A 57,671-nucleotide genomic window follows, 5' to 3' on the forward strand; every position below is an offset into this window, starting at 1 on the left:
GTGTAGGAGAAGTGGACGTCGATAAATTGGACGTGCCCGGAGGCGCGTGTGGGGGTGGGGTGCGACTCGCGGGGCTCCTCGGGGGCGTCGAGGAACTCGAAGACGCGCTCGGCGGAGGCGACGCCGCTTTGCACCATCTGCGCCATGCCGCCGAGCTCCCCGAGCGGCTGGTTGAACTGGCGCGAATACTGGATGAACGCCGTCGCCGCGCCGAGCGTCAGCGAGCCGTTCGCGACCTTCAGACCGCCGAAAACCGCGATGAGGACATAGGACAGGTAGGAGATGAACTGCATGACCGGCATCATGAGCCCGGAGAGGAACTGCGCCGAGGCGGAGGCGGTGTAGAGGTCGCGGTTGCGGGCGTCGAAAATTTCTTGAGAGGCGTCCTGGCGGCCGAAGAGCGTGATCACCTCATGGCCCGAAAAGGACTCCTCGATGTGCCCGTTGAGCTGGCCCGTTGCGCGCCACTGCTGCTTGAAGTGCCGCTGCGAACGCTTACCGATCACCCCAACCACCAGCGCCGTCAGCGGAATCGAGACGAGGGCAAGCAGGGTGAGCTGCCACGACACCGTAAACATCATCGCCATGATGCCCAACACCATCAACACCGACTGCAACGCCTGCGACAGCGCCTGCTGCAACGTCTGCTGCACATTGTCGACGTCGTTCGTGGTGCGCGACAGGATATCGCCGCGCTGGCCGCGGTCGAAGTAGCTCAGCGGCACCCGGTTCAGCTTCGCCTCCACCTGGGCACGCAGGCGGTAAATCTCGCGCATGACCATGCGATTCAGCAGGAAACCCTGCAGCCACATCAGCAGGCTCGCGCCGACGTAGAGCGCCAGCACCGCCAGGATCAGCTCGCCGAGGCGCGAGAAATCGACGCCCACACCAGGGGCCACATCCATCCCGGACAGCATGTCCGCGAAGGTGTCCTGGCCGCCCGCGCGCAGGCCCTCAATCACCTGCTCCTGGGTCGCGCCGGCCGGCAAGTGGGCGCCGATCGCGCCCGAAAAGATGACGTCCATCGCGTGGCCCATCACGCGCGGGGCGTACACATTCAGCCCGACGGACACGCACACCAGCGCCACCACCAGGGCAAACAACGCCTTGTGCGGGGCCAGCAGACCGACCAGCCGCTTCGCGGACGGCCAGAAGTTCTTCGCGGAGCGCGGGGCGCCGCCGAAGTGGCCGTCCATGGAGCCCTCGAGCTTCTGGATTTCCTCGTCGGTCAACTCGACGTGGTCTTTGGCTTGGTTGTTGGCCATTATTTTGCCTCCACAGTCTGCTGGGACCGGACAATTTCCTGATACGTCGGCGAAGTTTGCAGCAGCTCATCGTGGGTGCCGCGGGCCACGATGCGGCCGGCGTCGAGCACCAGGATCTGGTCCGCGTTCTGGATCGAGCTGACACGCTGCGCCACCACGATCACCGTCGCCTCGGCGACGTGCTCGGCGAGCGCTGCGCGCAGCCGCGCGTCCGTGGTCATGTCGAGGGCGGAGAAAGAGTCGTCGAAGAGGAGGACGCCGCGCCGCTCCACAATCGCGCGCGCGATGCACAGGCGCTGCCGCTGCCCGCCGGACACGTTCGTGCCGCCCTGCGAAATCGGCATCTCCAAATCATCCACGAACGTGGCCTGCGCGATCTCGAGCGCCCGCCACAGCTGCTCATCCGTCGCATCCGGGCTGGCCACACGCAAATTCGACGCCACCGTCCCCGAGAACAAATACGGCTTCTGCGGCACCATCGCCACCGCACCCACCAGCTGACCACGACTTAACGACGCCACATCCCGACCACCAACCAGCACCCGACCGCCCGTCGGCGCGTAGAGGCGCGGAATCAACCCCAACAACGTCGACTTACCCGAACCCGTCGAGCCGATAATCGCGGTCGTTTCGCCAGGGTTGGCTTCGAAGGAGATGCCGTCCAGCACCGGTTCCTCCGCGCCCGGGTACGTGAAGGTCACGTCCTCGAAGGTGACGGTGCTGTCTGTCGGGTCGCTGGCTGCGCTGGCTGTGCTGGCGTGCGGCTCGGTCAGCGACGGCTCGTGCTTCAACACCTCCGTGATACGGGTGGCGCACACCAGGGCGCGCGGGAGCATCATCGCCATGAACGCGCCCATCATCACCGCCGCCAGGATTTGTAGGAGGTACTGCAGGAACGCCGTCAACGACCCAACCTGCACCTCACCCGCATCCACACGGTGGCCGCCGAACCAGAGGACCGCCGCCGTCGCCAGGTTCAGGATCAGCATGATCACCGGGAACATCATCACAAACAAATTGCCGATCCTCAGACTCAACCGCGTGAGGTCGGCGTTGGCGGCGTCGAAACGCTCGGACTCGAACTCCTCCCGCGTAAACGCACGCACCACGCGCACGCCCGCGATCTGCTCGCGCAGCACGCCATTAATACGGTCAATCTTCGACTGCATCGAGCGGAACAACGGTAGGAGGAGACCGATCAGCGCCGCCACGACCACCGCCAACACAACGACAGAAACCGCGACCAGCCAGCTCATCCCCGGATCCTCCCGAACCGCCATGACCACGCCGCCGACCATCATGATCGGCACCGCCACCATAAAGTTCAAGAACATCAAGAACACCTGCTGGACCTGCTGCACGTCATTCGTCCCGCGCGTAATCAGCGTCGCCGAGCCGAAGTGCGACATGTCCTCCGCCGAGAACCGCGACACCCGGCCGAACACTTCCTCGCGGATATCGCGACCCGTGCCCATCGAGGCCCTCGAACCGAACCAGACCGCCGCGCACGCCGCGATCACCTGCACAAACGCCACGGCCAGCATCACGCCGCCGGTACGCCAGATGAAGGGGACGTCACCTTGGGAGACGCCTTCGTCGATAATTTTTGCGTTCAGGCTGGGCAAGTAGAGCGTCGCCGCAGTCGTGATTGCCTGCAGCAACACCACCGCGAGCATCGCGCCGCGGTATGGGCGCGCGTGCCTGCGCAGGAGCCTTAGGAGGTCCATGGGCGGTCCTTTTCAGATTGTGGAAGTGGAAAGTTTGATTGTAGGCGTCATTTTTTGGGGGGACAGGTAGTGATGATGAGTTTCGTCGAGATTTTGTGAACAGAATTGCGTTTTTGCTTGCGCCCCACTTTTCGCTTTCCGACGCCCACTTCGCCCCCACCGCGCCAACCGGGTACCATGGAATGCGGTCAGTCACCATTGCCTGTCACATTGCTTGGCTCTGATGACAGCAACAGCGTGACGACCTCCTTTCGGGTCTGGTGGGGCCCGAACCTAAAGGGCCTGGTGGGGCCCATGGTGGGGCAGCCCGCGCGGTACTACGGTACGGCGCGGGCTGTTTTGGTTGGGGGGGTTGGTTTGCTGACTGCTGACTTTTGACGGCTTCCCCGGTCTGGCAGTCTGGTTGTCTGGTCCGCCCTAGAATTGTTCCCCGGACCTGCAAGTCTCGGGAACTTTCTTCATGGCCATGCGTCGCCACCTGGGGAAACTAGAGTGTTAGTCGACGGGAGTGGGCCTAAAACCCAAAATGGTTCCCGGGCGCAGAACTGAACTTTTTTGTTGGGTCGCGAAGCGGTGGTTCGCGTTGGATATGACACGGAAAAGCCATATACTGGGACAAGTGAAACGGGAAAACGCCCGTACAATACAGGTCACGGGCCCTCACTTTCGTGAGGGCCCGCCCTTTTTGTTGGGGTGGCCGGGTCATGGCCGGATATTCTCGGGAGTATCGATCAGGGTCGACCTGCAACAAACGAATTCGATCCGAGGAGAGGCCGTCGGTCGCTCGTGGCCAATTAGGCAGCGGGGCCCTCCTTCGATGAGGCGTGCTGGCTGAATTCTCACAACAAATGGCTTGCTACGGCAGAAAATGTATGAATCCTATAACTGCCAAAAGAGCAAGCGACCGCACCAGCACGGGGAACACCCTTGAAAACGTATTGCGTTGAGGTTCAACAAGCTCATACCCCGCAAGCACATGGAACGCTAAAGGTCTCACGGTTCTGATCGCGCCAATTAGCCAGAACCGCGACGTACCTCGTCACAATGTCTCAGAAAAGAACACACTATGTGGCTCCCCCACCCGCTCGGGGTGCACGGCACGCCAGGCATCCCGATCCAAACCGTGCTGGGCTCATCCCCGCAGGCGCGGGGAGGACGGAAACTTAAGCCCTACCGCCCATCAGACCAGAGGCTCATCCCCGCAGGCGCGGGGAGGATATTTGGGCCCGCCCACTCGATACCGGCGAGGGCGGCTCATCCCCGCAGGCGCGGGGAGGACCGCACCTGGTACCAGTTCGGGGCGGGGTTGATGGGCTCATCCCCGCAGGCGCGGGGAGGACTCTGCTGTTGGGTATGCGTCAATTCCGGTGACGGGCTCATCCCCGCGAGCGCGGGGAGGACATCTTTTCGGCATACCGGCCAGGAAACGCCGCCGGCTCATCCCCGCAGGCGCGGGGAGGACTGGTCAATCCATGTGTTCAGAGCTGCACGACGCGGCTCATCCCCGCGAGCGCGGGGAGGACAAAGCGAATTTCGCGACGGTGGAACCGCACAACGGCTCATCCCCGCGAGCGCGGGGAGGACTTCGTATCACCCGAACCCGGCGCGTAGTTATTGGGCTCATCCCCGCGAGCGCGGGGAGGACTTGGCAGACGCTTTAGTTGCTGTTGTCAATTAGGGCTCATCCCCGCGAGCGCGGGGAGGACAAAAAGGCCGGGGCTGACGCAGAACTGGACGCGGGCTCATCCCCGCGAGCGCGGGGAGGACCGCTCTGCATTAAGCCACAGGGACACTGTTTTGGGCTCATCCCCGCGAGCGCGGGGAGGACCGCTCTGCATTAAGCCACAGGGACACTGTTTTGGGCTCATCCCCGCGAGCGCGGGGAGGACTCATGAAATGAAAACGTTGCCGTTGCGCTGGCGGGCTCATCCCCGCGAGCGCGGGGAGGACGGGTCAGCGATAGCCTCCTCGAGGGTGTAGGCCGGCTCATCCCCGCGAGCGCGGGGAGGACCGTGCTCAGCACGCACTTTCATTGCGTGAATCCGGCTCATCCCCGCGAGCGCGGGGAGGACTTCTCATCGTGGGGTGTATATCGAGCAGGGTGGGGCTCATCCCCGCGAGCGCGGGGATGACTTTCTGGGTGTGGTTTCATGCTTCCTCCATGTGGGCTCCTCCCCGCGAGCGCGGGGAGGACGACGGCCCACCCGCTCGCCTGCTGCTGTTGGGGGGCTCATCCCCGCGAGCGCGGGGAGGACTAGCCACCATGCGAGCAATGAATGTTGTCACCGGGCTCATCCCCGCGAGCGCGGGGAGGACGCGATTGACAAGGCCACGAAGCTGGCTGCGACGGGCTCATCCCCGCGAGCGCGGGGAGGACGACCTGGTGGGGTAATTGAGTGACAGTTTCGCAGGCTCATCCCCGCGAGCGCGGGGAGGACGCGGTCCGCATTTGCGGGGTGGAGTCAGTGCCGGGCTCATCCCCGCGAGCGCGGGGAGGACATGGTGATGGGCCTCGACTGGACTGACACCTACGGCTCATCCCCGCGAGCGCGGGGAGGACTGGCAGCTTGCTCCACCACACGTCAAGGTCGCGGGCTCATCCCCGCGAGCGCGGGGAGGACGGTACGCGCCCGAAACCGCTGCCACGCCCTAAGGGCTCATCCCCGCGAGCGCGGGGAGGACCTCTCGTCGATGCGCGAGCAGGCGCTCACGGAGGGCTCATCCCCGCGAGCGCGGGGAGGACTTTTGTGTTGGTTGGGTGAGTGGGCGCGGGTGGGGCTCATCCCCGCGAGCGCGGGGAGGACGATCGCGTCGCAAAATTTGAGACGTTCGACGACGGCTCATCCCCGCGAGCGCGGGGAGGACGACCGCAAGGTCGAGGAGCTGCACCAGGAGATGGGCTCATCCCCGCGAGCGCGGGGAGGACGGTTTCCTGCCGTTCGGCGGAATCGAAGCCGGGGGCTCATCCCCGCGAGCGCGGGGAGGACGAAGCGACATGGATAAAAGACTACGAACGCAAGGGCTCATCCCCGCGAGCGCGGGGAGGACGCCCCCGCTTTAAGTGCTTTGCAGATAGCTGTAGGCTCATCCCCGCGAGCGCGGGGAGGACGCCCCCGCTTTAAGTGCTTTGCAGATAGCTGTAGGCTCATCCCCGCGAGCGCGGGGAGGACTAGGTCGCCGGATCTTTGGGCCTGCACAATGGCGGCTCATCCCCGCGAGCGCGGGGAGGACGCGGTGTCATTACGCACAAGGCGGACAACGCCGGGCTCATCCCCGCGAGCGCGGGGAGGACGCCGAGGACATGCCGGCCATGCTGGATTCGGTGGGCTCATCCCCGCGAGCGCGGGGAGGACACATCGGGTGGCGAGGGTCTCTAGCTCCTGCAGGGCTCATCCCCGCGAGCGCGGGGAGGACCGGTGCGCAAACGCTTGTAGGCTGCCCGGTTTGGGCTCATCCCCGCGAGCGCGGGGAGGACTGTAGCCCCCTCATTCACCACGAACTCGCCACGGGGCTCATCCCCGCGAGCGCGGGGAGGACGTGCCTATAGCGGGGACGAACTTAACGTTCACGGGCTCATCCCCGCGAGCGCGGGGAGGACTGCGAGGGTAGCTATCAAAGCGCCACACACTTGGGCTCATCCCCGCGAGCGCGGGGAGGACCCCGGCGGCGGCTTTCGCGGCGTCGGCGATAATGGCTCATCCCCGCGAGCGCGGGGAGGACATCGAGGAAACCGACGACGGCATCCGGATGTCGGGCTCATCCCCGCGAGCGCGGGGAGGACAGCACAACCGACGGCGCCGCTGAGGTCCCGAAGGGCTCATCCCCGCGAGCGCGGGGAGGACTGCTCGATCATCCAACCACCGGCCTGCGCCACGGGCTCATCCCCGCGAGCGCGGGGAGGACGCCTCGAAGAACGCCTGGATGAACTCGGTGTCGGGCTCATCCCCGCGAGCGCGGGGAGGACGACGGCACCTTGGTCGCAGGCGAGCTCACCGCTGGGCTCATCCCCGCGAGCGCGGGGAGGACTCAGTGATTGCGCAGGCTTTTTCGCGTCTCGCGGGCTCATCCCCGCGAGCGCGGGGAGGACTCAAGCACCTCACGCGCACTTGGAGCTGATTGGGGCTCATCCCCGCGAGCGCGGGGAGGACTGGTAATGACCACCTCGAATAAGCGTGACATTGGGCTCATCCCCGCGAGCGCGGGGAGGACTCCTACCCTTTACCGAGCGCTTGGCTCGTAGCCGGCTCATCCCCGCGAGCGCGGGGAGGACCTCCCACCTGCGTTGGCGACACAAAAGCCAGGGGGCTCATCCCCGCGAGCGCGGGGAGGACAACATGAGTAGACCTTTCTGTAAGTGGTGTGAGGGCTCATCCCCGCGAGCGCGGGGAGGACTCCACTGGTTCAGCTACGCCTACGGCGTTGCCGGGCTCATCCCCGCGAGCGCGGGGAGGACGCGGTTCGTTGACGCTGTTTTGTCAACGGCCCCGGCTCATCCCCGCGAGCGCGGGGAGGACACTTGCTGAGCTGCAAGTTTTGGAGCCTGTACCGCATTCTACATACGACTTGCTCTCGAAACATAGCCCCGCAAACGCGGGGATTATTATCAGCCCCAAATTTACAAGGGCTCATCCCTGCTTCCGCGGGGCTAATTTCAAATCTAATACCGCTGGAAACAACGTCCAAACACGACATTCGGCATTGTAATTAACTTGTACATTTGGGTTACGGGTTGCACCGATGTGAAAAGACTGTTATAACTTGAAGCAACATCGACAAAAGGATTTAAACATGAGGCCCGGACACGAACTGCCAGAAAGCACGCTCGAGACAGCTCAGCTGTTCGAAAAGTGGGTTTCGCAGCGCTCCCCGCAGGCGCAGTCACTTTGGGCTAAGTCCGGCGATGACACTGGTCATCTTTCAGTCCCCCAGCATCTCGTAGATGCAGCATGTTCCGCAGCTGCGGTGTTCGATGTGTGGGTCGCCGATAACATCAAACGCGAGATCGCGGGGCATCTAGGCATCACCGTCGAGGAGCTCCGCACTTTTTATATTTGGCTCGCTGGCACCCACGACGTGGGAAAAATTACGCGTGCTTTCCAGACCCAGCTTCAAGATCGAGCCGGGTACGAGCATATCATCAATTCCATTGTCGATACTGGCCTTGACCTCGAAAAAGATGAACTTCCGAAGATGCCGCACGGCAGGAGTTCGGGAGTCATCCTGAGGCGCTGGCTGGAAGCACAAGGCATGCCGCGAACGATGGCTACATGGGTTGGGTCGATAGGGGACGCTCACCACGGAGTGGCGTCGACAGGCGACGAGAAGTCGGCTATTGAGGCTGTCCTCGAGGAGTACCCAGCGGCATGGCTAGGCGTTCAAGACGAAATTGTGAGCGCAATGACGACGACGCTGCACGCGCAACCGGTCCTAGACAAAATCGGAAAGATCGAGGACCCCGAGGCAGGGGTTGCGCAGTTCCTGACTGGCTTGGTGGTCATTGCGGACTGGATAGCGTCGAATGCTGAGGCGTTTCCGATGGTCGTCGATAAAGGACAGGTCGAGAGGCTGCGGTCGGGGATGGCGCAGACCGACCTCACGGCTCCATGGCACCCAGCTAAACCGATCAGCGACATCGACGAGCTGTATCGAGCATCATTTGCCTGGCCCCAACACTTCAATGCGCGCAACGTGCAACGCGCACTCGCTGAAGCTGCCCGGCGCGCAACCCGGCCCACGCTGTTTATCCTTGAGGCGGAGACTGGCGTCGGTAAGACTGAGGCGGCGCTTGCCGCAGCACACATCATCGCTGATCAGACTGGCGCACAGGGCATCTACTTTGCGGCCCCCACTATGGCCACTGCGAACGGGCTACTGGAGCGAACCATCGACTGGGCGCGCAACACCTCAGGCGTTGGCGCTGTCACGTCGCTGTACCTCGCGCACTCCAAAAACCAGCTGTCACGGGCAGCAATGAGTCTGCCGCGCGGAATCGCCGAAGACGAAACGTCGAACCGCGGTGATGTGATCGCGAGCAGCTGGATGCGGGGGAGACGTCGCGGCCTCCTCTCCAATATTGTCGTTGGCACTATTGACCAAGTCTTAATGATGTCGCTCATGCAACGCTTTTCGATGCTGCGTCACGCCGCGCTAGCAGGAAAGGTCATCATTTTCGACGAGGTTCATGCCTATGACGCCTACACTTCCGAATACCTCGAAACCACACTTGAGTGGCTTGCGTACTACGGCGCGAGCGTCATTATGATGTCTGCGACGCTGCCAGCCCAGCGACGGGCCTCGCTCGTCGAAGCGTACACCGGGGTGGCTCCCGAGGAAGCACCACACGGCTACCCGCTGATTACGGTCGCCGATGAGTCTGCGACGACGTACATCACGCCACCCCCAAATCCAACCAACATGGTGGCCACCATCGAGCACATCGACGACTCACTCGACACTCTTCGAGGCACGCTCGACAACCTGCTTATCGACGGCGGCTGCGCCCTTATCATCTGCAACACCATTGCCCGCGCCCAAGATGCGTACCGGGAGCTCAAAACCCAGTACGCGGATGACATCGAACTGCACCATGCCGGCTTCATCGCCTGGGAACGATCCCAAAAGGAAGACGAGCTCCGGGAACAACTCGGCCCGCACGCGCGGCGCGGCGCAGGTCGCCCATACCGCAAAGTTGTTGTTGCAACCCAGGTCGCCGAGCAGAGTCTGGATATCGACGCCGACGTACTGATCACCGACATCGCGCCGATGGACCTGGCAGTACAACGCGCTGGCCGACTACAGCGTCACAGCCGCCCGGTTGATGACCGTCCACCTCAACTACAGGATCCGAAGATCTTTATTCGCGGCGTGCTCTCGCCCCTGCCGACTCCTGAATTCGACGGTGGTGCGAAGGCTATTTATGACCCCCAGATTCTTCTTTCCACCCTGCTCCATCTGCCCACGACGTTCCATCGGCCAGACGACATCGAAGAACTCGTCCAGTCAACATATGACCTGGACACGACCGTAGTGCCCGACGAGATGCAGCAAATCTGGGATGAAGCCGCTGGAGTAAGCCAACTAAGGCAGCATAACGCGCGAGAACGCTCGAAGTCTTTCCGGACTCCATCCCCGTTCTGCTCGACTCGACTCAATGAATTCTTCAAGGACAGTAAGGCCGTGCTGAACCTGGACAGGGAAGAAGCCGGCGCCGCGCAGGTTCGCGACGCGGAGCCCACTGTCGAAGTGATACCCATCATCGAGACTGACTACGGGTACCGGCTATGGGGCGTCGATAAGGAAGTACTTGCCGACGCCGAGCCTGACTATCAGACGGCATTCCAACTCGCATCAAGCACTGTGCGACTCCCGGCGCGCCTGACGCGATACGAGAGCGACTTCAACATCGTCATGGATGCGCTCGAGGAAAATACCCCTGTCACCTGGAGTAAGCACTACCTACTCAACGGCCAACTCGCACTTCCCCTCGACGAGGACGGCGAAACAAGGATCGGCCGATTCCTCGTTCGCTACAGCAGCGAGCTCGGAATCGAAGTCTCGTTCGAAAGGGGTGAGTAGTGGTGTCCCCTCCACCGCTACGCTGTAGTCATACGCACAACAATGAGAGAAAGGAGTGATGAACGTGACATTCAACCTCGTACATGAACCGTGGATCTGCACCACAACGACTGACGGCGACAAAGTCCTCAGCTTGCAGCAAATTTTCGACGGCACCGAGCAGCCACTCAGCGTCGTTGGCGACTCACCGACACAGGACTACGCGGTGCTCCGAGTGCTGCTTGCCATTTACTGGCGAGCGCACCACCATCACCTCAAGAGTTCAGTACCCACCGGCCGACGAAGCCGAGGTTTCCGCTGGGAGTCGTGGTTCCAGGAACAGCGCAACCAGGCGAGACAGCACCAGCGCGATGACATCGTTCTTGCTTATCTGAAAGAATACGAACACCGCTTCAATCTGATCGACGATGAAGTGCCGTTCATGCAGGTCGCAAACCTGCATACCAGCAAGAATTCAAACTCACCCATCTCGCGGATTCTCCCAGACGCCGAAGCAGATTTCTTCACCATGCGCACCGGCGCAGGGCGCGCCTCCATTTCGTTCCCGGAGGCAGCCAGGTGGCTGATCCACCAGCACGCCTACGATTACTCCGGTATCAAATCTGGCGCTGCAGATGACCCGCGCGCCTCAGGTGGCAAAGGCTACCCGATCGGGACCGGGTGGGCTGGCATGACCGGCGGAACGGTCGTACGCGGCGACACACTGCAAGAAACACTGGTGCTCAATACGGTAAAGGAAGCAGTAGACCCGACGGCCACCGGAGATTTACCGGCCTGGGAACGCGACCCCGATACCGCTAACCAGCGATTGTTCGACCCCAGTGCGCCCAAGGAAGGCGTGATGCCGAACGGCCCTGCTGACTTGGCAACCTGGCAAACCCGACGCATCCGGCTCTTCCCAGAGGGAGACCGCGTCACCAGAGTGCTCGTCTGCAATGGTGACCGCATCCCAGACGCAGGAAAGAATGTTTTCGGCGACCCGATGACGCCATACCGGTACAGCCCGAATCAGAGTAAGAAAGACCTCACCGCGTACTACCCGAAGCCATACGATTCAGAGCGCACCGTGTGGAACTCGATCGATGCACTCCTTGTCAGCGAAAATGACGCCGGGTTTGGCGGAAAGAACCTGGCCCCGATCAAACCCGCAACACTCGCAAATCTGGCGGAGATTGCCGACGTGACCGGGGAGCAAGAACTGCTCGACATCGCCATTGTCTCCATGGCTTACGGCCCTCAGAGTTCTTCTGTCGGCACCGTGATCAGCGGCGAAATCGGGCTGCCCCTCTATCTGCTGCAGAACAATGAGTATTCCACCACCGACCGGCAACGTGTCCGCGCGGCCGCCCAGGCGGTGCGCGATACAGCGGTTTGCCTCGGCTGGTTTGAAGGACAACTCGCGGTCGCGGCAGGCGGAGAGTACAGCTTCGGCACCAAGTCGGTGGACCGACTCTACGCCCTTCTCGAACCCGAGTTCATGACGTGGCTCCGGAATCTCAACATCGACGACGTAGCCTCCGAGTGCGTGCGCTGGCAGGAACTCGTCCGGGATAGCGCACTCGAGCTTGCAGCGGAACTCGTCCGAGGAGCAGGACCCAAAGCCATGATCGGCCGCCTCGATAGCACTGAAGACGGCAAAGGCCGTGTGATCAACGCCGGATCCATCCATAACCAGCTGCTTCGGAAGCTGCGCGACGCCCTTCCGCTTCTTGCCCAGCGAAACGCCGACCGCACATCACAACAGGGAGAAAACCATGACTAAACCCACCCTCCGCGCCGCAGTAGGGGCAACGGCGACGCGGCTACAGAACCACTACCTAGAGCAAGCCCATACCGCTCTAGGAGCTAGCGCCCGCGGATCGCTTGCCGACCTGCGCAAATATGCCTCAATAGGATTGGAGCATAACCCGCTCGCACTCCAAGACGTGCTCATGCTGCTGCAACCGGAACTCAGTGATCAAGAACTGGGAAAGTCTGACAAGCCCTCCCCAAGCGAGTACGCAGCGTTCTACGCACTCGCCCTGTTCGGGGTCCACATGCAAAGTGCACGCACACCGGCGCACAAGCAGGGAGATTCGTTCGCACTCGCATGTGGTCAGCTCTACAGAAAAACTGAGTCCAACTCAATAAAGCAGCGGTTCGACGCGATGCAGGTTGCTCTGGATTTCCCATCACGGATCACCCATCTACGTTCACTCGTCAGCCTGCTTCGCTCGCAAGACTTGCCGTTTGATTACGGGCAATTCGCCGGGGATCTCCGATCGCTCCAAAACCCAAAGTACCGGGACGGCGTTTTGCTGCGGTGGGGTAGAGACTTCGCCATCGGAACACTCCGGCCCTCTGCCCAGGCAGAAGCACAAGAACTCGACAACGCAATCCGCTAACTTCTACTTTTCGAAAGGACAATCATGTCTCTCATCATCGATATCCACGCACTTCAGACAGTCCCGCCTTCACTCATCAACCGCGACGATACCGGCGCCCCTAAGACAGCCGTGTTCGGCGGCGTCCCACGTCAGCGCGTCTCCTCCCAGTCCTGGAAGCGCGCAATCCGCAAGTACTTCGCCGAGCACTTCGATCCAGAATCCATCGGTGACCGCTCCAAGCGCCTTCCAGAAAAGATCGCGAAGCAGCTCGCCAAAGTTGCCGGCATCTCCGATGAAGACGCCATCAAGCGCACGGAGCAGCTCTTCAACGCTGTAAAGATCAAGACCGTCGTAGAGAAGCCAAAGAAGGGCGACGACACCGAACACAACCCATGGCCACAAACCACCTACCTGATCTTCCTCAGCCCACAGCAAATCGATCGCGCTGTCCGCGAGCTTGCTGAGCGCGACGGTCAGAAGTTCACTAAGGCCGAAGCGACTGCCATTTTGGATACCAACCACAGCGTGGACATGTCTATGTTCGGTCGAATGGTTGCTGACGACGCATCCTTCAATGTCGACGCAGCAGTCCAGGTAGCGCACGCCATCGGCGTGCACGCATCCGCGCCCGAATTCGACTTCTACACCGCCGTCGACGACCTTGCCGAAGAAGGCGAAGAAACTGGTGCAGGGATGCTCGGCACCGTACAGATGATGTCCTCCAGCCTCTACCGCTACGCCACCATCAACGTCGACGGGCTCAAGAAAAACCTCGAGTCCGCCGACGCCACGATTAAGGCTGTTGAGCAGTTCATCGAGGCATTCGTCGCGTCCATGCCAACCGGCAAGATCAATACCTTCGCCAACCAGACGCTCCCCGAGCTCGTCTACGTCACCGTCCGCGATACCCGCCCAGTCTCCCTCGCCACTGCTTTTGAAGACGCGGTGACTGCAACCGAGCAACTCGACCGCCGCCACGTAGCAGCAGCACGTCTTGCCGACGAGGCACGCGCAATTCAGGACACCTACGGCTTCGTCCCCACCAGCCAGTACGTCCTCGGTCTCGGCGATATTGCCGCGCCATTCGACGGCCTCGCAGAGCGCGTAACACTGAAGGAGCTGGGCGAACGCGTCGCAGCCGACGTTGCCACCGCACTAGGTGATGACGCATGAGTTCCTCCCTACTCCTCCTACTGAAAGGGCCCCTACAGTCATGGGGTGATGAGTCTCGGCACAAAATACGTGCTACTGCGCTCACACCGACGAAATCGGGCATCATCGGCCTCATCGCTGCAGCGCAGGGGCGTCGACGAACGGACCCAGTCGAAGACCTCACTCGCCTCCGGCTCGGAGTGCGCGTTGACCAATCAGGCAGCCTACTGCGTGACTACCAGACGGCCCAGCCCTGGCTTACCGACCCGAACGCATCCGCGGAGCTCATCACCCGATACTTCCTCAGCGACGCTGCGTTCGTAGTAGCCGTCGAATCGGACGACCGCGCACTGCTAGAGGGCATCGCGGAAGCACTACGCGCTCCCGCATTCCCACTCTTCATGGGCCGAAGGTCATGCCCAGTCCACCCAGGGCTAGTGATCGGCATCGTCGACACCGACGCGGAAACTGCGCTGCGCGAGCATCCGACATGGTACGCAACAGCCCAACACAAGCGCGAAGCGCCAAAACACGTCAACTTGGCACTCTATCGGGACGCGGACGAGGAAGAACAAGGCGGAGTCCGGCGACAGGACGTGCCTATAAGCTTCGACCCGCAGCACCGACGCTATGGGTGGCGTGACGTTCTACGCGTAGAGGACGTCGCTATCGATAATCCGGATGGAACTGAATCGCTGGTAGACAGCGACGTCTTCTTCGAAACGGTGATCAAGGCATGAGCAATACATTCACAAGGATCCTCATTAACCCTGCCCGACGCCAAGGCAGGAGACTGCTCACCGACTCCCAAGCGATGCACGCCGCCGTACGCAGTGCGTTCCCGCCGGATCTCGATGAGACTGCAGGCCGGGTGCTGTGGCGCGTCGATAGCCACGAGCACACCCACGTGCTCTACATTGTGGGGCCCGAAAAACCGACCGCTGACTCCATCGTGGAACAGGCAGGGTGGGATACCCGGCCGGCGAAGATCGCCGACTACAACCGCTTCCTCGACAGCATCATGAAAGGGCAGCGCTGGCGGTTCGAACTTGTCGCCAACCCAACGTATAGCGAGTTTCAGCAGGGTAAACGAGGCAAAGTCAAGGCGCACGTTTCCCCGCGTCACCAGCTGGCTTGGCTGCGTAAAAAGTCACTCGCGCATGGGTTTGCGCTCGCACCAGGACTCGATGACGAGGTCAGCGACGAAGAGCGCGCACGCTGGGATGCGTTTGAAGCACCGACAGTCATCCAAAGCTGGACCGACGTGTTCCACCGGAAGAAAGCCGACGGTACCAAAGGCAGGCCCGTCCGGATTGCCAAGGCCCGCTTTTCCGGAGTCCTGGAAGTCACTGACGTCGAAGCTTTTCGACGCACCCTCACCCAAGGCATCGGACGTGGTCGCGGCTACGGTTGTGGCCTCCTGACGCTGGCCGATCCCACCAAATAGGTGCTGAGATGCCAACGCCTCATGAACTGCCGATCACTCGCCGTGCACTCGCGCGAATGAGTGATCGGCTGTCCTTCCTTTACGCGGAACGGTGCGTGGTCAACCGTGACGGCAACGCGTTGACGATCACCGACCAACGCGGCACCGCACACGTCCCCGCGACACAACTTGCGGTGCTCCTGCTCGGCCCCGGAACCCGGATCACCTACGCCGCGATGGCACTCCTCGGCGACGCAGGCACCAGCACAGTTTGGGTCGGCGAGCGCGGTGTCCGGTACTACGCCTCCGGCCGCCCACCCGCGAAGTCATCGCGGATGGCGCTGCTCCAAGCGGAAGTCGTAACGCACCAGCGCAAACGGCTTGACTGCGCCCGGAAAATGTACAGCCTCAGATTCCCGGGAGAGGACGTGTCCACTCTCACCATGGCGCAGCTGCGCGGCAGGGAAGGCTCCCGCATGAAACGTGTCTACGCCGCCGAAGCCGAACGAACCGGCGTGTACTGGGACCGACGAAGCTACGACCCGCACGACTTCGACTCCGGCACACCCATCAACCAAGCGCTCACTGCGGCAAGCGCAGCGCTCTACGGCATTGCTCACGCAGTCATTGCCGGGCTTGGGTTCGTTCCCGCACTCGGAGTTGTCCACACCGGAACAGACCGCGCGTTCGTCTACGACATCGCCGACCTGTACAAAGCCGAGATCGCCATCCCCGCCGCGTTCGACGCAGTAGCTGAAGCGAAAGGGAAACCGCATATCGAGGTGCGACGGAAGGTGCGCGACGCTGTCGTCGAAAAGCGACTGATGCAGCGCATGGTCAAAGACCTCCAATACGTCATGGACGTACCCGAAGAAGAACTCTACAGCGATGTCGAACTGATGCTGTGGAGCGAATTGGAAGTCATCTCTGCAGGCGTCAACTGGGCAGAGGAAGAGGCACTGCAATGATGGTGCTCATCGTCACCGCATGCCCGGCGGGCCTGCGCGGCGACCTGACAAAGTGGCTCATGGAACTCAGCCCAGGTGTCTTCGTGGGCACCCCATCAGCTCGCATCCGAGACCTACTCTGGGACCGCACCATCGAGCTCTGCAAAGACGGCAGGGCACTGCTCGTCTACAGCTCAAATAACGAGCAAGGCATGGAGTTCCGCGAGCACCGGCACGCCTGGAAACCGACAGACTTCGACGGCATTACGCTCATGATGCGCGAGAACGCGCGAGCACCAAAACGGCGCACCGGGTGGAGCAAGGCACGACGGCAGCGCATCGCATACGAGCGAGACAGGCGGACTTCGTCTTAGGTCGTGGCCACGGACGGGGAGATTGACATGCCTGGGTGGTCGAAAGGGTAGGCCTGAAATAGTTCCCGCGTCCGGGAACTATTTTGGGTTTGGGCCGATTCCGGTCGACCAACACTTACGTTTCCCCAGTTCGCGACGACTGTCCACGAAGAAAGGTCCCCGGTTTCAAAAAACGTTGGGAACTTTCTCGGCGGGCGACGGGTGGCGGGCGAGGCTAGGGGCGTCGAAAAATAATAAGCACTGAGGGAGCCGAACACGCCGTTTTTACGTCTAAACGGTATGAACACTCTCTACAACGGCATGACCATCGACCTCGACACGCCCCTGATCCACCAAAAACAGCGAACACCAAACCATGCATACCAGCAGGTCAGCGTGCGTCGCTACCTACAAAACGAACACTGCCTGCAACCATGGCAAGTCCAAAACAATGCGCGCTACCACCCCAAAAACGTCAGGTATCACGCCCCGGCAGCAGTCCGTGCAATCGCACACGCGGTAGAACAACCCGGCAGCATCATCGCCGGATTCTCGGCACTCGCGCTCTACGGCTTGCCCTATCTCGTCGAAGGCGCTGACACCACCCTGGTGACCACCTCCGGCCACACCAGCGTAGCCGGGGCCTGCCGTCCGACAATCCGCCGATCGCGGATCTCACTTGCAACATGGACCGTCACCCACCGAGGTGTATCACTGCAAGCGGTCACACCACTCACCGCCGTAATACAGGCACTTGTGCAGGTCAAACGTGGTGAGCACCTGTGGAGAACCGTCACTGTAGAGGGGCTGGCCCCCGAAGAGGTCAGAGGTATCCAACTAGTTGACTGTGTGCGACGTTTTTGGGGCATCACACCCAGCAGCATCGCCAAGGCAGCTAGGCACAAAATTGACGCCACATGGCTGCACAAGGTGCTACGACACAGCAGCGTATTGGCGGACTCACCAAAAGAAACTGAAATGCGCCTGCTGGTTGCCGCCCTGGCCAACCGGTACGGCTGCACGGTCGAAGAACAAGTGCCGCTGAGGGTCGGTGACCAGCTTGTCACAGTGTTTGACCTTGCCATTCCCGAGTTGAAGATTGCCGTCATGTACGACGGCGCACATCACTCCGATTACCAACAGCGGAATAAGGACTCCTCCATCACCTTAAAGATGATTCGGCAAGGTTGGACACCGGCGCGGTGCTCGGCAGCCACAATGTTTGAGTGCCTCACCTTGATCGAAGAGCTGATGCAGGAAGGCCGGGTTCGTGTGCAGACCAGAAAAGTTCCCAACGGATTTTGAATAACGGGAACTTTCTTCGTGGACATGCGTCGCCACCTGCGGAAACACGAGTGCCGGTCGACGGGAACGGGCCTGAAAGCCGAAATCGTTCCCGGGCGCGGGAACTTTTTCGGAGGGGCAAGGCGGGGCGGAGCTGGGGACGTGGCAGGGCCCTACGCCCCGGTCCCAGCCGCCCTCCGCACCTGCAGCGCGCCGACGAACCCGAGGGCCAGGAACGCGGTGGCGGCGAGGAGGGACCAGCGGGCGGCGTCGGCCATGCCCTCGCTGAGGGCCTGCACGACGGCTGCGGTTTGGTCGTCGAATGCGCTGGCTGCGCCTTCCATGCGGAGTTGGGTGATGGCGGAGCCGGCGGATTGGCGGGTGGCGGTGGAGGTGGCGTCGGCAAGGGGGCCGGTGATGCCGGCGGCCGTCAGTGTTTTGGGGAGGGTGATGGCGAGGGCCATCGAGAAGACGGAGCCGGAGACCGCTGTGCCCAGGGCCGAACCGACTTGGCGGACGGTGCTTTGGGTGGCGGAGCCTTGGCCGGAGCCGGGTCGGTGTAGTCGTCAGCCGGAACATAAACTGCCTGCAGCGACGTAATCGAACGGCCCTTGGTCGAGGTAATGCGTTCCTGGAGAACACCCATCTCGTCTGCCAGCGTTGGCTGGTAGCCCACGGCCGATGGCATACGACCCAGCAGGGTCGAAACCTCAGAACCAGCCTGGGTGAAACGGAAGATGTTATCGATGAACAGGAGCACGTCCTGGTTCTGAACATCGCGGAAGTACTCCGCCATGGTCAGGCCGGACAGCGCGACACGCATACGAACCCCTGGCGGCTCATCCATCTGGCCGAAAACAAGGGCCGNCGCCCACACCATCGTCCCCCATGCCCTCGTCCCCCTCTTGGCGCCGGCCGTCGCGAAGTCTGTGGCAGACGCCGTGTAACAGACATGTGTATACGAGACAGGGGGACCGACCGCGGCGGCGCCCGAGATCACGGCGCCCCACACGCCGAAGGCGGCCGCGCGGTACTTCCCGCGGAAGACCGCGTTTACCGTCGAAAGGGTTGACGGCATGATGAGGGCCGCGCCGACGGCTTGCACTGCACGGGCGGAAATGAGGGTCGAGGCGGACGTCGAAAAGCCGGCGAGGACGCTGCCCGCGACGAACACCCCGAGGCCCGCGAGGAAGGCGCGCTTGCGGCCCCACGAATCCGCAATCTTGCCCGTGGACAGCAACAACGCGGCGAGCAACACCGCGTACAGGCTGTTCACCCACTGTGCCTGGGTGAGGTCCAGGCCGAGGTCAGTAATTATCGACGGCAACGCCACGCCAACGATCGTGCCGTCGAGAACGATGACTCCGAGTCCCACCGAGAGGACGGCGAGGCTGATCCAGTCGCGACGCGTTGGCGTGGTGACCTCTACTTCGCTCATCACTAGCGCCTTACTGATTCTGGCTCAACAGGCTTGAGCGCGCGACCAAGCGCCGCCATGAACAAGCCCAACGCAACCGTGATCGCGATGTGGCCCAAGCCCGCGATACCCGCGATCATCGCCGTGGACTCCTTGCCCTGCACCGTGAGAATGCCGTGCCAGACCATCATGCCCGAGGTCATGAGCACGCCGACGTTGTACACCCAGAAGAACCACGTGAACAGCTTGCCGCTACGCGAAACCCGGAACAGCTTCTCCAACACCAAGAAAATCAGAGACATGACGAACCCGAGCACCAGCAAGTGCGTGTGCGTCACCCCAAGCTGTGTGAACTGGCCCTCCGGGAAATCATTCGCGCGGGTGAACTCGCGGTAGAACAACCCCGCGCCCAATCCAAGCACCAAGTACAACACTGCTGCCCTGTACAACTTCTGCACCTTGCACACTCCTTCTGCAACCGCCGACACCGGCGGGAAATCATTGACACCATCAATGGTGCTGGAGCGGACGCAGAAAGTAATCGCGCAGCAGGTTGAACATTGCGTCAACCGAACGGTTGAGCGGGGTTAGCGCTTGAGCCCATCCACGAACTGCGCGATCATAGGCTCGCCCAGCAGGTACGCGGCGTAGAGGACCAGCCCTGCGATGCCGATCACGATCGACAGCGTCAGCCCAAGGACCATGTCCTCCTGCTGACGGCTCAGGGGTTCCCCGGCCTTGATCTTCGAGGACAACACCTCGAACTCGGTGGCTACTCGCTTCATCCAGGGCTGGCCGGGTGGGCGCATTCTGGTGACGGGTGCGAGGAGACCGGGGGCGTCGTCGTGAATCCCGCACGACTCGGGCTGCGTGCGCGTGTAGGAGGGAACTTCCGTGCTGGCACGGCAGGACTTCGCGGTTACGGAGGTGAGTTTCCACTCGTACCAGGGCTTACCCTGCGGAGTTTCGGTAGTGCTGGTCTGCGAGATCACGCCAACGAATGAGAGGGGGTTGCCGGAGTCATCGACGAGCCAGGCGGGCCCGCCGGAGTCGCCCTGAATGAGGGTGTCATCGGATTCGACCTTAATTACGCCGTCGCCGGCGCCCTGGATATGCCCGCAGACGACCTTGCGTTGCTTCACCGAGTTGGCGCACACCTTCATGTCAGACTCCAGGGTGCCGTAATCCACGACGGCATCGCCTGAAAACACGTTCTGGCCTGCGATGACATCCTCGTAGAGCCTAACGGCCATGACGTCGTCGTTTTTGAAGCGGGCGTCGATAAGCCCGGCGCGAGTGCTGTAGCCCACCGCTTGACTGTTCTTATACAGGACCTCTCCTGGGCTCTGGGTGAAGCAGTGGCGCGCGACGTACACCGTTTTCGACGCCGCATCGACGTAGCCAACCTGGCACTTCGTGATACCGACCTCAACAATGTCGCCTTGGTTCACCACGACGCCGGCGGTGTAGCGCACGGAGCTGAGGTCCGCAGCAGCGTTGGGAGCGGCGGCGCCCGCTAGCGCCAGCGTTACTGCTAGCGCTGCAGCTCCGAGTTTAGTTGCGCGTCGCACCTGCGCTCCTTTTGGGTGAAAAACAACATAGTTAAAGACATCTTAGTCTAGTCCACCGCCACGTTTCCCATGTTTCACGTGAAACACACCGGGGTTAACCCATAGACCCGGGCGCACCACAGCTGTACTATGGGGTCAATCTTTAGGATGACGAAAGGGAAATCATGCAGGGACAGCCAACAACCGAGGAAATCTTCGCAGCTCACGAGGGCGGCAAGCTCTCCATCCAATCACGGATGGAGGTGAACACCATGCGGGATCTCGCCATCTGCTACACGCCGGGGGTAGCGGAAGTGTGCGAGGCGATCGCGCAGGACCCCGCCCAGGCGCGCCGCTACACGGGCGCGGGGAACACCGTCGCAGTTATCTCCGACGGCACCGCGGTCCTCGGCCTCGGCGACATCGGCCCCCAGGCATCCCTGCCCGTCATGGAAGGAAAAGCCCAGCTCTTCCAACAATTTGCCGGGCTGAACTCCTTCCCGATCGTCCTGGACACCCACGACGTCGACGAAATCGTCGACACCGTCGCCCGCATCGCGCCATCCTTCGCCGCCATCAACCTCGAAGACATCGCCGCACCACGCTGCTTCGAAATCGAACGCCGCCTCGACGAGCGCCTCAACATCCCCGTCATGCACGACGACCAGCACGGCACCGCCGTCGTCATCTATGCGGCACTGCGCAACGCCGCACGCGTCCTCGACCGCACCCTCACCGACCTGCGCGTTGTCATCTCTGGCGCTGGGGCCGCGGGCATCGCGTGCGTCGACATGCTTCTCCACGCCGGCATCCGCGACATCATCGTCCTCGACTCCCAAGGCCCCATCCACGCCGACCGCGCGGGCCTCACCCCCATCAAACAGTCCCTCGCCGCGCGCACCAACCCCCGCAACATCCACACCACCGTCGACGACGCCCTCCGCGACGCCGACACCTTCATCGGCCTCTCGCGCGGCCACATCACCGAAGAGCAAGTCCTCCTCATGTCTGAGGCACCGATCCTGTTTTCGCTGGCCAACCCCACCCCGGAAATCGATCCGGAAGTCGCGCGCAGGCACGGAGGGGTCGTCGCAACGGGGCGCTCGGACATGCCCAACCAGATCAACAACGTCCTCGCGTTCCCCGGCATCTTCCGCGGCGCCATCGACGCCGGCGCCACCCGCATCACCCGCCCCATGCTGCTCGCCGCCTCCGAAGCCATCGCCTCACTTATCGACGCCCCCACCGCCCACAACATCGTCCCCCAAGCACTCGACCCCCTCGTGGCACCGGCCGTCGCGAAGGCGGTGGCAGACGCCGTGTAACAGAACAGGCCAATCAAGCAGTCCCTCCTGCAGGAACTGAACAAGAACGCCAACCTGGTGACCGATGCCGGCGTCTACGCCAAGGACCAAGCCGTCTTCGATCCGAACGCCAACCTGGTCACCTTCCCCCTCGACGTCGCCGACACCCGCCTCGACGCCAACGGCAACGGCGTCCTCCACTTCGACGGCGAACTGAAACTGCACGGCCCCGTCGCCCCCAAGGTCGACATCGACGACATCAAAATCACCATCACCGGCACCAACGCCACCATCACCGGCGACATCGAATCCGGAACGGTCATCGAACGTGAACACAACGACGTAGTCCTGGGCACCTTCCAGCTCGACAACGCCATCGACCCATCGCAGCCCAACTTTGCCGCCAAGGCCCGCCCTGTCACCTACGGCGTCGGCATCACGCCACTCGACCTCAAAACCGGCGAGACTCCATCCGACGCCAAGGCCGACCTGAACCTGACCTTCGGCAAGGCCGACCTGAGCTCCCGCCTCGACATCGACACCGAGGACAAACTCAAGGCCGCAGGCATCGCCCTCGGCGTACTGGCCGCCCTCGGTGCCATCGTGGCCGTCGTGGCAGGGCCACTCAAGGACCTACTGCCGTTCGACCTGCCTGTGAAGCTGCCGTTCTAAAACAGCTTCTGACCTGCATACATAGCGAGTTTTTCCCGCGGGCTTTACAAGGGAGAAAATTTGGCTATAATAAATGTCGAGCCTCCTGCCCACGGATTCCCCCCGAGTCCGGTTGAGCACTCAACACCCCCCCATTTTCGAGTGCGAGAGCGCAGGGGGTTCACTCTTTTTCTTTTCGAGGTTCCCGCACCAAATTCCTGGATTTTGGGAAGCGACGTTGGCAAAAGCCCAGGTCGTTGAGACTGCGTGAGGGAATGTGGTGCGCGGGGAGGGGCGGGTTCGGGTATGGGGATGTCGGTGGGTACACTGCTGGCGTAATCGCAACCCCTAAGAAGGAGTCCTTTCCTATGCGTCACCACGCCGTAGCCGCAACGTTGTTGACCGCAACACTGCTGGTCACCGGGTGTACCGCCGAAAACTCAGCAGAAAACTCAGCCGAAAACACAGCCGAGGAGACGACCCAAACAACCCAGGAGGACACGACCCGCCTGCTCACAGACATCGACGGCACAGACGTGCGGGTGCCGAAGCAGGTGACCCGGTTGGCGGACACGTGGGACGTCAATAATCAGTTTGTGCTGATGCTTGGTGGCGGGGACACCCTGGTGGCCACCACTGAGGAAGCGAAGCGGCTGCCATGGCTGACGAAGATCTACCCGCACGTCACGGAACTGCCGACGCCGGCCTCCGGGACGCGCCTCAACGTCGAAGAGCTGAAGGAAATCAACCCAGAAATGCTCCTAACCTCCTCGAAGGAACAGGTCGAGGCGGCACGTGCGCAGGGGATCCCGGCGGCGAGGGTCGACTTTGATGACTTTGAGCAGCTGATGAAGTCCGTGCGCATTACGGCGAACGCGCTGGGCACCGAGGAGGCCGACCAGAAGGCGACCGAGTACGTGACCTACATGGAGCGCAACCTGAAGATGGTCGCGGACCGCCTGGGCGGCATGCCGGGGGAGAAGAAGCCGAAGGTGCTGCATATCGTTGGCGGGGAGGACGTCACGCAGGCGGACGGGCCGGACTCCCTGGTGGGGGAGTGGATTGCAGCGACGGGGGCTCGCAATGTGATCGAGGAGGTTGTGGACGTCACGACCGTCACCCCGCAAGACATTGTCGACGCCGCTCCGGACTTCATCATCGTGGGCGGTATGGAGGCGCAGCTGGGCGTCGATAAGCTGGTGAATGATCCTGCACTGGCGAACGTGCCTGCGGTGAAGCAGGGCAACGTGGTGAAGAACCCGGTGGGGACGTCGAACTGGGGCCGCTACTCGGCGGAGGAGGCGCTGCAGCTGCTGTGGGCCGCGAAGCTGTTCCACACTGAGAAGTTTGAGGACGTCGACCTGGTTGCTGAGACGCAGCAGTTCTACAAGACGTTCTACGACTACGAGCTGAGCACCGAGGACGCGCAGCGGATCCTGGACGGCGAGGGACCGGCGGCTTAAAAAATTCTAAGAAGGCAAAGAAAAACCCGGCACCTCGTGTTCTAGGTGCCGGGTCTCTGCTTCGAATTTCTCTACTTGGGACTATACGGAACCAGCTGCGAAAAGGGGAATACCCGTAAGAAAATCGGCCTAAACTTTAAAGACAGGGGACAACGAAGGTTTCTTAACTTTCTCTTAATTTCGCGCTGACCTTGGGGTATTCCAAATAGAAAAAAGTTTGAAAAACGGGGACACGTCACGCAGTTCAGCCCCGTACGGGGGGAGGATGTAACGGGGGTAGCGGGAGTGTGACTCGCGACATAGCGAGTATGGGCTTGTGATTCTAGATGGTAGGTTAAGGGAGTACCTTATCCCCACTACGGAACGTTCGGCACGTACCTGCCGATGGAGGACCACATGGCATCAGTAACTTACGACAACGCAACGCGCATCTACCCGGGTGCGACCACGCCGAGTGTCGACAAGCTCAACCTTGAAATCGCGGACGGGGAGTTCCTCGTCCTCGTTGGCCCGTCCGGCTCCGGTAAGTCGACCGCGCTGCGCATGCTCGCCGGTCTCGAGGACACCAACGAAGGCCACATCCGCATCGGCGACCGCGACGTCACCCACGTCAGCCCGAAGGACCGCGACATCGCGATGGTCTTCCAGAACTACGCCCTGTACCCGCACATGACCGTGCGCGAGAACATGGGCTTCGCGCTGAAGATCGCCGGCATGGACAAGGCCGAGATCGACAAGCGAGTGGAAGAGGCCGCGAAGACCCTCGACCTGACCCAGTACCTCGACCGCAAGCCGAAGGCACTGTCCGGTGGTCAGCGCCAGCGCGTGGCCATGGGCCGCGCCATCGTGCGCAAGCCACAGGTCTTCCTTATGGACGAGCCACTGTCCAACCTGGACGCGAAACTGCGTGTGCAGACCCGTACCCAGATCGCGAACCTGCAGCGCCGCATGGGCGTAACCACGCTGTACGTCACCCACGACCAGACGGAAGCCCTCACCATGGGCGACCGCATCGCCGTCCTGAACTTCGGCGTCCTGCAGCAGGTAGGCACCCCGCGTGAGCTCTACGATCACCCGAACAACGTCTTCGTCGCAGGCTTCATCGGCTCCCCGGCCATGAACCTGTCTACCTTCGACGTCGACCTGACCGAGAAGGTGGCCAAGCTCGGCCGCGCCTCCATCCCACTTTCCGACGAGCACATCTCCCACCTCACCGTGGAAGACGACGGCCAGGTCATCCTCGGCTTCCGCCCAGAGTCCCTGCAGGTCGTCGACGAGACCGCGAAGCACTCCATCCCGGTCGAGATCGACTTCGTGGAGGAGCTCGGCTCCGACTCCTACCTGTACGGCCACCTCGCAGGCGGCGGCTGGAAGGAAGAGGGCCTCGAGGAGGAAACCTCCGGCCAGATCGTGGTGCGCACCGCGCCGCTGTCCGGCGTGATGAAGGGCGACGTCGTCCACGTCCAGATCGTTGACGGTGGACTCCACGTATTTAGCAAGGCAACTGGCCAGCGGATCTAAGGACATACATTGCGCGAGAAACTCAGCGTTGTCTCGCCCGTCTACGCACCGACGTTGCTGAAAATGCCGTGGGCGCAGCCACTCGAGGACTGGTCCTCCGACCTCCTCGCGGCGCTGCCCCGCGGCATTTCGCGACACACGGTGCGCCTCATCGAAGCTGACGGGCTAGTTTTCGCAGTCAAGGAAATCGGCGGGGAAGTCGCCTACCACGAGTACAACATGCTCCGGAGGCTTCAAGAGCTCGACGCCCCCTGCGTCGTCCCCGTGGCCGTCATCACGCACCGCGTCGACGAAAACGGCGAGGAACTCACCCCCTGCCTGGTCACAGAGCACCTGCGGTTCTCACTCCCGTACCGCGACGTGTTCTCCCGCGACATCACCGTCGACACCATCAACAAGCTAGTGCGCGCCCTGGCGGTGCTGCTGGTGCGCCTGCACCTGCTCCACTTCTACTGGGGCGACGTCTCCCTGTCCAACACCCTGTTCCGGCGCGACGCCGACCAGTTCTCCGCCTACCTCGTCGACGCCGAAACCGGCGAATTCCACGACCCCATCTCCGACGGACGACGCCTCTACGACGTCGACGTCGCCCGCGTCAACATCATCGGCGAGATGATGGACCTGCAGGCAGGCGGCTACCTCAGCGAGGACGTCGACGTCATCACCCTTGGCAACGATATCGCCTCCACCTACAACGAACTGTGGGACCTGATGACAGGGGAGCTCATCGTCGAAGATGACGCGTTCGGGGCGATCGCTGGGCGCGTCGCAAAGATTAATGAGCTGGGATTCGACGTCGGCGAAGTCGAGATCGAACACGACGGGGACGACACCTACCGGGTCATCATCGAGCCGGCCGTGTTCTCCACAGGCTTCTACCAGAAAAAGCTGCTGCGGCTCACCGGGCTGGAGGTGCAAGACCGGCAAGCGCAACGCCTCCTCGGCGAGATGGAGGTGTACCGCGCCGTGCGCTACGGCGGCAAGCTCCCCCTCGAATCGGTGGCGCACCGGTGGATGGTGAAGAACTACGAACCCATCGTTGAACTCATCCCACCCGAGCTGCGCGAGAAGCTCGAACCCGCACAAATTTTCCACGAAATCCTGGATCACCGCTGGTTCATGAGCCAAAACGACCAGCGCTACGTCACCTTGGCCGAGGCGGCGCAGTCCTATTTCGATCATGTGCTGCCGGGGCATCCGGACGAAGCAATCGTCTATAAATTACCCCCGGAGATGTGACGCGGGCCATAATGTTTGCCGTGCTCCATAAATGGTCACTATGCTGAGGTAGTACCTTATAACGCGCCGTGAACCGCATCGGGTAACGCTGGCAAGGAGCACGGCTACACATGAAGGATGGCCCATGAAGAAATTCACGCGAGCTTTTGCCTCAACCGCTGTCGCAGCACTGGCAGCATCCGCCCTCGTCGCCTGTGGCGGCGGTGGCGACACCGAAGGTCCGAACGTCTACTTCCTCAACTTCAAGCCTGAGCAGGACGCGACCTACCAAGCAATCGCCGAAGAGTACACCGCAGAAACTGGCGTCCCAGTCAAGGTCGTCACCGCGGCATCCGGCAACTACGAGCAGACCCTGCGCACCGAGGTCGGCAAGTCCGACGCTCCGACCCTCTTCCAGATGAACGGCCCAACCGGCTTCAAGACCTGGAAGGACTACACCGCAGACCTGTCCGACTTCTCCCTCGCACAGGACCTCAACGAGGACGTCACCCCGCTCACCGCGGAAGACGGCACCGTGCGCGGCATCCCGTTCGCGGTTGAAGGCTTCGGCATCATCTACAACGAGGAAATCACCGACAAGTACTTCGCACTGCCAAACCCGGCAGTCGCCTCCATGGACGAAGTCAAGAACTTCGAATCCCTGAAGAAGCTCGCCGAAGACATGCAGTCGAAGAAGGACGAGCTCGGCATCGACGGCACCTTCGCCTCCACCTCACTCACCAGCGGTGAGGACTGGCGCTGGCAGACCCACCTGGCCAACGGCCCAATGCACTACGAGTTCGAAGACCTCGGCACCACCGACGCAGAGGACGTCACCTTCAAGTACAACAAGGAGTTCAAGAACCTCTTTGACCTGTACCTGAACAACTCCACCATCGCGCCGACCCTGGCACCGTCCAAGGCAGTCTCCGACTCCATGGCAGAGTTCGCACTCGGCCAGGCAGCCTTCGTCCAGAACGGTAACTGGGCATGGTCGCAGATCGCCGACGTCAACGGCAACGTCGTGAAGGAAGACAAGATCAAGTTCCTCCCGATGTACATGGGCCTCCCAGATGAGGAGAAGACCGGCATCAACGTCGGCACCGAGAACTACCTCGCCATCAACGCCAAGGCTCCAGAAGAGGACCAGCAGGCCACCAAGGACTTCCTGAACTGGCTGTTCACCTCCGAGGCAGGCAAGAAGCACGTCATCGAGGACCTCGGCTTCATCGCGCCGTTCAAGAACTACACGGAGACCGACGTCCCGGCAGACCCACTGGCACGCCAGGTGCAGGAGGCAATCTCCAACACCGAGCTGACCACCCTGCCATGGGACTTCCAGTTCTTCCCATCCCAGCAGTTCAAGGATGACTTCGGCGGCAACCTCGCCCAGTACGCATCCGGCAACATGGAGTGGGCAGACGTCGTCGCTAAGTTCAGCGAGGACTGGAAGGCCGAAAAGGGCTCCAACTAAGCACTGAACATGTTGTAAACCAGAGCGCGGGGTGTGCGAACAGCGCACTCCGCGCTTTTTATTCCCCAGATAGGCACCACAAATGCAGCAATCACTGAAGAAATATTTCCCAATCTTCGTACTGCCGACGCTGCTTGCGTTCTTGATCGCCTTCCTTGCCCCATTCGTCATTGGTTTCCTGCTGTCATTCACCAGCTTCCACACCATCACCGACGCAACCTGGGTAGGAGTCGACAACTACGTCCAAGCGTTCCAAGCGCGAGAAGGCTTCGTCCGAGCGTTCGGATTCACCGCCCTCGTCTCCATCGTTTCCATCATCACCGTCAACGTCTTCGCGTTCGCAATCGCTTGGACACTGACACGGAAACTCAAAGGCACCAACTTCTTCCGCACCGTATTCTTCATGCCGAACCTCATCGGCGGCATCGTCCTCGGCTACACATGGCAATCCATGATCAACGCCGTGCTCGCCCAATACGGCACCACGATCGTCTCCGACTGGAAGTACGGCTACCTCGGCCTGGTCATCCTCATTAACTGGCAGCTCGTCGGCTACATGATGATCATCTACATCGCCGGCCTGCAGAACGTGCCACCAGAGCTCATCGAAGCAGCAGAACTCGACGGCGTCTCCAAGTGGGAAATGCTCCGCCACGTGACCATCCCAATGATCATGCCGTCCATCACCATCTGCCTCTTCCTGACCCTGTCCAACACCTTCAAACTCTTCGACCAGAACCTCGCGCTCACCAACGGTGCACCAGGCGGCGCAACCGAAATGGTCGCTCTGAACATCGTCAACACGATGTTCCTGCGCAACAACGTCGAGGGCGTCGGCCAAGCAAAGGCCGTCATCTTCGTCGTAGTGGTCGTCGTCATCGCAATGTTCCAGCTGCGCGCAACACGCAGCAAGGAAGTGGAGGCATAACCCATGGCAACCAAAACAAAGGCACCCGTCACCGCCTCCGAGGCGAGCGTCAGCGGCCCAGCCAAAGTACTCATCTACGCGGTGCTGGTATTCCTCACCGTGGTCTTCCTCGGACCAATCGTGTTCATCTTCCTGAACTCCTTCAAGCAGAAGTTCGCGATCTCCAACAACCCATTCGCCATTCCACTCGGCGACATGTGGGCCGGATTCGAAAACTACATCACCGGCATCCAAGGCGAAGGCTTCGCGTGGGCCATCGTGTGGTCATTTACCATCACGATCCTCTCCGTCGCCTCCATCGTCTTCTTCTCCTCGATGACGGCCTACTACATCACCCGCGTGAAAACGTGGTGGACGTCCACGCTGTACTACCTGTTCGTGTTCTCCATGGTCATCCCGTTCCAGATGGTGATGTTCCCAACCGTCACCATCGCCGACCGCCTCGGCCTGGCCAACCCGCTCGGCATGGTGGTGCTCTACACCGGCTTCGGTGCAGGCCTATCCGTCTTCATGTTCGCCGGCTTCGTCAAGTCAATCCCGCTCGAGATTGAAGAAGCAGCAACCATCGACGGCTGCAGCCCACTGCAAACGTTCTTCCGCGTCGTCCTCCCGATGCTCAAGCCAACCGCAGTGACCGTCGCCATCCTCAACGCAATGTGGGTCTGGAACGACTACCTGCTGCCATACCTCGTCATCGGCCTGTCCACCCCATACCGCACCATCCCAGTGGTCATCCAGCAGTTCGTTGGATCCCAGGGCAACCGCGACATGGGCGCAATGATGGCAATGCTCGTGCTCGCCATCGTCCCGATCATCATCTTCTACATGTCTTCCCAGAAGCACATCGTGGAAGGTGTCGCAGCTGGCGCCGTGAAGGGATAACATTCTGGCGTGAGCCTTTTCAATCCCGATTCCCGATTTATGTCCGCCTTCACCTTGATGGCGGACATTGTCATTGTCAACATGCTTTTCGTGCTGTCCAGCCTGCCCATCGTGACAGGCGGCATGGCGATCCGCGCCGCGAACGTCGTCACCGGCTACATGGTCGAAGGGCGCGGCTCCCGCTACGGGCTGCACTACCTCCGCGAGTTCCGCTACGGCGGCGGCAAATTCGGCGGCGCCTCCACGCAGTGGTGGGGGATCCTCGTCGCCATCGCCCTCGGAGTCATCTACCAACAGTGGGTCATCTTCCAAGCAGGTATCGACGGCCACCTCCTCAACCTCACGCAAGGACTCACCCTGTCCGGCATCCTCATCATCGCCGGCATCAGCGTGTGGTTCTTCGCCCTCCAGGCGCAGCTGGACCTCCAGGCGACCTCAGAAGGGCAGCAAAAAGCGCCCCTGGGCGAAACCCTGGGGCGCTCCGTGATCCTCACGTTCCAGCAACTGCCACGCACCCTCGGCGCACTCCTGTGCATCGGGGCGGCGGCATCCCTGCCGCTGTGGACCTCAGTTGCCGTGTGGATCCCCGCCTATTTCTTCGCGGTGCCGGCGCTCACACTGTTTCTTGTGCAGCTGCTCGTCGCGGCACCACTCGGGCGGGGGCTCGCAAACGACTAAGCGTCCTGCGCCTGGATCTCCTTGGCGCGTTCCATATCCTGCGTGACGATCTTGCCCTTCGCGAAACGGTTCACAATCATCGCGATCGCGCCGTCACCGGTCACGTTCGCCGCGGTACCGAAGGAGTCAACCACAATGTAAGCGGCGATCATCAGGGAGATCATCGACTCGTCGAAGCCCAGGTTCGCCTGCAGCAGGCCAACCGCGGCCATGATCGCGCCACCAGGCACGCCCGGCGCAGCAATCATCATGATGCCGAGCAGCAGCACGAAGCCGACGACCGCGCCACCGGTGATCGGCAGCTGCGCCATGAACACAATCGCCAGGGCGTAGAGCGTAATCTTCATCATCGAACCAGACAGGTGAATCGTCGCGCACAGCGGCACGATGAAGCCCGCCACGTTCTCGTCCACCTTGTTCTTCAGGGTGGACTGGTAGGTGACCGGAATCGTCGCCGCGGAGGACGACGTACCCAGCGCCGTGAAGTACGCCGGCAGCATGTTCTTCAGCGCCGTGAACGGGTTCTGACCCGCCACAGCACCAGCGATCAGGTACTGGCCCAGCACGATCACGATCGTCATGCCGACCGAGAGCAGCAACACCACGCCGAACGCGGCCATCGTCGAACCGAAGTTCTCGTTCATAGCCAGGTTCAGGAACGTACCGAAAATGAACAACGGCAGCAGCGGAATGACGAAGCTCTGAACCACCTTCATGATCACGTCACGCAGCTCGTTGAGCACCTCGTGCATCGTGCGGGACTTCACCGTGGTCATCGCGATACCAATCACGAACGCGAGCAGCAGCGCCGACATCACCTCAAACGGTGCAGGCATCTCCACCTCGAAGAACGGCGACAGGCCGCCCTCGGAGGGGTCGTCGATATCTGTACGCAGCTGCGTACCAGCCAGCAACGTTGGGTAGAGTGCTGAAGCCACACCCCAGGCAATCAGGCCGGAAATGATCGTGGATCCGTAGGCGACCCCGGCCGTGATACCCAACCACTTACCCGCGCCCTTGCCCAGGCCCGCAATCGCGGGGGCGATCAGGGAGAAGATGAGGATTGGGACGAAGAATCCCAGGAAGTTCGAGAACAGGCCATTGAACGTCACGAAGACGCGCGCGAGCCAGTCAGGAAAGAAAAAACTGCACAGAAAGCCGGCGACGATCGCCACGACAATCCAGAAGAGCAGCGAGCTCAACACTTTCGATTTCATTGTTGCACCTTTAATACGAGGCGATGGACAGATCCACAGGCGAAAAACCTGTGATGGTTATGCTATACGGTATGTTGCTTGCACAGAGCCCTAATGGGCCATTTTCTGACACAAGTTCCATAAATACTATCATTGGGATACTCCTTATAGTATTCACTGTGGCACTTCTCATACCAGGCGTCCTCGCGACCGCCGGGAAGCTGCCCGGCAACGGCGTGATCGGGCTGCGTGTCCCGGAAGTTCGCAAGCACGAGTCCACATGGCGCCAAGCACACCGCGTCACCGGCCCCTTCTGGGTGCTCGCCGCAGTCGCCTTCGCCATCGGCGCCGCCTTTGCATTTATTGCATACGGGTGGATGTGGATTCTCGTCGCCGTGGCGGTCGTCGCCGGGTTCGTGAGCATCTCCGTCGGCGGCAACTTCGGGGCCCGCGCCGCCGCGCTTGTCGACGCCGCCCTGGACGCCTCAGACTCAGACTCCTCAGACGAGCCCGCCGTGGACCTCGGCGCGCTACGCAAGGCCGCCGGGAAGGCGGACGAACAGCAGTAGCCGTTTTATATTCACGCTGTACGCAGGGAGTTTGGTGGTTCCGCGTACAGCGTTCGCTCTCTCCGCTACCTTTACACCTATGACTTTCACGACTCAGAAGAACTGGTGGTGGCTCCCGAACACGGCGAGCCGCCTCTTCTAGTACGTTCTAGAGTCCCAACAACGGCCCGCCGGCTTGTAACCACAAGCACCGCGGGCCGTTTGCTTTGGCTCACACGCCCTCGGTGTACCAACACACGAAGGACGACCATGAGCACACACACCACCCGCCGCGTGAAGTACCACGCGGACGCCGCCAGCCTCTTCGCGCATCTCGGCGGCACCACGACCCGGGACACCGTCCTGCTGGAATCCGCCGACATCACCACCCGCTCCGGTATCCAATCAGTCGCGGTGCTGCGGGCCGCGGTGCGCGTCACCTGCTCGGGCAGCCACGTACACGTCGAGCCATTGACCCCCTTCGGGCGCACGGTGGCTGCTCAACTGCGGGAGCAGCTGGGGGAGTACCACGTCGGCGAGAACGTCTACGCGTTTCCGCCTGTTGCCGCTGCTGTTGTTGCGGACGAGCGCGAGCGCCTCACCGCCACCTCTACCGTCGAAGTGTTGCGTGCGCTCCGCCGCTTCGGGTTCCTCGCCGGTGGCTTCGCCTACGACTACCTCGAAACCTTCGAGGAGCTCCCGGCCGTCGCCGACGGCGCCAACACCTACCCCGACTACCAGTTCGTCCTCGCCGAAGTCCTCCTGCGCATCGACCACCAGGCACAGACCGCGACGCTCAGCGGAATTGGGATTGACGCGCTCGCCGAGCGTATCGACGCCGCTTCGCCACCGCCATTACGTTCCTCGGCGGGGCCCGGCGGCACCCTGGTTGCTCGCGCCGACATCCCCGACGCGCAGTTCTGCGCCGACGTGGAGCGACTCAAGGAACACATCTCCAACGGGGACATCTACCAAGTCGTGCCCGCCCGCAGCTTCGTCACCGACTGCCCGGACGCGTTCGCCGCGTACCTCCAACTGCGCGCAACTAATCCTTCGCCGTACATGTTTTACCAAAGGGGCGTCGATAAGCATGGTGAGTCTTTCGAGCTCTTCGGCGCCTCGCCCGAGTCCAACCTGAAGTACAGCAACGCCGACCGCGAGGTGCAGCTGTACCCGATAGCGGGGACGCGGCCGCGCGGGCTCGCCGAGGACGGGACCGTCGACCACGAGCTGGACACGCGGATGGAGCTGCAGCTGCGCACCGACGCCAAAGAAGTCGCCGAGCACACGATGCTCGTGGACCTCGCGCGCAACGACGTCGCCCGCGTTGCGGAGCCCGGCACGCGGAGGGTCGCGGAGTTGCTGCAGGTAGACCGCTACTCGCGTGTCATGCACCTCGTGTCCCGGGTCACCGCGCGGCTGGCTGAGGACCTCGACGCGCTCGACGCGTACCGGGCGTGCATGAACATGGGCACGCTCACCGGGGCGCCGAAGCTGCGCGCGACCTCGCTGATCCGCTCGCTCGAGGGCGCGCGGCGCGGGTCCTACGGCGGGGCCGTCGGTTACCTGGACAGCAACGGCGACTTTGACACCTGCATCGTGATCCGTTCTGCGTACGTCACCGGCGGGAAGGCGATCGTGCAGGCGGGCGCCGGAGTCGTGCACGACTCCAACCCGCAGTCCGAAGCCGAGGAGACGCTGCACAAGGCGTACGCGGTACTCAACGCGATCGCGCTGGCCGCCGGCGCAGAACTGGAGGTAATCAAATGATTGTGCTGCTGGATAACCAGGACTCGTTCGTTTACAACTTGGTGGACGCGCTTGCTGAGTATGAGTCAGTAGTGTTCCGTAACACCGTTGATGAGGACTCAATACTGGCGCTGGATCCTTCACTGATCGTGCTTTCACCAGGCCCTGGGTACCCGGCCGATGCCGGCTGCATGCCCGAGCTGATCCGCCGAGCGCAGGGCAGCGTGCCGATGCTCGGCATCTGCCTCGGCTACCAGGCCCTCGTAGAACACTTCGGCGGCACCGTCCAGCCCTGTGGGCCCGTCCACGGCGTCTCGGACACCATGAGACTAACGTCGGAGGGCCTTGCGTCCGGGCTCTTCCGCGGCATGACCAGCCAGCTCGGACACCCCGGGCGCGACGTGCCCGTGGCACGTTACCACTCGCTCGGGGCGGTGTCCCTCCCTACGGGAATGCACGCTTTGGCACGCACCGGGGACATCGTCATGGCCGCCGCAACCGACGACGGCATGTCCATCGGGCTGCAATTCCACCCCGAATCGATCCTCACACCCGCAGGCCCAACGATGCTGCGCCGGTGCGTCGACAAGCTGAAGAAAGGAAACTAACCATGGCAACCGAACGATCCCTCACCATCCTCAAGCGCTTCCTGGACAACCGGGAGCCGACCCTCGAGGAAGCGATCGAGGCATTCACCCCGCTCACCGTCGGCGACTACGACGACGTCCACATCGCAGCACTCCTTGCCACGATCCGCACCCGCGGCGAAACCTTCGCCGACATCGCCGGCGCGGCACGCGCGTTCCTCGCCGCAGGCCGACCGTTCCCGGTGACGGGGGAGGGGCTGATGGACACCGCCGGCACCGGCGGCGACGGCGCAAACACCATCAACATCACCACCGCGGCATCGTTGGTGGCGGCCGCGGGCGGGGTGCCGATGGTGAAATGCGGCAACCGGTCCGTGTCCTCCAAGTCCGGTTCCGCCGACGTCCTCGAGGCCCTGAACATCCCACTCGACCTCGACCCCTCGCGCGCGGTGCGACAGTTCGAATCCTCCAACTTCACGTTCCTCTTCGCGCCGGCGTACAACCCGGCCATCGCGCACGTGCAGCCGGTGCGCAAGGCGCTCGGCGTGTCCACGCTGTTTAACACGATGGGACCGCTGCTCTCGCCGGCGCGGCCGGAATACCAGATCATGGGCATCGCCAACCCGGCGCAGGGACGCGTCATCGCTGAGACGATGCGCGAGCTCGGGCGCGGGCGCGCGCTCGTCGTCCACGGCGCGGGCACCGACGAGCTGGCGGTGCACGGCGAGTCGCAGGTCTGGGAGCTGGGCCGCGACGGTTCCATCACTGAGTACGTGCTTACGCCGGAGGAGCTCGGCCTTCAGCGCTGCTCGCTCGAGGACCTGCGCGGCGGCGACGGCGTGGAGAATGCCGCCGCCATCCGCGCGACGTTCGCGGGGGAGGGGCCGGAGGCGCACCGCTCGGCCGTCGCTGCTGGTGCGGGTGCCATGTTCTACCTGAACGGCACAGCGCCGACCATCGCCGACGGCGTCACCCACGCCCTCAACCTGCTTGCCGACGGCACCGTGCAAGCATGGTTGCAACGACACGAGGAGGCTGATTACAGTGCCTAAGCAATTACCCACCGTGCTCGAGGAGATCGTGGCAAGCCGACGCGATGACTTGGCAGCGATCCGCGAGCGTCTTGCCCACGTGGATGTCGCAGCGCTGCCGCGCTCGGAGCGCTCGCTCTACGACAACCTGAAGCGCGAGGGCACCAGCTTCATCATGGAATGCAAGTCCTCCTCGCCGTCCCTCGGCCTGATCCGCGCCGACTACAAGCCCGGCCAAATCGCCTCGGTGTACTCGCGCTACGCCGCCGGCATCTCCGTGCTGTGCGAGCCCACACGCTTCGGCGGCGACTACGACCACCTGGCCACGGTCGCCTCAAGCACGCACCTGCCCGTGCTCTGCAAGGACTTCATCATCGACGAAGTCCAGGTCTACGCCGCGCGCTACTTCGGCGCCGACGCTATCCTGCTCATGCTCTCGATTCTTGACGACGCCAGCTACGCCTACCTCTCCGGCCGCGCCGAGTCCCTCGGGATGGACGTGCTCACCGAAGTGATTAGCGAGGAGGAGGCCGTGCGGGCTGGTCGACTCGGCGCGCGGATCTTCGGCGTGAACCACCGGAACCTCCACGACCTGTCGATTGACCTAACGCGCTCCGCCCGGTTGGCGCGACTCGCTCCTGCCGAAGCGGCGGTGGTGTCGGAGTCCGGCATCCAGTCCGTGGAGACTGTGCGTCAGCTCGGCGGGCACTCGGACGGGTTCCTGGTCTGGTCGCAGCTGACCGGCCAGCCGGACATCGACCTGGCCGCCCGGAAACTGGTGTACGGGCCAAACAAGGTGTGCGGGCTGACGTCGTGGAGCGCCGCGCAGGCCGCCAAGGCGGCGGGCGCCGTGTACGGCGGGCTCATCTTCGAGGAGTCGAGTCCGCGCAATGTTTCACGTGAAACATCGGCGGACATCATCGCACACGAGCCGGGGCTGCGGTACGTCGCGGTTTCCCGCCGCACGTCCGGGTACGGCGAACTGATCCAGCCCGGCATCCACGCCGTGCAGGTGCACGCGCCGTATCAGGGATCGCTCGAGGCCGAGCGCTCGCTGGTGGACCGGGTGCGGGCGGAGATAGGGGAGGGCGTCGAGCTCTGGAGGGCGGTCTCCATGACTACAGGGGCTGGCGTGGAGGTTGCGCTGGGGATCCGAGGGGGCGTCGACAAGCTGGTGCTCGACGCGCGCGACGGCGGCTCCGGCGAGACCTTCCGCTGGGCCGACATCCCGGACGAGGTGCGCGGCGACTCGCTCCTCGCCGGCGGGCTGCACCCCGACAACCTTGCGGACGCGCTCGCCGTCGGCTGCTCCGGCGTAGACCTCAACTCGGGCGTCGAATACCCTGCTCAGGCCGGGCGTAAGGACGCGGGCGCGCTGCGGCGGGCCTTCGAGATCATCGGCAACTACCACTACCCAAGGACAGAAAATGACTGATTACACCCACGGTGGCAGCACCATCCTGCCCGCATACTACGGCGAATTCGGCGGGCAATTCGTCCCCGAATCCCTCCTGCCGGCGCTTGACCAACTCGAGCGAGCGTTTGTCGACGCCCTCGCCGACGAAACCTTCATGGCCGAATACCGCGCGCTGCTGCGCGACTACCTCGGCAGACCGACCCCGCTTACCGAATGCCGCAACCTGCCCCTCAACGGCGCGAACGCGCGCATCTTCCTCAAGCGCGAGGACCTCGTGCACGGCGGCGCACACAAGACGAACCAGGTCATCGGGCAGGCGCTGCTAGCGAAGAAGATGGGGAAGACGCGGATCATTGCCGAAACCGGCGCCGGCCAGCACGGCACCGCCACCGCGCTCGCCTGCGCTTTACTGGGTTTGGATTGCGTCATCTACATGGGCAAGACCGACATGGCGCGGCAGAAGCCAAACGTTTACCGCATGCGGCTGATGGGTGCTGAGGTAGTGGGCGTCGACTCAGGCGCCGGCACCCTGAAAGACGCCGTCAACGAAGCACTACGCGACTGGACCGCCACCTTCCACGAGTCCCACTACCTGCTCGGCACCGCGGCGGGGCCGCACCCATTCCCCAAGATCGTCAAGGAGTTCCACCGCGTGATCTCCGCCGAGGCGAAAGCACAGATGCTTGAGCGTACCGGTGAACTGCCGGACGTCGTCTGCGCCTGCGTCGGTGGCGGATCCAACGCTATCGGGATGTTCGCCGAGTTTATCGACGAGGAGGGCGTCGAACTCGTCGGCGTCGAACCCGGGGGAGAGGGCGTGGGCGTCGGCAAGCATGGCGCTGCCATTGCTGCCGGGACCGTCGGCATCCTGCACGGGACGCGCTCCTACCTGATGCGCGACAGCGACGGCCAGGTCGCTGAGTCTTACTCAATATCCGCCGGCCTGGACTACCCTGCGGTCGGACCCGAGCACGCACACCTTGCCAAGACGGGACGCGCGCAGTACGTTCCCGTCACCGACGAATCCGCCCTGCGTGCGTTCCAGTTGCTGTCACGGCACGAGGGCATCATCCCGGCGCTCGAGTCCTCGCATGCGTTGGCGTACGCGCTGCAACGCGCGGCGTCCCACCCAGCTGACGCGGAACCGCTCACAATCCTCGTTTCCCTTTCCGGCCGCGGCGACAAAGATGTCGCTCACGTCCGTAGAACACTCGCCGAACACCCGGAATGGGTTGAAAATGTACGAAAGGAGACCAACTAACATGTCCGCCCCTACAACGTCACGTTACGAAAGACTGTTCGCCTCCCTACAGGAAAAGGGAGAGGGAGCATTCGTCCCATTCATCATGCTTTCCGACCCAACCCCCGACGACGCCCTCCAAATCATCGACGCCGCCGTCACCGCCGGAGCCGACGCCCTCGAACTCGGCGTCCCGTTCTCCGACCCCGTCGCCGACGGCCCCGCCATCCAGGCGGCACACGTGCGGGCACTCGATGGCGGAGCGACCGTCGATAAGGCACTGGCACAAGTTCGGACGATCCGCGAGCGATACCCCGACCTGCCGATCGGCATGCTGATCTACGCCAACGTCGCCTACGTGCGTGGTCTTTCCTCGTTCTACGAGGCGTTCCGAGAGGCCGGCGCGGACAGCGTGCTACTCCCGGACGTCCCTGTGCGCGAATCGGTGCCGTTCAGCGAAGCTGCTCTTGCCGCGGGTGTCGACCCGATCTACATCGCCCCTGCCAAAGCCAGCCCGCAGACTTTGGAGGGCGTCGCCGCCCAGTCCCGCGGGTACATCTACGCCATCTCCCGCGACGGCGTGACCGGCGCCGACAAGGAAGCCTCCGTCGACGGCCTTCGCGAGGTAGTGGACAACGTGCAAGCATACGGCGGCGCCCCGGTGCTGCTCGGGTTCGGGATCTCCACACCGCAGCACGTCGCGGACGCAATCGCAGCCGGGGCAGTAGGCGCAATCACCGGCTCCGCGATCGCGAACATCGTGGCCAAATACACCGAACACTCGCACCCGAACCCCGCGCGCATTACGGACATCGACGCGCTGACCGCCGAGCTGTCCTCCTACGTCACGGCAATGAAACAGGCTACTATCAGGGCATGACTTGTTCACGACGCATGTTCCTCCTCGGCACCGCCACCACCTTCGCCGGCGCGTTCCTCGCCGCCTGCGGATCTGAACCAACCGCCGAGGTAGCCAAAACCCAAGTACCGGTCGGCAGCGCCGTCATCCTCGACGGCTTCATTATCGCCCAACCGACCGCCGGTGAGTATGTCGCATACTCCCAAACCTGCCCGCATCAGGGCCAGAAGATCACCAAGGTCGATGGGGACACTGTTCGCTGCACCGGCCACGGCTCCGTCTTCAGCATTATCGACGGCTCCGCAGTCTCCGGCCCAACACAGAATCCACTGACCCCAGCGCAGCTGACAGAAGAGGGCGAGACGCTGAACGCGTCGATGTAAAACTGCTGCTTTCTCGGCCTGCCTGGTGTGGCCTGCGTGGCTATCATGTGTGCATGCCAGGTTTTCTTCGCCGTATTGACCCCTTGCTCCTCGGCATCATCCTCGCCGCGGTGCTCGCGTTCATCGCGCCCGCCCGAGGCTCGTTTGCCGAGGGCTTTTCCATTGCTGTCAAACTTGCAATCGGTCTGCTGTTTTTCCTCTATGGTGCGCGTCTTTCCACCCGCGAGGCGCTGCAAGGTTTGACGAATTGGCGCCTGCATTCGATCATCCTCGCCTTTACGTTCATCGCGTATCCTTTGATCGGCCTGGCCATGCGCCCCACCACCGCGTTCATTTCCAACTCGGTGTACCAGGGGATTCTCTATCTTTGCCTGGTGCCGTCGACTGTACAGTCGTCGGTGGCGCTGACGGGGATCGCGCGTGGCAATGTGCCGGGAGCGGTGGTGGCGGCGAGCCTGTCGTCGATAGTTGGTGTGGTGGCGACGCCGGCCCTCGTGATGGTCCTGATGGGTGCCGACAGTGGCATTCATATTGATGCATCTGTGTTCCGGAATATTGCATTACAGTTGCTCCTTCCTTTCGTGCTGGGTCAGGTCGCTCGGGCAGTGGTGCCTGGTGTTGCTGGCTTCGCTGCGCGGAAAGCTACCAAGCTTGTTGACCGCGGGTCCATTTGGATGGTCGTGTACTCGGCATTCTCAGCCGGTGTTGTTTCTGGCGTGTGGTCGAATGTTTCTGCGCTCGAGTTGGTCTTCCTTTCTGCGTTCGCTCTGGTTCTGGTTTGCGTCATGCTGTGGGTGACGCGGGTTGTCCCGGAGGCCTTGAGGTTCTCGAGGGCGGACACGGTAGCCATCCAGATGTGCGGGACGCAGAAGTCTTTGGCGGCGGGGCTGCCGATGGCGTCGGTTATCTTTGGCGGCGGTCAACTCGGTGTGCTGATTGTGCCGTTGATGGTCTACCATCTGATTCAGTTGATGACGTGCTCCGCGTACGTCTCGCGCCTTGCCCAAACCACAGCTTCGAAGGAATAGTTTCACGTGAAACATTACGTCCGGATTCATTACAGCGCTCCAGATCTTGGGGGAGAGCTTCTCAATATTGCCGAACTTGAGGAGCTGAACCCTCGCGAATGTACGATGGTTCGGATGATCGAGCTGGACCCGAGCGAGACCATTACTGGCATTTATACCGACGGCAAAGTGATTGGTCAGGCGAATGAGCCGATGTCTATCGTTCCGCACCCAGACCTGTACGCACAGTTCGAGGGCATTTCTGCGACAGCCATTGCGGTAGAGGAGTTCGAGGCGCTGTGGGCTGAGGCTTGTAGTCTGCTGGGGCATGCTTAAACCTTGGGTGTGTCCCAATCCCACGTCGGTGCGGCTTCATCCGCAAACGAATCCACACCCCACCCATCCAACTCAATCTCGGCAGCATCATCGCGATACCCCACCCGACCAGGCTCACACACCCACTGCTCACCACTAGCAAACCGGAAATACAACGTCGGACCCGGCTTGACCACGCGAATAAACCCATCCGTGACCAACGAATGACACCTCGAGCACAACGGCACCAAATTCTCCACATCCGTTGCACCTCCTTCGGCCCAATCCCGAATATGATGCATCTGCAAAAACCTGGTATGCCCACACCCCGGCACCGCGCACTTATGCCCCCACATCCCTAACAACACCTGCACCTGCTTCGGGCTTGCAAGCCTGCGTTTGCGCCCAAACTTGATCACCTGCCCCTGGGCGTCATAGAGCACACCCATCAAATCTGCATGATCTACCAAGTTGGCAAGCCGTGCGGCAGGCGCCGCCATGTGATTCGGCAAAAATGCTCGCCCATCTGATGTCATATGCACCATCACCTGTGCCGCCGGCGCCATCGTTGCATGCTTAGCGGCCCCGGTGCGCACCATGTGCACCATCCCCATGAGTGATTGCAGCATTAATCGTGCCGGTGGCAGCCCGAAGGTCGAGCGCATCATCTGCGCATCCGCCTCATCCATCGCGTTGTCATCCGCATAGGCGTGTGCGCCTGCGCGCAGGGCTGCTTGAAAGGCCACACCGTCGGTCGCGTTCATGCAAAACCAGCCGCGTAGGTATTGGCCGTCTTCGCGGATGGTCAGCCCGCAGTGTGCACCAGCATCCTGGGGTTGCCTATTGGTGGGGGTTGCGCCTGCCAGGGCGTGTACGAGGCCTTGGTAGCCAGATTCGGCGGCTATTTCTACGAGTTCGTGTTGGTTTACCTCGGTGGCGTAGTCGAGCATGTAGCGCACGCTGGTGTAGTCGATGGTTCCTTGTCGTAGCGCGTCGAGGATGGTGGGAAAGGCGGTGAGTTTGCGTGCGACGGCGGCGTATTCGTAGGCGCGGGTGCGTTTCATTTTTAGCACTCTGGCAAGCCATGCCCCGGTTGAGGCACACCCGTAGGCTTCGGCGAGGTTGTGGGTGTCGAATTCGGCGATCGCGGTCAGTATTTCTGCGTGTGAGTATGCGAACAGGCGTGCGCTTTCTACGATGGTGTTGATGATGGTGTCGGCGTCGATGGTGGTGTGCATGGTTCCCCCCTGGTGTCTTGGTTGTTTTTTAGTATACGTGTTCGAATGGTGGTGTCAAGAGGTTTATTCAAATATTTGTTGATGGGTGTCCGCGCGGCGGACAGTACGCGGGGTGCTTTGCGACGCCACTTTCGAGCACGGGTGTGTGGGTGGGTGTCCGCGCGGCGGACACCTTGATGCAATCGTTTGGGTATTGAGCTGAACTCGCTCTGTCCGCGCCGCGGAATGCGTGCTTCGCCGATGCAATTCGCGAAGTGGTGTCCGCCCCGCGGAAAGTGAACAATACTGGGTTGCAACAACGGCGAGTTGTCCGCCCCGCGGAATATCGAAACACGCAATCACCTGTCCGCCCCGCGGACAATCGGAGCCGTTCGACGGCCCCATGGGAGTAGCAAGTTCTCAACCCACTCTGACCTATTGGTCCGAGCCCGCGCAGGGCAGGGGAGCGCTGTTCCCAAATCACCTCTCGGAATCATTTGATCTCCGAAGTAACGCACAGGACGTTCCGATCGATGTTAGTTGCAGACATGCCAAAACTTTGGCGAGTCCCTAACTTTAACCGATCCCACAAAGGAGCTACCCATGAAGCGTTTTACCTCCGTAGCAGCTGCTGCAACTCTGTCCCTGTCCCTGGTCGCTGGCCCTGCGTTCGCAGCGGAGGCTCAGCCTTCCGACAAGGATGCCAAGGTCGGCTCGTCGGTTGCCTTCGCGAAGTGCAAGGCGAAGGCTGAGGCCGCAGAGAAGGAAAAGGAGGCTGAGGCGAAGAAGAAGGCGGCTGATGCACAGACTGCTGGTGACATCGCTAAGAACAAGGCTGATCAGACTCGTCAGGAGATCCGCGAGGAGCTGACCTCTTCTTCTGACGAGCTGGATTGTGTCAAGGAGCTCATCAACGACAAGGATTACAAGGCAGGCATCCTCGGCCTCCTGATCGGCGTTCCGGCTGCTCTCGTCGCGCTTCTTGGTGTCGTTGCTGCTGTCTCCGGCGCTATTCCAGGCGTTCAGCTCCCGGCGCTGACGTTCTAATTCACTTTTCGACGCCACATTCTGACCCAGCCTCTCGTATAAGGCTGGGTCTTTCAATTTGATTGGCGCATATTAATTCCCAGTCAATAGCTCGGCCCCAGCAACCCGCTCGTGGATCATCTCAGCCCCACACCACACTGTTGAGTGACAATAAATATAGGCACAACATCCCCTGGGACGCTTCAGACCTGGCAAGTAAGCGTCGGAAATCGAAGCTTCGCCCCGATGAAGACTATGCACCAGTTTAACGTATGTGACGTTATTAAACCCTGTGGCAAATACGCGAAAGCGCCCGGCCCGAAACCCGAGCCGAGTGCAAAATCTTGAAATCTACTTTGCGTTCAGTGCCAGGAACGCAAGACCACCAAGAGCCGCAACACCGAGCAAGGAACCCCAGATGATGTCGAAGGTGCGGCCGATAGGCCAATCCTTTTCACGGTCATTGTCGAAAGAGCTTTGCAGTGCAGCGAGACCGAACTCAGCCTCGGCGATTGCCTTCTTGGCGTCAGCTTCGTTCTCGGCAGCGCCAATCTTACCGATCTGCAGAAGGGTCAACGCTGCGACAGACGAAGTGACCTCGTCTCCGCTCGAAGTCTCCCCAGCCTGTGCCGGTACAACAGCGAGCGAGAAGGCAGTGGTGGCTGCGATGGCAGCGGTAGCGAAACGCTTCATGGGAATCTCCTGAATAAATGTTAGAACGGAAGCTGAATGAGGCCTTGCTGAGCAGCGATGCCGCCCACCAAGGCAAGAATGGCGGCAGCAATACCGGTACCGACTAGGATGTCGTAGGTAGTCCCGAGCTTGTAGCCGTTGTTCGCGTCATTCTTATAGGACGACAAGATAATGGCATCGGACTTTTTATTGTTCTCCCCAGCCTTGGTCTTGAATACGCCTGCTTCGGAGGAGCCCTTGAATGGCGCTGACATGCCGATGCCCGGCTTAGCAAACTCAGCTACAGCCAGCAAAACTGCGTAACCGACTGCCTCATCTTCAGAAACCTTCGAAGAAGAGTCATATCCAAAACCCGGAGGGGTCTTATCACCTGCGTTAACAGCCCCCGCCGGAACAACAGCGAGCGAGAGGGCAGTGGTGGCTGCGACGGCAGCGGTAGCGAAACGTTTCATGGAAATCTCCTGAATACAGAGGGCGATATTGCCAGGCTTTTGACAACAACCGCTAATGTATCAGGCAGTTTCTAACTCAGCAACACTTCTATTCACAAGACAAGGTTGACGAGCGCCACGTACAACCCTGTGCCGAACAGGATTGAAAGGGCGGGGGAGCGTCGCCAGGCGTGGAGGGCGAGCGTCACGAAGCCGACGAGCACCCCGGCCCACACTGGCTGATCGGAGCTGGTGAAGGTGTACAGCACGAGGACGACCATGACGCCGACGGGCATGTAGAGGCGGAGGAAGTCGAGAAGTGGGCTGCCGTCTAGCCACCCACGGAAGGCAAATGGCAGCGCACGGAGCAACACGGTGACCACGGCGATCGGCAGGATGACGGCCCACACCATGGGCAGGTCAACGCCGACGGGAAGTCCGTTCATCGCTTCCACTCCAATCGCTTATCGACGCCAGGTACCCAAAATCGAACCAGCAGGACAAGGAAGTACGCGATCAGCGCCACCATCAGCATCTGGCCAGGGACGACGAAGGCTGCTACGAGCGCGATCCCCGCAGCAATGAGCACGGCGCTCATGTCTCGCGAAGCCTGGAACGCTTCGTAGGCGAGGACGATAAAGAGTGCGGTGAGTGCGAAGTCCATGCCCTCGATTGTGCCGGGAAGGCGTTCGCCGGCAAGCGCGCCGACGAGGCCAGACACAACCCAGAGCGCCTGGCACATCATGTGGATGGCGATGAGGCGCGGGCCGGTGTAGCGCGTTGTCTGCTGTCGGGCGCTGATGACGGCGTAGGCTTCGTCGGTCAGTGAATACATCGAATAGAGGCGGCCGAAGGTCGAGCGGATCGCGTCCCGCGGGTAGGTGAGGCCGTAGAAGAGGTGTCGGAAGTTCACCATGAAACCGGTCATCGCGGCGGAGGCGGGGCCGACGCCGCCGAGCACCATCGGGATTGCGAGGAATTCGGTGGAACCGGCGTAGATAAGCATCGAGAAGACCGGTGTCCACCACCAGGCGAAACCGGACTGCACCATGAGCAGGCCAAACGCTAGCCCGAGGGGCACAACGCCGAGCCCGACGAGCCACATGTCGCGCACTCCGAGGCCGAGTTCTCGCAATGTTTCACGTGAAACATTCATCTAGTTGTCCTCGATGTCGGATGGGAAGGTGGCGAACAGGGGCAGTGGCATGGGCTGGCGGCGTAGGACGTCGGCCCACAAATCGACACTCGCGGGTGTGATGACGTCGGAGGGGAGGGCCGGGGCGACGTACCAGTCGCCGCGTTCGATCTCCTCGTCGAGCTGCCCGGCGTCCCATGACGAAAACCCGGCAAAGAGCCGGAAGCCCTCCAGCAACTCAGAGAAGGAATCAGCCGCCTCGTGCATGTTGACGTGCACCAGCTTGTTCGCCAGTCTGGTCAGCGTCGGGTGCTCGGCGATGTCGACGTCGTTGCGCGTGACGCCCAGGCCAACGGCAGCGTTCGGGCTGACGGGTCCGCCGTAATACATCACCGCCGGCTCGCTGGCGAGCGACTCCCACTCGGGCAGCACGTTTACAACGGCGGCGTCGGAACGCCGGTTCAAGATGACGCCGAGCGTGCCCTGCTCGCCGTGCTCAATCACGAGCACAACCGTGCGGGCGAACTCAGGCGAGTACATCCCCGGAGCGGCGACGAGCAGCATACCGCTGTCAGGTTCCGTGCGTTCGAGTGACGTAAACAGGCGGTCACCGAAGAAATACTCAGGCATTACGTTCCTCCCACCAAGACTTCAGCGCAGCGACGGCCTCGTCGTGCTCGAGTTCGCCGCGCTCCAGACGTAGTTCCTTCATATGCTTCCAGGCCTCGCCGACCTCCGGGCCGGGCTTGAGATCCAGGATGCGCATGATTTCGTTGCCGTCAAGGTCAGGGCGGATTCGCGCGAGGTCCTCCTGCTCGGCGAGCGTCGCGATTCGCTCCTCGAGGTTCTGGTACGCACGTTGCAGGCGGCGCGCCTTGCGTGGGTTTCGCGTCGTGCAGTCGGCGCGCACGAGTTTGTTCAAGCGGCCGAGGAGGTCGCCGGCGTCGGTGACGTAGCGACGCACCGCCGAATCGGTCCACTTGCCTTCGCCGAAGCCATAGAAACGCATGTGCAGGAACACCAGTTGACCAACGTCGCTGATCACGTGCTTCGGGTACTTCAGCGCACGGAGGCGCTTGCGCACCAGCTTCGCGCCAACGACCTCGTGGTGGTGGAAGCTCACGCCGCCGCCTTCTTTGACGGCGCGGGTGGCGGGCTTGCCGACGTCGTGAAGCAGCGCAGCGAGCCGCAGCTTGAGGTCGGGGCCGTCGTCCTCGAGCTCGGTGGCCTGGCGCAGCACTGTCAGTGAGTGCGCGTAGACATCTTTATGCTGCATGTGCTCGTCCTGCTCGAGCTGCAGCGCGGGCACCTCAGGCAGCACAAACTCGGCGATGCCGGTACGAACCAGCAGGTCAATGCCCTCCCAGGGGGCGATTCCGCACATGAGCTTGTCCAGCTCGGCTTGGATCCGCTCGACGGTGATGCGCTGAATCTCACCTGCCATGTCGCGCATCGCGTCGAAGACGCGCGGGGCAACGTCAAAGCCGAGTTGGGAGGCGAAGCGGGCGGCACGCAGCATGCGAAGCGGGTCGTCGCGGAAGGAAATCTCAGGGGCCTGCGGGGTGTCCAGGCGGCGTTGGAGCAGGTCACTGATGCCGTCCACCGGGTCGTGGAAGATCGGGCGAAGCGCGCCGTCGACCACGTCGAGCTCGATGGCCATTGCGTTGCAGGCGAAATCGCGCCGAATGAGGTCGCCCTCCAGGGTGTCGCCGAACGTCACCTCGGGGTTGCGTGTCACGCCGTCGTACAGGTCGGAACGGAACGTCGTGATCTCTACCTGTTGGCCTTCGCGCACGGCGGCCACGGTGCCGAACTCGATGCCGGTGTCCCAGGTCGTTTCGCCCCACTCGTCGAGAATTTCCTGCACGGTGGGGGGCAGGGCGGACGTCGTGAAGTCGAGGTCGTGCCCAAGTTTGCCCAGCATCGCGTCGCGCACGGGCCCGCCGACAAGGTAGAGGTGCTCGCCGCGCTCCACGAAGCGCTGGGCGAGGGGCGTCAGCAAGCCACTCAGCTTTTCGACGCCCTCTTCGGCCCGAACCTGCAACGCCGCGACGGCGTTCGGGTCGGAGGGGTCGGGGAGGTCGAACGGGCACCGGTGTGTTTCTTCAGTCTTTGTCACCTCTCACACGATACTTTGCTTCCCTGGTGCTGTTAAGTACCACAAAGGTGGCCAGTACGGATACCATGAATTGAATGACTGAGAACACTCGGCCGAAGCCGGTTCCTCCGTCGGAGCGGAAGTCTCCGAACTCTGGCGGGAAGGGGCGCGGGGACGGCGCTAACTCGAAGGCGGGGGGTGACTCCCCGAAGCGGCGGCGTGGCCGTCGGCGTGGTTCGCACGCCAAAAAGCGGGGGTCGCAGCAGCAGCGTCGCCGCGGGTCGAACCGGCGGGGCAGGGGGACCTCGGCACGCAAGAGGCAGCAGCGGCCGGTGGATTCGTCGCTGGAGACCCGGAACGAGACGAGTGCGGGCGGCCTGGTGGTGTCTGGTATGGCGGAGGCTGTGGACCGGCACGACAAGGTGGACCTGTCGAAGATTTACGTCGCGCTCATTGGGCGGCTGGACCGTCGGGGGCGTCTGTTGTGGTCGATGCCGAAGGGCCACGTGGAGGAAGGCGAGGAGCAGTGGCGCACTGCGGAGCGTGAGGTGTGGGAGGAAACCGGGATTACCGGCGAGGCCTTCAACACGCTCGGTGTGATTGATTATTGGTTCATTTCTGAGGGCGTCCGTATTCATAAGACAGTGCACCACAACTTGTTGCGCTACGTCGACGGGGCGTTTAACGACGAAGACCCGGAAGTCACGGAAGTCGCGTGGGTGCCGATGAACCAGCTGATCGAGCGCCTGGCGTACGCGGACGAGCGCAAGCTCGCGCGGATCGCGGTGAACAGGATGCCGGACTTGGCGCGCAAGGAAGCCGCGGCCGGAAGGTTGACACCGCGATGAGCAGCGTGCGTAGCGGAGCCGCGGCGATTGCGGTGGCGGCGCTGGGCCTGCTTCCGGTCACGGCGGGCGCCCTACCAGCGCCAACGTCGCCCGAGGACCCGGCGGGGGGGGCCGGCGGGGGGGAGCGGCCCGGCGCTCCCGGGGCGGTGCGCACCGCCGGCCCCCCCCCTTCTCACGCCCCCCCCGCGCACAACCGCCGCCGCCACGATTCTCCTGCTCATCCAGCCCCCCCACCACCCACGGGTTCCGTGCTGGACCAGCGCGCGGCGGCGGTCGCCTCGGTGAGCGAGTACGGCCCGGTGGGGCGCGGAGTGGACGTCGATAAGGAGTTGGGCGCGGGGGAGTCGGCAGAGGTCGAGCTGGATGTTGAGCTGCCGGGCGCGGGGACGTACCCGCTGCTCTTCGAACTCAAACAGAACCTGACGACGCTGGACACTGAGCGCTTCCACATCTCGGTGCGCGGCGAGCCGTCGGAGGACCCGGCGCCGGCTATGACCGCCCTGTACCCGATTACCGCACCTATTGACATCGTGCCCGGGGAAACAGGGGAGGCGCCGGAGCGCTCCCCGCTGCTGCTGAAGTCGGAGACGTTGGCGAGCCAGCTCGCGCCCGGCGGGAGGCTCGAGCGGCTGCTCAGTCAGTACGAGGACGCGGTGGAGGAGCCGGGCGTCGGCTTCGCCACGTGCGTGGGGCTGGACCCGGCCCTCGTGGACACGGTCGCGCGGATGGCAGAAGGCTACCGCGTCACCACCACGCGCCCGCCGGTCGCTGAGGAGCCGAAACGGCTCCGCGACAGCTGGACCACCGACGACACCACCGCCCAAGGAGAGGTAGGCAAGGGACAAGCGGACGCGCAGGCGTGGCTGGAGCAGCTGCGCAGCGTCGCCGCGAAGGGGTGCACGGTGGCGCTGCCGTGGCAAAACGTCGACGTCAACACCCTGGCCCGCACCGGGGACGAGTGGCTGATGCGTGAGGCGTTGGAGCGAGGCCCGTTCGTGCTCGAGCGGGAGCTCGGCACGCCGGGCACGCTCAACGCCGTCATCCCGGGCGCCGGCTACATCACGCCGGATGCGGCCCCCGTCTTCGGCTGGGCCAACCACATCGACTCCGCGATCCCGGAGCACGGGCTGCAAGGGGAGTGGGAGGCTGCTCGGGCGGAGCGGGCGTCGACAATTGGGGACGGGCAGGCGGCGCTCGACCGCAACGAACTGCCGGACCCCGCGGACGTGTTCCCGGCGGCGCCCGCGCACCCGGTGCACGTGCTAGCGGCGCGCAGCAGCGTCGACCACCCGGGCCCCGGCAACGCCGCGTGGGTGGCGCCGGGGGTGATGGCGGTGCAGTTCCAGGACTCGCTGGCCTCGGTCTTAGCGACGGTCGGCTCCGCGCCCGCGACCGTCGGCTACTCAAACGACACGCTTCGATTCCGCTACGAGATGGACTCGCAACAGGCGCGCGCGATCAACGCGGCCTCCGCGCTCAGGCTTGCGGTGCAGGAGGCGACGCCGGAGGAGCCGGTATTCGTGAACCCTCCGGCGAGCTGGGACGCGGACTCGGCGGCGCTGCTGCTGGGGACGGTCGCCGAGCTGGTCCGGGATGGCAAGGCGACGCCGATGAGTTTCGGAGACTTCCTGAACACGCCCGACCCGGCGGAGGTGCCGGCGGCGACGCGCGTGGGCACGCTGTTTCCGGATCCGACGGTGGTCTCGGACGCGGAGGTGCTGACGGCCTCCCAGCAGGCCGAGTTCACAGATGACTTGACGCAGTTGCTCGCGAACGACCCACAGGTGGCGCTGACGCGTTATGGGTTCACGCTGCCGCTGCGCCGCGATGTGCTGGCGGCCCTGAGTATGCAGGAGCGGCAGTCGCTGTCGCGGTACGACGCCGCCGTGCGCACCACGGCCGAGCGGTTGCGGGGCAGCCGTGACGTGCTGCAGGCGCTGCGGGCGTCGGTGACGCTGATTCCACCGGGCAACGTGTACACGCGGACCTCTCCGTCGAGCCCGCTGCTGATTGTGGCGCAGAACGGGATGCCGCTACCGGTACAAACAACCATCCGGTTCCAGGCGGCGAGCGGCCCGATCACGCTGCACGTGCCAACCACGATGCGGATCCCGGCCCGCGGCTCGCAGACGGTACAGATGACGGCGGACTACCCGGAGGACCAGCGCAGTATTGACCTGCAGCTGTACCTGGCGGGTTCCGATGACAGCCCGATCTCGCAGCCGGTGAACATTTCGGTGCGCACGGCGGGCGCCGCCGTGGAGGGCTGGGCGCTAGTCACCGGGCTCGGCGTGCTGGTGGTGCTGATGCTGATGTATTCGGTGGGCCGCCGGCGCCGGGCGCGGGCAGCGCCACGCAGCCCAACAACACCGCAACGTTTGGACAATGAACACCCACCTTTGATTGGAGACTGACGTGGTTGAGCAACCTCGGGCTGGTACGCGTGGCCGAATCGTGCCCCCTGCACCGCCGGCGCCGGTGCCCACCCCGCGAGAGAACCCAGAGCTTATCGACGCCACCGAGGCCGAGGCCCCGGACCGTTCGACGCTGACCGCGGACCCTTCGGCGGCGGTGCCAGATCCCGCCCCGGAAAGCAATTCCGTGGTGCGGGCGACGGGATCGATGGCGATCGCGACGCTGATTTCGCGCATCACGGGGTTCATCCGCACGGTGCTGATTGGCGCCGCGTTGGGCCCGGCGGTGGCGTCGGCATTTAATACGGCGAATACGCTGCCGAACATTATTACGGAGATCGTGCTGGGGTCCGTGTTGACGGCGCTGGTGGTGCCGGTGTTGGTGCGCGCGGAGAAGGAGGACCCGGACCACGGGGAGCGCTTTATCCGCCAGCTGTTCACGCTGACGCTGACGCTCCTGACGGTGGTGACCATCATCGCGGTGGCCGCCGCGCCGCTGCTGACTCGCGTCTTCCTCGACGATGAGGGCCAGGTGAACGTCGCGCAGTCGACGTCGTTTGCGTATTTGGTATTGCCGCAGATTTTCTTCTACGGCATGTTCTCGCTGTTCATGGCGGTGCTGAATACGAAGGAGCATTTCCGGCCGGGTGCGTGGGCGCCGGTGGCGAACAACGTGGTGTCGATTGCGGTGCTGCTGGGGTACATGATGTTGCCGGGCAGTTTGAATCCCGCGGCGCCGGCGTCGATAGCGAATCCGCATGTGCTGCTGCTGGGCGTCGGCACGACGTTGGGTGTGGCGGTGCAGTGTCTGATTATGCTGCCGGCGCTGCGCAAACTCGGCATTAATCTGCGGCCGCTGTGGGGTATCGACGACCGCCTCAAGGTGTTCGGCGGGATGGCCCTCGCGATCGTGACTTATGTGGGGATTAGCCAGGTCGGCTACATCGTGACCACGCGTATCGCGTCGATGGCGAGTGACGCCGCTCCGATTATTTACCAGCAGCACTGGATGCTGCTGCAGGTGCCCTACGGCATCATTGGCGTCACCTTGCTGACGGCGATCATGCCGCGCCTGTCCCGCAACGCCGCCGATGGTGATGACGCCGCGGTGGTCCGGGACCTGACGCTGGGCACGAAGCTGACGTTCATCGCCCTGATCCCGATCATTGTCTTTATGACGGCGCTCGGCCCGGACATCGGGCACGCACTGTTCGCCTACGGCAACTTCGACGGCGGCACGGCCCGCACGCTGGGCCTGACGGTGAGTTTCTCCGCGTTTACGCTGATCCCGTACGCCCTGGTGATGCTGCACCTGCGCGTGTTCTACGCGCGGGAGGAGGCATGGACGCCGACGTTCATTATCGCCGGCATCACGATTACGAAGGTGGTGCTGTCGTACCTAGCGCCGCTGGTTGCGGATTCGACGCAGTCCGTCGTGGTGTTGTTGGGCGCTGCGAACGGTTTCGGTTTCGTCGCCGGCGCGGTGATCGGCGCGCTGTTGCTGCGTCGTAAGTTGGGCACGCTGGAGGCGCGTTCGGTGCTGCACACGTCGCTGTGGGCGGCGGCTTCGGCGCTGGTCGGTATCGCGGTGATGTTCCTGGTGCGCTGGCTCGTGCGTGATGTCGCGGGTATCGACGCCCCGTCCTTCCTCGGCGGCCTGATCGGGCTGCCGTCGCTGGGCTTCCTGCTTGAGGTGATGGTCCTCGGCGTGCTGTTCGTGGTGGCGACGGGCCTGGTGCTGTCGCGCTCTGGCCTGCCGGAGGTGCAGAACTTGGGCCGCGCGCTGGCGCGCATCCCGGGCATGGGTCGCTTTATCCGCCCGGACGAGGACGCCGCGATCGAGGTCGGCGAGGTGGACCTGCGGGATGTGTCGCAGCAGTTCCTGGCCGCCGATACGTTCAATGCGTCGCCGGTGCCGCCGCCGATGTCGGCCGGTGTCGTGCGCGGCCCGCGCTTGGTACCGGGTGCGTCGGTGTCGGATGGCCGTTTCCGCCTCATCCGCGATCACGGCTCTACCACGGGCGCGCAGTTCTGGCAGGCCCGCGAGGTGTCGACGGGCCGCTCCGTGGCGCTGACGTTCGTCGATACGACGGGCATGGCCCCGATGGCTCCGGCGACGCCGCGCCAGGCCGCTATCGACGCCGCGGGTGTGCGGGTGTTTTGATATCCCCGCCGACTCAGGCGCTTGTGGGTGTGGATTTGGGACAGTTCCAGCCGCTACTCCATGAGCTGGACTTTTTTTCGTTTCGTGTGGATCCTGTCTCTTATACACATTAAGGTGTTTATAAGGAACAGCCTGCCGGACGCCTCCGCAGCCGACGACGCCGACGCCTTCGCCTCCGCGCTGCAGCTGCTGACCACCAACGTCGACTCCGATGACCTCGCCGACGTCGCCAGCACCACCCGCGCCCTCGTCGACGCCGACGCCATCGAGTCCCACGACTTCCGCGAGCTCGAGCGCCAGCTCACCCGCGACGAAGCCGAGGACGCACCCGCCGAAGCTATCGACCCCGTCGAGCCGGTGGAGGAGGAGCCGGAGGAGCCGAAGGACCTGCGCGGCGGTTTCGGATCCCGCCGCTACGGCCCGGTCACACTCGCGGTGTTGCTGTCGCTCGCGGTTGGCGCGGTGATCATCATCGCGGCGCTCACCGCGTACCTGGTCGGCTTCCTCTCCGGCGACGACACGAACGCGCCCGTCACGGTGGACTCGGTCCAGACCGGGGTAGAGGAGGTCGAGGAGGAGGTCACGGGCCTGCCCGTGTTGCTCACCCCGATGCGCGCGACCATCGAAGGTGCTTCCGCGCCCGAGCTTGTCGACGCCGACCGCTCCACCACCTGGACCGGCTCAGACAACGTGAGCGTCGAGCTCCGACCCGCCAAGGGCGCGACCGCCCGCAAAGGGTTCACCCTGGAGCACGTGATCGTCGATACCCCATCCAACGGCGATACCTTCCGGATCTACGGCCTGCCCGCCGGCGCCTCGTGGAACGGCGACGTCGCAGACCTGCCGCTGCTTAAGGAGGGCACGTTCCTCAACGGCGAAAACGGCATCGACGTGGACGACTCACCGGAACTCACCGGCTTGGTCCTCAACGTTTCCGGCCAGGACATCATCCTCCGGGACGTCACCCTCATCGGGCGCACTAGCCTCCGATGATGTCCACCATGGTGGACAAGAAACGCTTCCTCTTCCGGCGCTGATGCATCACACTGGATGCATCAGCAATGGGAGGGTGCATCATGCGCAGAAAAACGGACCACCAACTCGTCCACGACTACATCGCAGGCGACATCCACGCCTTCAACCTCATCGTCCGGCGCCACGAACGCAACATGCTCGGCGTCGCCCTTCGCTACTCACGCAATGAGTGCGACGCCGAAGACATCGTCCAGGACGCCCTGCTCAAGGCGTCCCGCCACCTTTATGGCTTCCGCTTCGAGTCGAAGGTGTCTACCTGGCTATACCGGCTGGTCGCCAACGCAAGCTTGGACCACCAGCGCCGCCGCAAGGCCGAGTACACCGTGTCCCTCGACGACCACGATGAGCTCTCCCAGGACAAGGATCCCCGCCTGGCCCACGACCCGACCGCTCACCTCGACCGCCTCATCGCCGTCAAGGACGCGCTGCGCGTCGTACCGGAGGCGCACCGGAAGGCTGTCTTCCTCATCGATATCATGGGCATGTCCCTGCAGTCCGCCGCCGACACCTGCGGCGTCCAGCCCGGCACCATGAAGTCCCGCCGCGCCCGGGCTCGCGCCATGATGCTCGAGCACATGGAAGGCGCCTGCTAGCCCAAAAGCACACGTCTGGAACAAACAGTAGACTGGCTACGTTTACACCCCTGACAGAGCAAATCTACGAGGAGTTTCCATGACCAACGAAGAAATCCATGACGTGATTATTGTCGGCTCGGGCCCGGCGGGGTACACGGCGGCGCTGTACGCGGCGCGCGGGGAGCTGAACCCGCTGGTGTTTGAGGGTTACGAGTACGGCGGCGAGCTGATGAACACCACTGAGGTGGAGAATTTCCCGGGCTTCAAGGATGGGGTGATGGGCCCGGATTTGATGATGCAGATGCGTGAGCAGGCGGAGAAGTTCGGCGCGCGCCTGGAGTCGGAGCTGGTGGACAAGGTTGATCTCAGCGGTGACGTGAAGAAGGTGTTCGTGGGGGATGACGTCTACCAGGCCCGCGCGGTCATTCTCGCTACTGGTGCGGCGCCGCGTCACCTGGGCATTCCGGGTGAGGCTGAGCTGACGGGTCGCGGTGTGTCCACGTGCGCGACCTGTGACGGCTTCTTCTTTAAAGATCAGCATATTGCCGTTGTCGGTGGTGGGGATTCGGCGATGGAGGAAGCGACGTTTTTGACCAAGTTTGGGTCGAAGGTGTCGATTATTCACCGTTCGGAGAACTTCCGCGCGTCGCAGATTATGTTGGAGCGCGCCCGGGCGAATGAGAAGATTGAGTTTATTACGCATTCGGTGGTCGAAGAGGTCGTCGAAAAGGATGGCAAGGTTGGCGGCCTGAAGGTGCGTAACGTGCAGTCGGGCGAGGAGTCGGTGCTGGACGCGACGGCGTTGTTCGTGGCGATCGGGCATGATCCGCGTTCGGCGTTCCTGGAGGGCCAGGTGGCCACGGACGAGGGCGGGTACGTCCTTGTCGACGCCCCTTCGACCCGCACGAACGTGCCGGGCGTGTTTGCGTGTGGCGATTTGGTTGATAACCACTATCGTCAGGCGATTACGGCAGCTGGTTCGGGGTGCCGGGCGGCGTTGGATGCGCAGCATTTCCTTGCGGCGCTTTAGAATAGAAAGAACTGTGTTCAAGGAGGAACAATGAGTGCACCTGTTGATGTGACGAAGAATACGTTTAAGGCTGAGGTCGTTGAGGCTTCGACGCCGGTGTTGGTGGATTTTTGGGCTGAGTGGTGCGCTCCGTGCCGGAAGTTGTCGCCGACGTTGGATGAGATTGCGTCTGAGCTGGATGGCAAGGTGAAGGTCGCGAAGGTGAATGTGGATGAGGAGCGTGAGCTGGGGATGATGTTCCAGGTCATGTCGATTCCGACTGTGTTGATCTTCAAGGATGGCCAGAAGGTGGATGAGTTTGTGGGGGCGCTCCCGAAGGCGCAGATCGTCCAGAAGGTTGAGTCGTATCTGTAGGCTGTCCGTCGTAGGATGGACTGCATTGTTGGTTTTGTAGAAAGGTGCCCAGTGGGTGACATTCTCCGCGTAGGTGATTCGAGTGCTCGCGTGGCCGAGGCGCGTGCGACGCTTGCGCGTTTGGGCATGTTGGAGGACTTCGATGGGGACATCGAGGACTTCAACTCGCGGCAGTTCACTCCCGACGAGATGCTTTTCGACGCCCCTTTGGCGGAGTCCGTGAAAGCATTTCAGCAGTCGCGGGGAATTATGCCGACTGGCGCTATCGATGACTTGACGTTGCGTGAGCTGCGTGAGGCGTCGTATACGTTGGGGGCGCGTGTGTTGCAGTACCAGCCGAATCAGGAGCTGGTGGGCGACGACGTGGGGCAGTTGCAGACGCAGCTGCATGAGCTGGGCTTTTATTCGGATCGTGTGGATGGGCGGTTCGGTCCGCGCACGCACGAGGCCGTGATGAACTACCAGTTGAACTCGGGCCTGGAAGACGATGGGGTGTGTGGCCCGGATACGTTGCACGCGTTGAGTCTGTTGGGCCGCCGGATTACGGGCGGTTCGGCGCACGCGATTCGCGAGCGTGAGCATGTGCGCGCGGCGGGCCCGCAGTTGGCGGGCAAGCGCGTGGTGATTGATCCGCATCTTGGTGGTGCGGATAAGGGCGCGCTTGTCGACGGCCCCTTTGGCCAGATCACGGAGGAGGAGATCCTGTGGGATTTGGCGCAGCGCGTGGAGGGCCGCATGATTGCGGCTGGTGTGGAGACGATCATCTCGCGCCCGCGTGGTGATAATCCGTCGTGTAAGGAGCGCGCTGATCTGGCGAACGGCTTCGACGCCGACTTGGTGATTTCCCTGCAGTTGGACCGTTATGCCAATGAGAAGGCGAATGGTGTGGCCACGTTCTACTTCGGTTCGGAGAACGGGACGTCGTCGATGACGGGGGAGACGCTGTCGGGCTATATTCAGCGTGAGATTGCGGCGAGGACGTCGCTACGTAACTGCTGGAATCATGCCCGGACGTGGGAGATGCTGCGGATGACGCGGATGCCGTCGGTGGAGATCGTGGCTGGCTATGTCACGAATCCGCACGATGTTGAGGTGGTGACGGATCCGCAGCAGCGTGACGCGATCGCGGAGGCGATTG

At 62.6% G+C, this 57,671-nt stretch carries 50 protein-coding genes, 2 pseudogenes and 1 CRISPR repeat array (2 of these 53 only partly in view); of the genes and pseudogenes, 37 read left to right on the forward strand and 15 right to left on the reverse strand.

Annotated features, from left to right (window positions below; all coding sequences use genetic code 11):
* A protein-coding gene (locus BQ4436_RS02530) for an ABC transporter ATP-binding protein (RefSeq protein WP_070975419.1) crosses the window boundary here: on the reverse strand, nt 1–1,265 show its 5' portion. The gene continues 688 nt to the left of window position 1, outside the view; the window shows 1,265 of its 1,953 coding nt (coding positions 1–1,265); its start codon is at nt 1,263–1,265; the stop codon falls past the left edge of the window.
* Nucleotides 1,265–2,992 carry an ABC transporter ATP-binding protein gene (locus BQ4436_RS02535; RefSeq protein ID WP_070975420.1) on the reverse strand — a complete coding sequence of 576 codons (1,728 nt, stop codon included), beginning with the start codon at nt 2,990–2,992 and terminating at the stop codon, nt 1,265–1,267. Before BQ4436_RS02535 ends, BQ4436_RS02530 begins: the two co-directional genes overlap by 1 nt.
* A gap of 1,129 nt (nt 2,993–4,121) precedes the next feature.
* Nucleotides 4,122–7,506: a CRISPR direct-repeat array (repeat unit 28 nt; unit sequence GGCTCATCCCCGCGAGCGCGGGGAGGAC).
* 274 nt (nt 7,507–7,780) lie between these two features.
* Between BQ4436_RS02535 and BQ4436_RS02540 the strand changes: the two genes are divergently transcribed.
* The 9 genes from BQ4436_RS02540 to BQ4436_RS02580 all read left to right on the forward strand — a co-directional run bounded on the left by BQ4436_RS02540 (nt 7,781) and on the right by BQ4436_RS02580 (nt 18,116).
* Complete coding sequence (locus tag BQ4436_RS02540) at nt 7,781–10,567, forward strand: CRISPR-associated helicase/endonuclease Cas3 (RefSeq protein ID WP_070361641.1); 2,787 nt, start codon at nt 7,781–7,783, stop codon at nt 10,565–10,567.
* Nucleotides 10,568–10,625: 58 nt separating this feature from the next.
* Complete coding sequence (casA, locus tag BQ4436_RS02545; protein WP_070975421.1) at nt 10,626–12,329, forward strand: type I-E CRISPR-associated protein Cse1/CasA; 1,704 nt, start codon at nt 10,626–10,628, stop codon at nt 12,327–12,329.
* Entirely contained in the window at nt 12,322–12,951 is a 630-nt protein-coding gene (casB, locus tag BQ4436_RS02550) for a type I-E CRISPR-associated protein Cse2/CasB (protein WP_070361639.1), read from the forward strand. Before casA ends, casB begins: the two co-directional genes overlap by 8 nt.
* A 24-nt stretch (nt 12,952–12,975) precedes the next feature.
* Nucleotides 12,976–14,106, forward strand: a complete 1,131-nt coding sequence (gene cas7e, locus BQ4436_RS02555; RefSeq protein WP_070975422.1) for a type I-E CRISPR-associated protein Cas7/Cse4/CasC — start codon at nt 12,976–12,978, stop codon at nt 14,104–14,106.
* Complete coding sequence (gene cas5e, locus BQ4436_RS02560) at nt 14,103–14,825, forward strand: type I-E CRISPR-associated protein Cas5/CasD (RefSeq protein WP_070975423.1); 723 nt, start codon at nt 14,103–14,105, stop codon at nt 14,823–14,825. Before cas7e ends, cas5e begins: the two co-directional genes overlap by 4 nt.
* Nucleotides 14,822–15,532 carry a type I-E CRISPR-associated protein Cas6/Cse3/CasE gene (gene cas6e / locus BQ4436_RS02565; RefSeq protein ID WP_070975424.1) on the forward strand — a complete coding sequence of 237 codons (711 nt, stop codon included), beginning with the start codon at nt 14,822–14,824 and terminating at the stop codon, nt 15,530–15,532. The genes cas5e and cas6e overlap by 4 nt, the downstream gene beginning before the upstream one ends.
* 8 nt (nt 15,533–15,540) lie before the next feature.
* Nucleotides 15,541–16,479, forward strand: coding sequence for a type I-E CRISPR-associated endonuclease Cas1e (cas1e, locus tag BQ4436_RS02570; protein ID WP_070975425.1), 939 nt, complete (start codon nt 15,541–15,543; stop codon nt 16,477–16,479).
* Complete coding sequence (gene cas2e, locus BQ4436_RS02575) at nt 16,476–16,832, forward strand: type I-E CRISPR-associated endoribonuclease Cas2e (protein WP_070361634.1); 357 nt, start codon at nt 16,476–16,478, stop codon at nt 16,830–16,832. Before cas1e ends, cas2e begins: the two co-directional genes overlap by 4 nt.
* Before the next feature lie 279 nt (nt 16,833–17,111).
* Entirely contained in the window at nt 17,112–18,116 is a 1,005-nt protein-coding gene (locus BQ4436_RS02580; RefSeq protein WP_070361633.1) for a hypothetical protein, read from the forward strand.
* A 152-nt stretch (nt 18,117–18,268) separates the two neighbouring features.
* On the opposite strand, the gene BQ4436_RS12165 is transcribed toward BQ4436_RS02580, so the two are convergent.
* The 5 genes and pseudogenes from BQ4436_RS12165 to BQ4436_RS02600 form a co-directional block, all read right to left on the reverse strand.
* Entirely contained in the window at nt 18,269–18,559 is a 291-nt protein-coding gene (locus tag BQ4436_RS12165) for a hypothetical protein (protein WP_070975426.1), read from the reverse strand.
* A gap of 73 nt (nt 18,560–18,632) precedes the next feature.
* Nucleotides 18,633–18,960 (reverse strand): annotated as a pseudogene (locus BQ4436_RS11520) (F0F1 ATP synthase subunit beta); the annotation flags it as partial.
* Between the two features lie 105 nt (nt 18,961–19,065).
* A pseudogene (locus BQ4436_RS11525) lies at nt 19,066–19,533 on the reverse strand (MFS transporter); the annotation flags it as partial.
* A 2-nt stretch (nt 19,534–19,535) separates the two neighbouring features.
* Nucleotides 19,536–19,970, reverse strand: a complete 435-nt coding sequence (locus BQ4436_RS02595) for a DUF2871 domain-containing protein (RefSeq protein ID WP_070975428.1) — start codon at nt 19,968–19,970, stop codon at nt 19,536–19,538.
* A gap of 129 nt (nt 19,971–20,099) precedes the next feature.
* Nucleotides 20,100–21,083 (reverse strand): hypothetical protein, encoded by a 984-nt coding sequence (locus tag BQ4436_RS02600; RefSeq protein ID WP_070975429.1) that lies wholly within the window; start codon nt 21,081–21,083, stop codon nt 20,100–20,102.
* A 164-nt stretch (nt 21,084–21,247) separates the two neighbouring features.
* On the opposite strand from BQ4436_RS02600, the gene BQ4436_RS02605 reads away from it, so the two are divergent.
* The 9 genes from BQ4436_RS02605 (at nt 21,248) to BQ4436_RS02645 (ending at nt 31,181) form a co-directional block, all read left to right on the forward strand.
* Nucleotides 21,248–22,387 carry an NAD(P)-dependent malic enzyme gene (locus tag BQ4436_RS02605; RefSeq protein WP_070975430.1) on the forward strand — a complete coding sequence of 380 codons (1,140 nt, stop codon included), beginning with the start codon at nt 21,248–21,250 and terminating at the stop codon, nt 22,385–22,387.
* A gap of 57 nt (nt 22,388–22,444) precedes the next feature.
* The gene (locus tag BQ4436_RS02610) at nt 22,445–23,038 is read left to right on the forward strand and encodes an HtaA domain-containing protein (protein ID WP_070975431.1); all 594 of its coding nucleotides are present in this window, start codon (nt 22,445–22,447) and stop codon (nt 23,036–23,038) included.
* A 347-nt stretch (nt 23,039–23,385) separates the two neighbouring features.
* A complete protein-coding gene (locus BQ4436_RS02615) occupies nt 23,386–24,480 on the forward strand; it encodes an ABC transporter substrate-binding protein (RefSeq protein ID WP_070975432.1) in 1,095 nt (364 codons plus the stop codon).
* A 396-nt stretch (nt 24,481–24,876) separates the two neighbouring features.
* Nucleotides 24,877–26,001: an ABC transporter ATP-binding protein gene (locus BQ4436_RS02620; RefSeq protein WP_070975516.1), complete on the forward strand. Its 1,125-nt coding sequence runs from the start codon at nt 24,877–24,879 to the stop codon at nt 25,999–26,001.
* Nucleotides 26,002–26,010: 9 nt separating this feature from the next.
* The gene (locus BQ4436_RS02625) at nt 26,011–27,240 is read left to right on the forward strand and encodes a DUF4032 domain-containing protein (RefSeq protein WP_070975433.1); all 1,230 of its coding nucleotides are present in this window, start codon (nt 26,011–26,013) and stop codon (nt 27,238–27,240) included.
* A gap of 124 nt (nt 27,241–27,364) precedes the next feature.
* Nucleotides 27,365–28,693 (forward strand): ABC transporter substrate-binding protein, encoded by a 1,329-nt coding sequence (locus tag BQ4436_RS02630; RefSeq protein ID WP_070975434.1) that lies wholly within the window; start codon nt 27,365–27,367, stop codon nt 28,691–28,693.
* Between the two features lie 82 nt (nt 28,694–28,775).
* Nucleotides 28,776–29,621: a carbohydrate ABC transporter permease gene (locus BQ4436_RS02635; RefSeq protein WP_070361626.1), complete on the forward strand. Its 846-nt coding sequence runs from the start codon at nt 28,776–28,778 to the stop codon at nt 29,619–29,621.
* 3 nt (nt 29,622–29,624) lie between these two features.
* Nucleotides 29,625–30,503 carry a carbohydrate ABC transporter permease gene (locus BQ4436_RS02640; RefSeq protein ID WP_070361625.1) on the forward strand — a complete coding sequence of 293 codons (879 nt, stop codon included), beginning with the start codon at nt 29,625–29,627 and terminating at the stop codon, nt 30,501–30,503.
* 9 nt (nt 30,504–30,512) lie between these two features.
* Nucleotides 30,513–31,181: a MusI family membrane protein gene (locus BQ4436_RS02645; protein ID WP_070975435.1), complete on the forward strand. Its 669-nt coding sequence runs from the start codon at nt 30,513–30,515 to the stop codon at nt 31,179–31,181.
* On the opposite strand, the gene BQ4436_RS02650 is transcribed toward BQ4436_RS02645, so the two are convergent.
* On the reverse strand, nt 31,178–32,398 hold the full coding sequence (locus BQ4436_RS02650; RefSeq protein WP_070975436.1) for a dicarboxylate/amino acid:cation symporter: 1,221 nt from the start codon (nt 32,396–32,398) through the stop codon (nt 31,178–31,180). The two genes, BQ4436_RS02645 and BQ4436_RS02650, sit on opposite strands and share 4 nt — an antisense overlap.
* A gap of 158 nt (nt 32,399–32,556) precedes the next feature.
* Between BQ4436_RS02650 and BQ4436_RS02655 the strand changes: the two genes are divergently transcribed.
* From BQ4436_RS02655 to BQ4436_RS02700, 10 genes are all read left to right on the forward strand, one after another.
* On the forward strand, nt 32,557–32,946 hold the full coding sequence (locus BQ4436_RS02655) for an SdpI family protein (protein ID WP_240492762.1): 390 nt from the start codon (nt 32,557–32,559) through the stop codon (nt 32,944–32,946).
* 249 nt (nt 32,947–33,195) lie between these two features.
* Nucleotides 33,196–34,695, forward strand: coding sequence for an anthranilate synthase component 1 (locus BQ4436_RS02660; protein WP_070975437.1), 1,500 nt, complete (start codon nt 33,196–33,198; stop codon nt 34,693–34,695).
* Nucleotides 34,692–35,282, forward strand: coding sequence for a glutamine amidotransferase-related protein (locus tag BQ4436_RS02665; RefSeq protein WP_070975438.1), 591 nt, complete (start codon nt 34,692–34,694; stop codon nt 35,280–35,282). The genes BQ4436_RS02660 and BQ4436_RS02665 overlap by 4 nt, the downstream gene beginning before the upstream one ends.
* A 2-nt stretch (nt 35,283–35,284) precedes the next feature.
* A complete protein-coding gene (gene trpD / locus BQ4436_RS02670) occupies nt 35,285–36,313 on the forward strand; it encodes an anthranilate phosphoribosyltransferase (protein ID WP_070975439.1) in 1,029 nt (342 codons plus the stop codon).
* Nucleotides 36,306–37,727, forward strand: coding sequence for a bifunctional indole-3-glycerol-phosphate synthase TrpC/phosphoribosylanthranilate isomerase TrpF (trpCF, locus tag BQ4436_RS02675; protein WP_070975440.1), 1,422 nt, complete (start codon nt 36,306–36,308; stop codon nt 37,725–37,727). Before trpD ends, trpCF begins: the two co-directional genes overlap by 8 nt.
* Nucleotides 37,720–38,970: a tryptophan synthase subunit beta gene (gene trpB, locus BQ4436_RS02680; protein ID WP_070975441.1), complete on the forward strand. Its 1,251-nt coding sequence runs from the start codon at nt 37,720–37,722 to the stop codon at nt 38,968–38,970. The genes trpCF and trpB overlap by 8 nt, the downstream gene beginning before the upstream one ends.
* 1 nt (nt 38,971) lies before the next feature.
* Nucleotides 38,972–39,829 carry a tryptophan synthase subunit alpha gene (trpA, locus tag BQ4436_RS02685; RefSeq protein WP_070975442.1) on the forward strand — a complete coding sequence of 286 codons (858 nt, stop codon included), beginning with the start codon at nt 38,972–38,974 and terminating at the stop codon, nt 39,827–39,829.
* Nucleotides 39,830–39,843: 14 nt separating this feature from the next.
* Entirely contained in the window at nt 39,844–40,191 is a 348-nt protein-coding gene (locus BQ4436_RS02690) for a Rieske (2Fe-2S) protein (protein ID WP_070478614.1), read from the forward strand.
* Nucleotides 40,192–40,244: 53 nt separating this feature from the next.
* Nucleotides 40,245–41,219: a bile acid:sodium symporter family protein gene (locus BQ4436_RS02695; protein ID WP_070975443.1), complete on the forward strand. Its 975-nt coding sequence runs from the start codon at nt 40,245–40,247 to the stop codon at nt 41,217–41,219.
* A gap of 6 nt (nt 41,220–41,225) precedes the next feature.
* A complete protein-coding gene (locus BQ4436_RS02700; RefSeq protein WP_070975444.1) occupies nt 41,226–41,534 on the forward strand; it encodes a hypothetical protein in 309 nt (102 codons plus the stop codon).
* Here BQ4436_RS02700 and BQ4436_RS02705 read toward each other — a convergent pair.
* Complete coding sequence (locus BQ4436_RS02705) at nt 41,531–42,751, reverse strand: HNH endonuclease signature motif containing protein (protein ID WP_070975445.1); 1,221 nt, start codon at nt 42,749–42,751, stop codon at nt 41,531–41,533. The genes BQ4436_RS02700 and BQ4436_RS02705 overlap by 4 nt on opposite strands.
* Nucleotides 42,752–43,333: 582 nt before the next feature.
* On the opposite strand from BQ4436_RS02705, the gene BQ4436_RS02710 reads away from it, so the two are divergent.
* The gene (locus BQ4436_RS02710; protein WP_070975446.1) at nt 43,334–43,777 is read left to right on the forward strand and encodes a hypothetical protein; all 444 of its coding nucleotides are present in this window, start codon (nt 43,334–43,336) and stop codon (nt 43,775–43,777) included.
* Between the two features lie 330 nt (nt 43,778–44,107).
* Here BQ4436_RS02710 and BQ4436_RS02715 read toward each other — a convergent pair whose 3' ends face one another.
* The 6 genes from BQ4436_RS02715 to BQ4436_RS02740 form a co-directional block, all read right to left on the reverse strand.
* The gene (locus BQ4436_RS02715) at nt 44,108–44,449 is read right to left on the reverse strand and encodes a hypothetical protein (protein WP_070478334.1); all 342 of its coding nucleotides are present in this window, start codon (nt 44,447–44,449) and stop codon (nt 44,108–44,110) included.
* Nucleotides 44,450–44,469: 20 nt separating this feature from the next.
* Nucleotides 44,470–44,901, reverse strand: coding sequence for a hypothetical protein (locus BQ4436_RS02720; RefSeq protein WP_070975447.1), 432 nt, complete (start codon nt 44,899–44,901; stop codon nt 44,470–44,472).
* 92 nt (nt 44,902–44,993) lie between these two features.
* A complete protein-coding gene (locus BQ4436_RS02725; protein WP_070975517.1) occupies nt 44,994–45,326 on the reverse strand; it encodes a branched-chain amino acid transporter permease in 333 nt (110 codons plus the stop codon).
* On the reverse strand, nt 45,323–46,036 hold the full coding sequence (locus tag BQ4436_RS02730) for an AzlC family ABC transporter permease (protein WP_070975448.1): 714 nt from the start codon (nt 46,034–46,036) through the stop codon (nt 45,323–45,325). The genes BQ4436_RS02725 and BQ4436_RS02730 overlap by 4 nt, the downstream gene beginning before the upstream one ends.
* Entirely contained in the window at nt 46,037–46,645 is a 609-nt protein-coding gene (locus tag BQ4436_RS02735; RefSeq protein WP_070975449.1) for a YqgE/AlgH family protein, read from the reverse strand.
* Nucleotides 46,638–48,059, reverse strand: a complete 1,422-nt coding sequence (locus BQ4436_RS02740; RefSeq protein WP_070975518.1) for a CCA tRNA nucleotidyltransferase — start codon at nt 48,057–48,059, stop codon at nt 46,638–46,640. Before BQ4436_RS02740 ends, BQ4436_RS02735 begins: the two co-directional genes overlap by 8 nt.
* A gap of 149 nt (nt 48,060–48,208) precedes the next feature.
* On the opposite strand from BQ4436_RS02740, the gene BQ4436_RS02745 reads away from it, so the two are divergent.
* From BQ4436_RS02745 to BQ4436_RS02780, 8 genes are all read left to right on the forward strand, one after another.
* Nucleotides 48,209–48,961, forward strand: coding sequence for an NUDIX hydrolase (locus BQ4436_RS02745; protein WP_083329407.1), 753 nt, complete (start codon nt 48,209–48,211; stop codon nt 48,959–48,961).
* A 248-nt stretch (nt 48,962–49,209) separates the two neighbouring features.
* Entirely contained in the window at nt 49,210–51,375 is a 2,166-nt protein-coding gene (locus BQ4436_RS02750; RefSeq protein ID WP_083329408.1) for a DUF6049 family protein, read from the forward strand.
* A 1-nt stretch (nt 51,376) separates the two neighbouring features.
* Nucleotides 51,377–53,539, forward strand: coding sequence for a lipid II flippase MurJ (locus BQ4436_RS02755; protein ID WP_369822021.1), 2,163 nt, complete (start codon nt 51,377–51,379; stop codon nt 53,537–53,539).
* Between the two features lie 114 nt (nt 53,540–53,653).
* The gene (locus BQ4436_RS02760; RefSeq protein ID WP_070975451.1) at nt 53,654–54,532 is read left to right on the forward strand and encodes a hypothetical protein; all 879 of its coding nucleotides are present in this window, start codon (nt 53,654–53,656) and stop codon (nt 54,530–54,532) included.
* 83 nt (nt 54,533–54,615) lie between these two features.
* Nucleotides 54,616–55,167, forward strand: coding sequence for a sigma-70 family RNA polymerase sigma factor (locus BQ4436_RS02765; protein ID WP_070975452.1), 552 nt, complete (start codon nt 54,616–54,618; stop codon nt 55,165–55,167).
* Between the two features lie 79 nt (nt 55,168–55,246).
* Entirely contained in the window at nt 55,247–56,179 is a 933-nt protein-coding gene (trxB, locus tag BQ4436_RS02770) for a thioredoxin-disulfide reductase (protein WP_070975453.1), read from the forward strand.
* A gap of 30 nt (nt 56,180–56,209) precedes the next feature.
* Nucleotides 56,210–56,533 (forward strand): thioredoxin, encoded by a 324-nt coding sequence (trxA, locus tag BQ4436_RS02775; protein WP_070478319.1) that lies wholly within the window; start codon nt 56,210–56,212, stop codon nt 56,531–56,533.
* A 51-nt stretch (nt 56,534–56,584) separates the two neighbouring features.
* On the forward strand, nt 56,585–57,671 hold the 5' portion of the coding sequence (locus tag BQ4436_RS02780) for an N-acetylmuramoyl-L-alanine amidase (RefSeq protein WP_284804844.1). The gene runs 95 nt beyond the window's last position; only the first 1,087 of its 1,182 coding nucleotides appear in the window; the start codon lies at nt 56,585–56,587; its stop codon lies beyond the right edge, outside the window.

Origin of the sequence: Corynebacterium sp. MC3, assembly GCF_900099485.1 — a bacterium.
Lineage (GTDB): Bacteria > Actinomycetota > Actinomycetes > Mycobacteriales > Mycobacteriaceae > Corynebacterium > Corynebacterium pseudogenitalium.

What these genes read in the sequence shown, in the direction of transcription:
- BQ4436_RS02765 (WP_070975452.1), top strand. Translation starts at nt 54,616, where the DNA reads ATGCGCAGAAAAACGGACCACCAACTCGTCCACGACTACATCGCAGGC.
- BQ4436_RS02635 (WP_070361626.1), top strand. Translation starts at nt 28,776, where the DNA reads ATGCAGCAATCACTGAAGAAATATTTCCCAATCTTCGTACTGCCGACG.
- BQ4436_RS02615 (WP_070975432.1), top strand. Translation starts at nt 23,386, where the DNA reads ATGCGTCACCACGCCGTAGCCGCAACGTTGTTGACCGCAACACTGCTG.
- cas2e (WP_070361634.1), top strand. Translation starts at nt 16,476, where the DNA reads ATGATGGTGCTCATCGTCACCGCATGCCCGGCGGGCCTGCGCGGCGAC.
- casB (WP_070361639.1), top strand. Translation starts at nt 12,322, where the DNA reads ATGACTAAACCCACCCTCCGCGCCGCAGTAGGGGCAACGGCGACGCGG.
- BQ4436_RS02630 (WP_070975434.1), top strand. Translation starts at nt 27,365, where the DNA reads ATGAAGAAATTCACGCGAGCTTTTGCCTCAACCGCTGTCGCAGCACTG.
- BQ4436_RS02660 (WP_070975437.1), top strand. Translation starts at nt 33,196, where the DNA reads ATGAGCACACACACCACCCGCCGCGTGAAGTACCACGCGGACGCCGCC.
- BQ4436_RS02650 (WP_070975436.1), bottom strand. Translation starts at nt 32,398, where the DNA reads ATGAAATCGAAAGTGTTGAGCTCGCTGCTCTTCTGGATTGTCGTGGCG.
- cas5e (WP_070975423.1), top strand. Translation starts at nt 14,103, where the DNA reads ATGAGTTCCTCCCTACTCCTCCTACTGAAAGGGCCCCTACAGTCATGG.
- BQ4436_RS02695 (WP_070975443.1), top strand. Translation starts at nt 40,245, where the DNA reads ATGCCAGGTTTTCTTCGCCGTATTGACCCCTTGCTCCTCGGCATCATC.
- BQ4436_RS02730 (WP_070975448.1), bottom strand. Translation starts at nt 46,036, where the DNA reads ATGAATGTTTCACGTGAAACATTGCGAGAACTCGGCCTCGGAGTGCGC.
- trpA (WP_070975442.1), top strand. Translation starts at nt 38,972, where the DNA reads ATGTCCGCCCCTACAACGTCACGTTACGAAAGACTGTTCGCCTCCCTA.
- BQ4436_RS02705 (WP_070975445.1), bottom strand. Translation starts at nt 42,751, where the DNA reads ATGCACACCACCATCGACGCCGACACCATCATCAACACCATCGTAGAA.
- casA (WP_070975421.1), top strand. Translation starts at nt 10,626, where the DNA reads ATGAACGTGACATTCAACCTCGTACATGAACCGTGGATCTGCACCACA.
- BQ4436_RS02720 (WP_070975447.1), bottom strand. Translation starts at nt 44,901, where the DNA reads ATGAAACGTTTCGCTACCGCTGCCGTCGCAGCCACCACTGCCCTCTCG.
- BQ4436_RS12165 (WP_070975426.1), bottom strand. Translation starts at nt 18,559, where the DNA reads ATGGCCCTCGCCATCACCCTCCCCAAAACACTGACGGCCGCCGGCATC.
- cas6e (WP_070975424.1), top strand. Translation starts at nt 14,822, where the DNA reads ATGAGCAATACATTCACAAGGATCCTCATTAACCCTGCCCGACGCCAA.
- BQ4436_RS02710 (WP_070975446.1), top strand. Translation starts at nt 43,334, where the DNA reads ATGAAGCGTTTTACCTCCGTAGCAGCTGCTGCAACTCTGTCCCTGTCC.
- trpB (WP_070975441.1), top strand. Translation starts at nt 37,720, where the DNA reads ATGACTGATTACACCCACGGTGGCAGCACCATCCTGCCCGCATACTAC.
- cas1e (WP_070975425.1), top strand. Translation starts at nt 15,541, where the DNA reads ATGCCAACGCCTCATGAACTGCCGATCACTCGCCGTGCACTCGCGCGA.
- BQ4436_RS02580 (WP_070361633.1), top strand. Translation starts at nt 17,112, where the DNA reads ATGAACACTCTCTACAACGGCATGACCATCGACCTCGACACGCCCCTG.
- BQ4436_RS02735 (WP_070975449.1), bottom strand. Translation starts at nt 46,645, where the DNA reads ATGCCTGAGTATTTCTTCGGTGACCGCCTGTTTACGTCACTCGAACGC.
- trxA (WP_070478319.1), top strand. Translation starts at nt 56,210, where the DNA reads ATGAGTGCACCTGTTGATGTGACGAAGAATACGTTTAAGGCTGAGGTC.
- BQ4436_RS02640 (WP_070361625.1), top strand. Translation starts at nt 29,625, where the DNA reads ATGGCAACCAAAACAAAGGCACCCGTCACCGCCTCCGAGGCGAGCGTC.
- BQ4436_RS02620 (WP_070975516.1), top strand. Translation starts at nt 24,877, where the DNA reads ATGGCATCAGTAACTTACGACAACGCAACGCGCATCTACCCGGGTGCG.
- BQ4436_RS02605 (WP_070975430.1), top strand. Translation starts at nt 21,248, where the DNA reads ATGCAGGGACAGCCAACAACCGAGGAAATCTTCGCAGCTCACGAGGGC.
- cas7e (WP_070975422.1), top strand. Translation starts at nt 12,976, where the DNA reads ATGTCTCTCATCATCGATATCCACGCACTTCAGACAGTCCCGCCTTCA.
- BQ4436_RS02535 (WP_070975420.1), bottom strand. Translation starts at nt 2,992, where the DNA reads ATGGACCTCCTAAGGCTCCTGCGCAGGCACGCGCGCCCATACCGCGGC.
- BQ4436_RS02715 (WP_070478334.1), bottom strand. Translation starts at nt 44,449, where the DNA reads ATGAAGCGTTTCGCTACCGCTGCCATCGCAGCCACCACTGCCTTCTCG.
- BQ4436_RS02690 (WP_070478614.1), top strand. Translation starts at nt 39,844, where the DNA reads ATGTTCCTCCTCGGCACCGCCACCACCTTCGCCGGCGCGTTCCTCGCC.
- BQ4436_RS02725 (WP_070975517.1), bottom strand. Translation starts at nt 45,326, where the DNA reads ATGAACGGACTTCCCGTCGGCGTTGACCTGCCCATGGTGTGGGCCGTC.
- trxB (WP_070975453.1), top strand. Translation starts at nt 55,247, where the DNA reads ATGACCAACGAAGAAATCCATGACGTGATTATTGTCGGCTCGGGCCCG.
- BQ4436_RS02665 (WP_070975438.1), top strand. Translation starts at nt 34,692, where the DNA reads ATGATTGTGCTGCTGGATAACCAGGACTCGTTCGTTTACAACTTGGTG.
- BQ4436_RS02745 (WP_083329407.1), top strand. Translation starts at nt 48,209, where the DNA reads ATGACTGAGAACACTCGGCCGAAGCCGGTTCCTCCGTCGGAGCGGAAG.
- trpD (WP_070975439.1), top strand. Translation starts at nt 35,285, where the DNA reads ATGGCAACCGAACGATCCCTCACCATCCTCAAGCGCTTCCTGGACAAC.
- BQ4436_RS02540 (WP_070361641.1), top strand. Translation starts at nt 7,781, where the DNA reads ATGAGGCCCGGACACGAACTGCCAGAAAGCACGCTCGAGACAGCTCAG.